Genomic DNA, 55,477 nt, shown 5'->3' with positions numbered 1-55,477 from the left:
CCGTTTCCTGTCCCATGTCGAAGCGGCCCTGGAAGGTGGCGTGTGCCTGTTGCAATACCGCGACAAGGGCGATGACGCCGCGCGCCGCCTGCGCGAAGCCGAGGCGCTGCTCAAACTCTGCGAGCAGTACGGTACCGGCTTGATCATCAACGATGACGCCGAACTGGCCGCGCGCCTGGGCGTGGGGGTGCACCTGGGGCAGACCGATGGGCCGCTGACGCCGGCGCGCACCTTGCTTGGCCGCCAGGCCGTCATTGGCTCGACCTGCCACGCCAGCCTCGAACTCGCCGCCCAGGCCGCCGGTGAAGGCGCCAGCTACGTGGCCTTCGGCCGCTTTTTCAATTCTGTCACCAAGCCTGGGGCGCCGGCGGCCAGCGTCGATCTGCTGGAGCAGGCGCGCGCCCAGGTCAAGCTGCCGATCGCCGTGATCGGTGGCATCACCCTCGATAACGCCGCCCCGCTGATCGCCCATGGTGCCGACCTGCTGGCGGTGATCCACGGCTTGTTCGGTGCTGACAGCGCGCAGGAAGTCACCCGCCGCGCCCGCGCCTTCAATGCCCTGTTCGCTTGATTCAAAGAGAAGATCCCATGTCCCGTTCCGAAGCCCTGTTCGCCCAAGCCCAGAAACACATTCCGGGCGGCGTCAACTCGCCTGTCCGCGCCTTCAAGAGCGTCGGCGGCACCCCGCTGTTCTTCAAACATGCCGAAGGCGCCTACGTCATCGACGAAGATGACAAGCGTTATGTCGACTACGTCGGCTCCTGGGGCCCGATGATTCTCGGCCACGGCCACCCGCAGGTGCTCGATGCCGTGCGCCGCCAGCTGGAGCATGGCCTGTCCTATGGGGCGCCAACGGCCATGGAAACCGAGATGGCCGACCTGGTCTGCTCGCTGGTGCCGTCGATGGAAATGGTGCGCATGGTCAGCTCGGGCACCGAAGCGACCATGAGCGCCATTCGCCTGGCCCGTGGCTACACCGGCCGTGACGCCATCATCAAGTTCGAAGGCTGCTACCACGGCCACTCCGACAGCCTGCTGGTCAAGGCCGGCTCGGGCCTGCTGACCCAAGGCGTGCCAAGCTCGGCTGGCGTGCCCGCCGACTTCGCCAAGCACACCCTGACCCTGCCGTTCAACGACATCGCCGCGGTGGAAAAGACCTTGGCCGACGTGGGCCAGACCGTGGCCTGCATCATCGTCGAGCCGGTGGCCGGCAACATGAACTGTGTGCCGCCCGCTCCAGGCTTCCTGGAAGGCCTGCGCGAGCAGTGCGACAAACACGGCGTGGTGCTGATCTTCGATGAAGTGATGACCGGTTTCCGTGTGTCCCTCAGGGGCGCCCAAGGCCACTACGGCATCACCCCCGACCTGTCGACCTTCGGCAAGATCGTCGGCGGCGGCATGCCGGTCGGCTGCTTTGGCGGCAAGCGCGAGATCATGGGCTGCATCGCCCCGCTGGGCCCGGTCTACCAGGCCGGCACGTTGTCGGGCAACCCACTGGCCATGGCCGCCGGCCTGACCACCCTGCGGCTGATCAGCCGTCCAGGCTTCCACGATGAGCTGAGCACCTTCACCAGCCGCATGCTCGACGGTCTGCAACAGCGCGCCGACGCCGCAGGCGTACCGTTCGTCACCACGCAGGCGGGCGCCATGTTCGGCCTGTACTTCAGCGGTGCCGACGACATCGTCACCTTCGACGACGTGATGGCCAGCGATGCCGAACGTTTCAAGCGCTTCTTCCACCTGATGCTCGACGGTGGCGTGTACCTGGCGCCGAGTGCCTTCGAAGCGGGCTTCACCTCGATCGCCCATGGCGACAAAGAGCTGCAGATCACCCTGGACGCTGCCGAAAAGGCCTTTGCCGCGCTCAAGTGATCCGCAGCCGGGGCCGGCTGTTCCACAGGCAAATCACCACGCCTGCGCAGCAGCCGGCGCCGGCGCATGGCGTGGCCACCCTCGGCAAATCCTGCATCGCAACAGAAATTCGAGTAAAACTTTGTAAGGTTGGCGCTGCTTATCCCATAATGTGCCACCAGAGACATTGGCCGCAGCTTTGCAGAGGTAAGTCGATCCCCATGAACCGCACCGGCCGCGCCCTGACCCTGGGCTGCCTGTTGCTTCTTCAGCCCCTGCTGGCATCGGCGGAGGGCGGGAACTCGTTGCTGATTCCGGCAACGGGGCGCTGCACGCTCAATGTTCAGCCTGAAGACCTGCAGAATGCACTCAAAGCCTGCGAGCAAACCGCCAGCACGGGCGATGCCCAGGCGCAGTTCGAGCTAGGCGAGTACTACTACACGCAAAGCCCCAAGCAACTGAAGAAAGCCCTGGACTGGTTCGAGAAAGCCTCGCTGCAAGGCCATGCCGAGTCGCAGTATCGCCTCGGCTCGATGTTCTTTCGCGGCGAAGGGGTCAAGGCCAACAACGTGCAGGCCTACATCCTGTTGAAGATGGCCGCCGTCAACGGCGCCGAAGACGCCCTGGACATGGCCGACGAGGTCACCGAGCAGATGCCGCGCGACGAGCTCGAGCACGCCACCCAGGTGCTTGGCCAGATCTTCCGCAAATACCTGTTGCAACTGCAAAACGCCGAAGGCCGCACGCCATTCTCGCCACTGCCTTGAACGGCTTCATTTCGGTGGCATGGGCATCGGGAACGGCATCACGTTGCCGCTGGCCTTGGCCTCGCTGATCTTCGCCGTGCCCAGGCGCTCCACTTCATCGATGCGCACGATCGACTGCATCGGCACAAAACTGCGGATCACCCCTTCGAACTGGGTCTTGAGTTTTTCTTCACTGGGGTCGACCACCACCTGGGTGCGCTCGCCGAAGACGAACTCTTCGATTTCCAGAAAGCCCCACAGATCGCTCTGGTAGATCTGCTTGGCGTACATCTCGAAGACCTGCCCCTGGTTGAGGAAGATCACTTTGTAGATGGCAGGTTCGGGTTTGCTCATGTCAGAGGGATTACACCGGCTCGGAAAAGGCGCGCATGATAGCAGAGCACGCTTGCGTGCGAGCAGCTCCAGCGTCTCTAGCTACCCTTGATCGTTTCAGTGCTTTCGCCACTGCCCTTCAAGGGTTATTCTTGCCTTCACATCCATTGCCGTCGGGCGGCTAAAAACGACCTTGAACGCACCCATACAACCTCATCGCTTCATCCTCGAGCCCTTCGAGGCCCACCGCTTCGCCAACTTGTGCGGCCAGTTCGACGAGCACCTGCGCCTGATCGAACAACGCCTGGCTATCGAAATCCGCAACCGCGGCAACCAATTCGAGCTGATTGGCGACCCTAAGAGCACTTCCGCTGCCGAACACCTGCTGCGCCGCCTCTATCGCGAGGCCAAGGCCAGTGACCTGTCGCCGGAAACCGTGCACCTCTACCTGCAGGAGTCGACGGTGGAGAACATCGATAACCCAGCGGTCAACGAAGTCAGCGTTTCGCTGCGCACGCGCAAGGGCAACATTCGTCCGCGCGGCGTCAACCAGCAGCGCTACGTCAAGGAAATCCTTGGCAACGACATCAACTTCGGCATTGGCCCGGCCGGTACCGGCAAGACCTACCTGGCCGTGGCCTGCGCCGTCGACGCCCTGGAGCGCGAGCAGGTGCGCCGCATCCTGCTGGTACGCCCGGCAGTCGAGGCGGGCGAGAAGCTTGGTTTCCTGCCCGGCGACCTGGCGCAGAAGATCGACCCGTACCTGCGTCCGCTGTATGACGCCTTGTATGAAATGCTCGGCTTCGAACACGTGGCCAAGCTGATCGAGCGCCAGGTGATCGAGATCGCCCCATTGGCGTACATGCGTGGTCGCACCTTGAACAACAGCTTCATCATCCTCGACGAGAGCCAGAACACCACGCTCGAGCAGATGAAAATGTTCCTGACCCGTATCGGCTTCGGCTCGACCGCGGTGATCACCGGCGACATCACCCAGGTCGACCTGCCGCGCGGCACCAAGTCAGGCCTGGCGCACGTGATCGAGGTGCTCAAGGACGTCCCGGGCATCAGCTTCACCCACTTCCAGCCCAAGGACGTGGTCCGCCACCCACTGGTGCAGCGGATCGTCGAGGCGTATGACCGCTTCGATGCCCGCCAGGCCAAGCCCGAGGCGCCCGGCAAAGATGCTTGAACTCGATCTGCAACGCGCTGCCGAAGGCGATGCGCCGGATGACCAGGCCTTCCGCCGCTGGTGTGAGCTGGCCTTGCGCCAGCGCAGCGCCGACTCGGAAATGACCATCCGCCTGGTCGACGAAGCCGAGGGCCGCGAACTCAACCACACGTTCCGGCACAAGGACTACCCGACCAACGTGCTGTCGTTTCCCGCCGACGTGCCGGACGACTTGCTCGACATCCCGCTGCTGGGCGACCTGGTGATCTGCGTGCCGGTGGTCGAGCGCGAGGCGCGCGAGCAAGGCAAGTCGCTGGACGCGCACTGGGCACACCTGGTCATTCACGGCTGCCTGCACCTGCTCGGCTACGATCACATCGACGACGATGAGGCCGAGGAGATGGAAGCGCTGGAACGGCAATTGCTGGCAGAGCTGGGTCATCCCGACCCGTATGCCGATGATGAACACGAACCTCTCACACACTGATACACGAAGGATCACGAGAACCGCCATGAGCGAAGATCGATCGAGCAACGGGCAGAAGTCCTGGCTGGGTAAACTCACCCAGGCTTTTGCCCATGAGCCGAAAAACCGCCAGGAGCTACTGGAGCTGCTGCGCGAAGCCCATCAGAACAAGCTGCTCGACAGCGAAGCGCTGACCATCGTCGAAGGTGCCATCCAGGTCGCTGACCTGCAGGTGCGCGACATCATGGTGCCGCGCTCGCAGATGATCAGCATCAAGGCTACCCAGTCGCCACGTGAGTTCCTGCCGGCGATCATCGACGCCGCCCACTCGCGCTACCCGGTGATCGGTGAAAGCCATGACGATGTGCTCGGGATCCTGCTGGCCAAGGACCTGCTGCCGCTGATCCTCAAGGAGAACGGCGACAGCTTCAACATCAAGGACCTGCTGCGCCCGGCCACCTTCGTGCCGGAGTCGAAGCGCCTCAACGTGTTGCTGCGCGAATTCCGCGCCAATCACAACCACATGGCCGTGGTCATCGACGAGTACGGCGGCGTGGCCGGGCTGGTCACCATCGAGGACGTCCTCGAGCAGATCGTCGGCGACATCGAAGACGAGCATGACGTCGAGGAAGACAGCTACATCAAGCCGCTGCCCAGCGGCGACTTCCTGGTCAAGGCACTGACGCCGATCGAAAACTTCAACGAGTTCTTCGACAGCGAATTCTCCGATGACGAATTCGACACCGTCGGCGGCTTGGTCATGAGCGCCTTCGGGCACCTGCCCAAGCGCAACGAAACCACTGAAATCGGCGCCTACAAGTTCCGGATTCTCAACGCCGACAGCCGGCGCATACACTTGCTGCGCCTGACCCCGATCACCCGCTAAGGACAAACATGCGTTGGATCACCCGCCCCGGCTGGCCCGGTAACCTGCTGGCCTTGGCGGCCGGCGCATCGACCCTCCTGGCCCTGGCGCCGTTCGACATCTGGCCACTGGCGCTGCTGTCGATCGCCCTGCTCTACCTGGGCCTGCGCGAGCTCAGCCCCCGCCAGGCGCTGTGGCGCGGCTGGTGGTTCGGCTTCGGCCTGTACGGCGCAGGCACCTGGTGGATCTACGTCAGCATGAACACCTACGGCGGCGCTTCGCCCTTGCTGGCGATTGTGCTGTTGTTGGCGTTCTTCGCCGCCTTGGCGTTCTTCTTCGCCCTGCCGACCTGGCTCTGGGCGCGCTGGCTGCGCCGCACTGAGGCGCCGCTGGCCGATGCCTTGTGCTTCGCCGCACTGTGGGTATTGCAGGAAGCGTTTCGCGGCTGGTTTCTTACCGGCTTCCCATGGCTGTACGCCGGCTACAGCCAGCTGGACGGCCCGCTGGCGGGCTTGGCGCCGCTGGGCGGGGTGTGGCTGGTGTCGTTCGCCCTGGCCTTGACTGCTGCGCTGCTGTGCAACCTGAGCCGGCTGCGCCAACGCCCAGCGTTTCTGGCGGTGGCGGTGCTGTTGCTGGTGGCACCCTGGCTGACCGGCATGGCCCTCAAAGGCCACGCCTGGACCCAGCCTGCCGGCGATCCGTTGAAAGTCGCGGCGTTGCAAGGCAACGTCGAGCAAGACTTGAAATGGGACCCTGCGCATATCGATGCCCAGTTGGCCCTGTACCGGGACATGAGCTTCAGCTCCAAACCGGTCGACCTGCTGGTGTGGCCAGAAACGGCCGTGCCAGTGCTCAAGGATCAGGCGCAGGGTTACATCGACGTGATGGGGCGTTTCGCCGCCGACCGCCATTCGGCGCTGATCACGGGGGTGCCGGTGCGTGAAGTGGTGCACCATCAGCGCCGCTACTACAACGGTGTGACGGTCACCGGTGAAGGCGATGGCACCTACCTCAAGCAGAAACTGGTGCCGTTCGGTGAGTACGTGCCGCTGCAGGACATGCTGCGCGGGGCGATCGAGTTCTTCAATCTGCCGATGTCGGACTTCGCCCGCGGCCCGGCAGATCAAGCGTTGCTGCAAGCCAAGGGCTACCAGGTGGCGCCGTTCATTTGCTACGAGGTGGTCTATCCGGAATTTGCGGCAGGCCTGGCCGCGCGCAGTGATTTGCTGCTGACGATCAGCAACGATACCTGGTTCGGCACCTCGATCGGCCCGTTGCAGCACTTGCAGATGGCGCAGATGCGCGCGCTGGAGGCCGGCCGCTGGATGATCCGCGCCACCAACAACGGCGTCACCGCGTTGATCGACCCGTTCGGCCAGATCACCGCGCAGGTGCCGCAATTCGAACGTGCCGTGCTATATGGCGAAGTGGTGCCAATGCAACAACTAACGCCTTACCTGCAATGGCGTTCGTGGCCGCTGGCGATCGTGTGTGTGCTGTTGTTCGGCTGGGCATTGCTGGCTGCGCGCATCGCCAAGACTGTTTGATGCACCCTTCGGGATTGCCTGGAGGAAAAACGGTTGCTCGGTCATCAAACCCGGGGCGACCGGGTCGTGAGGGCGGCCTTGCCGGGCCGCGCCGGTCTTGACTCAATAGAACAGCCGATAGCCCACCAGCCCCACCGCTTCATTGAGCAATTGCCCGTTCTGCCAGATCGCGCGACTCTCGGGCAGTAGCCCGGCAAATGGGCGAGCATGGTCACGGCCGAGGAAGCCGACCGGCGCCGGCACCACCTCGAAACCGGCGCGCTCGAAGCTCCAGCGCGAGCGTTGCATGTGCCACGCCTGAGTCACCACCACCACGCGGCGTATGCCCAGCGGCTGCAACATGCTGGCGGTGAACTGCGCGTTCTCCCATGTGGTGCGGCTTTCGCCCTCCTGCCATCTGACCGGCACCGCGAAGTCCGCCTGCAAGCGCTCAGCCATCAGCTGCGCCTCGCTGGGCGGCGTACCATAATGCAAGCCGCCACTGGTCAACACTGGCAAACCCGAGGCCTTGGCCAATTGCGCGGCAAAACGCATGCGCTCCAGCGCCAGGGGCGACGGCTGATCAGCGCCCGCCCAGGCCGGATCACCACGCTCGCGCCCGGCCCCGAGCACGACGATGGCGTCGGCGCGACTGGCCAGGCTCGACCACTGGGCAACAGGCAAGGCGACCTCGCTCTCCAGCGCACGCGCACCCTGCTGCACCACCAGCGGCAGGCTCATCAACCACAGGCCGCCCAGGCCCACGGTAAAACACAGCGCCGCCAGACGCGGGCGGCGGTTGCGCAGCCACCACGCCGCGAGCAGCAGCACCAGAAACAGCCCGGGCGGCATCAGCCATTGCTTGAGGAAAAATCGGATTGGCATCGGCACACCTCCATCGAAGGCGTGCAGCCTATAGAGAATCGGCGCCGGTCAACAAGTCCGTGGCCGGCGCCGATCGGGTGAAGTGTCATGATGAACCGGCGCGCGCTTGCCTGCGCCTGGCGCCCTGAACGGCTAGCGATGTGGCAGCGTCCTCGATCTTGCCTTGGCGGCGGGGCGTTTCTTGTCCTTGAGCCAGATGATCTTGGCCGTCGTCGGTTCGGCTGCCGGGTAAGCACCGGCGCACGCATTGCGACGCTCCGGAAGCGCTTCCAGGTAGGCCTTGATGACTTCGAACTCTGCATGGCTCAAACCACGCAACTCCAGTTCCGCTGGCATTTCGTCGCGCAACCGCACCGACGTCCTGGCCACTTCCAAGGCCAGGCCAAGACGGTCGATCAGGCGTTCGTAAAGCTCCGGTTTGACTGCTGTTAGCTGCTTCTCTCCCATCCGTTCACCTCATTGAAGATAAGAATATCTCCCCCCACACCTGAGCTTAGCGGCGCTATGAAAAGCAGCCGGATGCTGCGACCAGCGGGCATTCGCAATCAAGGTTTCCCACGATGCGCGGCGCTGCTGTATGCTACGGCGTTCACTCTCAAATGAAGCCGGAGTGCCGGACGCAGCGAGGTTCCGCTGCCTGGAACAAGGTCTCTTCCCTCTCAGCAAAAAGTAGCCATGCACGAACAATACACGCCCCGTGATATCGAAGCCGCCGCCCAGAATTTCTGGGACGAGCAACAATCGTTCGCTGTTACCGAACAGCCAGGCAAAGACACCTACTACTGCCTGTCGATGTTCCCGTACCCGAGCGGCAAGCTACACATGGGCCACGTGCGCAACTACACCATCGGTGACGTGATTGCCCGCTACCAGCGCATGCTGGGCAAGAACGTCCTGCAGCCGATGGGCTGGGACGCCTTCGGCATGCCGGCGGAAAACGCGGCGATGAAGAACAACGTCGCCCCGGCCAAATGGACCTACGAGAACATCGACTACATGAAGACCCAGCTCAAGAGCCTGGGTCTGGCCATCGACTGGGCGCGGGAAGTCACCACCTGCAAGCCGGACTACTACCGCTGGGAGCAGTGGCTGTTCACCCGCCTGTTCGAGAAAGGCATCATCTACCGCAAGAACGGCACCGTGAACTGGGACCCGGCCGACCAGACCGTGCTGGCCAACGAGCAGGTCATCGATGGTCGCGGCTGGCGTTCCGGCGCGCTGATCGAGAAGCGCGAAATCCCGATGTACTACTTCCGCATCACCGATTACGCCGACGAGCTGCTGGAAAGCCTCGACGAGCTGCCGGGCTGGCCAGAACAGGTCAAGACCATGCAGCGCAACTGGATCGGCAAGTCGCGCGGCATGGAAGTGCAGTTCCCGTTCGATCAGGCCAGCATCGGCCATGAAGGCACGCTGAAAGTCTTCACCACCCGTCCTGACACCCTGATGGGCGCCACCTACGTCGCCGTTGCCGCCGAACACCCGCTGGCCACCCAGGCCGCGCAGGGCAACCCGGCGTTGCAGGCATTCATCGACGAATGCAAGAGCGGCAGCGTCGCCGAGGCCGACATGGCCACGCAGGAAAAGAAGGGCATGCCCACTTCCCTGTTCGTGCAGCACCCGCTGACCGGCGAAAAACTGCCAGTGTGGGTCGCCAACTACGTGCTCATGCACTACGGTGACGGCGCGGTCATGGCCGTGCCGGCTCACGACGAGCGCGACTTCGAGTTCGCCCACAAGTACCAGCTGCCGGTCAAGGCCGTGGTGCGCACCAGCGCTGGCGACGAAGTGAGCAGCGAGTGGCAGGCCGCCTACGGCGAACACGGCCAGCTGATCAACTCCGGCGAGTTCGACGGCCTGGACTTCGCCGGCGCCTTCGACGCCATCGAAGCCGCCCTGATCCGCAAGGACCTGGGCAAATCGCGCACCCAGTTCCGTCTGCGTGACTGGGGCATCAGCCGTCAGCGCTACTGGGGCTGCCCGATTCCGATCATCCACTGCCCAAGCTGCGGCGATGTACCGGTCCCGGAAGACCAACTGCCGGTCACCCTGCCAGAGAACGTGGTGCCGGACGGCGCCGGTTCGCCACTGGCGCGCATGCCCGAATTCTATGACTGCAGCTGCCCGAAATGCGGCAGCGCTGCCAAGCGCGAAACCGACACGATGGACACCTTCGTCGAGTCGTCCTGGTATTTCGCCCGCTACGCATCGCCCAATTACGAAGGTGGCATGGTCGATCCGAAAGCGGCCAACCACTGGTTGCCGGTCGATCAGTACATCGGTGGTATCGAACACGCCATTCTGCACCTGCTGTATGCACGCTTCTTCCACAAGCTGATGCGCGACGAAGGCCTGGTCACCTCCAACGAGCCGTTCAAGAACCTGCTGACCCAAGGCATGGTGGTCGCCGAGACCTACTACCGAGTGGCCAGCAACGGCGGCAAGGACTGGTTCAACCCGGCTGACGTCGAGGTCGAGCGCGATGCCAAGGCCAAGATCATCGGCGCACGCCTGAAGACCGACGGCCTGCCGGTGGAAATCGGCGGCACCGAGAAGATGTCCAAGTCCAAGAACAACGGTGTCGACCCGCAGTCGATGATCGAGCAGTACGGCGCCGACACCTGCCGCCTGTTCATGATGTTCGCCTCGCCGCCCGACATGAGCCTGGAGTGGTCCGACTCGGGTGTCGAAGGTGCGAGCCGCTTCCTGCGCCGCGTCTGGCGACTGGCCCAGGCGCATGTCGCCCAAGGCCTGCCTGGCAAACTCGATGTCGCCGCCCTGGACGATGCACAGAAGGCCATCCGCCGCGCCATCCACGCCGCCATCAAGCAAGCCAGCACCGACGTGGGTCAGTACCACAAGTTCAACACCGCCATCGCCCAGGTGATGACCGTGATGAACGTGCTGGAAAAAGCCCCGCAGGCCAGCGCGCAAGACCGTGCCCTGCTGCAGGAAGGCCTGGAGGCTGTCACCCTGCTGCTGGCACCAATCACCCCGCACATCTCCCATGAGCTGTGGCAGCACCTGGGTCACGATCAGGCGGTCATCGATGCTGGCTGGCCGGCTGTCGATGAAAGCGCACTGGTGCAGGACAGCATCGTCCTGGTGGTTCAGGTCAACGGCAAGCTGCGTGGCCAGGTAGAAATGCCTGCTGCCGCCAGCCGCGAAGAAATCGAAGCCGCGGCCCGCAGCAACGAAAACGTCCTGCGCTTCCTCGACGGCCTTACCATCCGCAAGGTCATCGTGGTACCGGGCAAACTGGTCAACATCGTCGCCAACTGATGGCAACGCCCACCCGCACCGGAGCGGGTGGGCGGTATCGGCCCACAAGGGAGCAACAACATGATCAAACGCAATCTGCTGGTAATGGGCCTGGCTGTGCTGCTCAGTGCCTGCGGTTTCCAGCTGCGCGGCACCGGCAGCAACGAGCTGAGCGTCAAAGAAATGGACGTGACGGCGCGCAATGCTTATGGCCCGACCTTGCAGCAACTGCGCCAGGTACTTGAGCGCAGCGGCGTCGACGTGCACACCGGTGCACCCTATCGCCTGGTCCTGACCAACGAGCAGGAAACCTCTCGTTCGGCGAGCTACACCGGTGGCAACCGCACTGCCGAGTACGAGCTGACCACCACGCTGAACTACAGCATCCTGGGCCTGAACAACCTCGAGCTGCTGAGCGACAAAGTCGAAGTGCGCAAGGTCTACGTACGTGACGGCTCGAACATCACCGGCTCCGAGCAGGAAGCCCAGCGCGCTCGCGAAGAGATGCGCCGCGATCTGGTGCAGTCGATGGTCACCCGCCTGCAGCAGCTGAGCCCGGCCCAGCTCGACGAGCTGCAGCGCAAGGCCGACGAGCGCGCCAAGGCCGAAGCTGCAGCGCTGGAAGCGGCTCGCCGCCAGCAGGCCGAAACGCCACAGCAATCGCCATTGGAAGTCCCGGGCAACTAAGCCCGAACGGGGCACTGCGGTGCCCCGCTATTGCTCATGAAGCTCGCACCCGCCCAACTCAACAAGCACTTGCAAGGCAGCCTGGCGCCGGTCTACGTGGTCAGCGGCGACGATCCGCTGCTGTGCCAGGAAGCGGCCGACGCCATCCGCCAGGCTGCGCGCCAACAGGGTTTCGACGAACGCCAGGTATTCAGCGCCGACGCCAACTTCGACTGGGGCACGCTGCTGCAAGCCGGCGCCAGCCTGTCACTGTTCGCCCAGCGCCGTCTGCTGGAACTGCGCCTGCCATCCGGCAAGCCTGGCGACAAGGGTGCCGCGGCGCTGATCGAATACTGCAACCGCCCCGCCGAAGACACCCTGCTGCTGGTGAGCCTGCCCAAGCTCGACGCCAGCGCACAGAAAACCAAGTGGGGCAAGGCGCTGGTCGACGGCGCACACTGCCAGTTCATCCAGATCTGGCCAGTGGATGCTCAGCAGTTGCCGCAGTGGATCAACCAACGCCTGGCCCAGGCTGGCCTGTCAGCGCAGCGCGACGCGGTCGACCTGATCGCGGCGCGGGTCGAGGGCAACTTGCTGGCCGCCGCCCAGGAGATCGAAAAACTCAAGCTGCTGGCCGATAGCAATCAGATCACCGTGGAAACGGTCCAGGCTGCCGTCGCCGACAGCGCCCGCTTCGATGTCTTTGGGCTGGTCGATGCGCTTCTCCAAGGTGATGCCGGGCATGCCCTGCGCATGCTCGAAGGCCTGCGTGGCGAGGGCGTCGAGCCGCCGGTGATTCTCTGGGCCCTGGCCCGTGAGCTGCGCCTGCTGGCTGGGCTGGCGCAACAGTTCAGCCAGGGCGTGCCACTGGACAAAGCGTTCAGCCAGGCACGACCGCCGGTGTGGGACAAACGTCGACCGCTGGTGAGCAAGGCCCTGCAACGGCACAGCGCGCAACGCTGGGCGCAGCTGCTGCAGGACGCCCAGCGCATCGATGCACAGATCAAGGGCCAGGCGCCGGGATCACCGTGGACTGGCTTGTCGCGCCTGGCGCTGTTGATGGCGGGGCAACGGTTGGTCTTGCCTGCCGAGTGATGATCGCCGGCCGGCCATAAATACAATCAATTGGCCCCACCGCCAGTGGGCCTTTAGAGTCTGCCCGTCGTCCACCAAGCCGGGAACCTGCCATGAGCAAAAAGCCGAAAAAACACGGCCCCAACAAGGCCAAGTCGATCATCGCCCAACCGCTGTTCCGCTGCCGCCAGGAACGCCCCGAGAAAGGCAAAGGCAGCTACCGCCGCGAAGCCTTCCAATCGAGAGATTGGGAGGCTTCTTACTTTTTGGCCGCATGAAAGCATCCCGCGCGCAGGCATGATATGGTCGGCATCTGACCTGCAATTCTGGATCTGTGCATGCTCTTGAGTCCTCTTCCCCGTTGGAAATCCCGCCAGCTGCTCGCGGCCTCCAGCTTCATTCTGCTCGTCGCCTGCGCTGAAAAACCCACCGCTGCCGATGCCCTGCCCTTGGCCCCGGCCAAGCCTGCGCCGGCCGTGACCTTGCCCAGCGCTGCAGCTGACCTCAGCACGGATATCCAGCCGCTGCAGACCTTCGCCCAATGGCAGGCCAATTTCCGCGAACAGGCACTGCAAGCCGGCATCGCTGCGGCCACTTTCGACCGCGCCTTCGTCGGTGTCACCCCCGACCTGGACGTGATCAAGGCCGACCGCAGCCAACCTGAATTCTCCCGCCCGGTCTGGGAATACCTCGAAGGCGCCCTGTCGCCGCTGCGCGTTCGCAATGGCAAGAAGTTGCTGGAACAGAATGCCGAGCTGCTGACCCGCCTCGAACAGCGCTATGGCGTCGACCGTCAGGTGTTGGTCGCGGTATGGGGCATGGAGAGCAACTTCGGCCAGTTCCAAGGCAACAAGTCGGTGATCCGCTCGCTGGCGACGCTGGCTTACGAAGGACGTCGCCCACAGTTCGCCCAGGACCAGCTGATCGCCGCCTTGCAGATCATCCAGCACGGCGATATCCAGCCCGAAGCCATGCGTGGCTCGTGGGCCGGGGCCATGGGCCAGACGCAGTTCATTCCCACCACCTACAACACCCACGCCGTGGACTTCGACGGCGATGGCCGCCGCGATATCTGGAATAGCACCCCGGATGCCCTGGCCTCTACCGCACATTACCTGCAGAGCTCTGGCTGGAAACAAGGGCAACCTTGGGGCTTCGAGGTGCAGGTGCCGGCGGGGTTCGATTTCTGGCAGGCCGACGGCTCGCTGCGCAAGCCTGTCAGCGAATGGCTGGCCATGGGCGTGAAGCTGCCGGCGGGCACACAACTGCCGGCCGGTAGCGCCCAGCTGTCTGCAGCCCTGCTGTTGCCTGCAGGTGCGCGGGGCCCGGCGTTCCTGGTCCTGGACAACTTCCGCGCCATCCTCAAGTACAACAATTCGTCGTCCTACGCGCTGGCAGTCAGCCTGCTGGGCGATCGTTTCAGTGGCTGGGGCTTCATTGCCGGCAGCTGGCCGAAGGAAGACCTGCCACTCAGCCGCAGCGAGCGCATGGAGCTGCAGAACCTGCTCAACAGCCGCGGGCACGAGGCGGGCAATGCGGATGGCATCATCGGTGCCAATACCCGCAAAGCCATTCGCAATGCCCAGCAGGGGCTGGGCTGGCCCGCGGATGGGTATCCGACCCACAAGTTGCTCGAAAGCCTGCGAGGCCAGTGAAATGCCCGGGGGCGCAGCGCGCCCCCGCTCCCTCAGACCCTGAACAGGTCCTGCTCGAGCAGCAGACGCTGGCCTGCACTGTCCAACCCGACCTTGGCCCCGAGCGGCAGACAGACATTCGGGTCACAATGCCCACTGCGCCACCCGGCCAGCACCGGCACGCCCAGCGGCGCAAAGGTGTCTACCAGCAACGGCGTCAATGCCGCCGTGGTGATTCCGGCGAAATCCCCCACCAGCACGCCCTTGATACCCGCCAGCTTGCCGGCCAGACGCAGTTGCGTCAGCAACCGGTCAACGCGGTACAGCGGCTCGTTGACGTCCTCCATGAACAGAATGCCGCCTTGGGTATCGATCTCAGCCAGCGTGCCCAGGGTCGCGCCGAGCATGGACAGGTTACCGCCGAGCAAGCGGCCGCTGGCAGTGCCTGCCACCACGCACTCAAGGGCGAATGCCGCAGGGTGGACGATCTCGTCACCCTGCCGCATTTGCCCGCTCAGCAGGGCCAGCAACGAGGATTCGGTGGGCGGCAACTTGGCGCCCAACAAATCGGCGTTGAGCATCGCCCCGTGAAAGCTGATCAGCCCAGTATGCTGGTGAATCGCCGTGTGCAAGGCGGTGATGTCGCTGTAGCCAATCAACGGCTTGGGATGGCGAGCGATCAGCTCGAAGTCCAGCCCATCGAGCAAGCGCATGCTGCCATAGCCACCGCGCATGCACAGGATCGCGTCGATCTCGGGGTCGGCGAATGCCGCATGCAGGTCTTGCAGCCGCTGCTCGTCGCTGCCGGCCAGATAACCCTGGGCTTGCTGAACACCGGGCATGAGCCGGCAGCGATAGCCGCGCTCGGCGAACCACTGGCCGGCTTTCTGCGCATCCAGGCGCGCTGGCCCGGCCGGTGCGACGACGGCAAAACAGGCATTGCTCGGCAGCGCCTTGGGCAGGCGGGTTTCAGCAGTTTCAGCGCAATTCATCGCAGCTCCTTCGGTGACAGCCAAAACAAAAATGCCGATGCCGCTCTACAGCGCGCATCGGCATGTCCAGCACCCGCGTCGATCAGAGCTTGATCTTGGCTTCGTGGGCCTGCTGGTCAGCGTGGTAGGACGAGCGCACCAGCGGGCCGGAGGCCACGTTCTTGAAGCCCATCTTGTAACCTTCTTCGGCGAACCAGGCGAAGGTGTCGGGGTGCACGAAACGCTGCACCGGCAAGTGGCTGCGCGAGGGCTGCAGGTACTGGCCGAGGGTCAGCATGTCGATGTCATGCTCGCGCATGCGTTGCATCACTTCGATCACTTCTTCGTCGGTTTCACCCAAGCCCAGCATCAACCCGGATTTGGTCGGTACGTGCGGGACCATCTGCTTGAATTTCTGCAGCAGGTCCAGCGACCAGTCGTAGTCCGAACCCGGGCGGGCGGCCTTGTACAGGCGCGGTACGGTTTCCAGGTTGTGGTTGAACACATCTGGCGGCTCTTGCGCGGTGATCTCCAGTGCCACGTCCATGCGCCCACGGTAGTCCGGCACCAGGGTCTCGAGCTGCACGCCTGGCGACAGCGCGCGGATCTCGCGAATGCAGTCGGCGAAGTGCTGGGCGCCGCCATCACGCAGGTCGTCACGGTCCACCGAGGTGATCACCACGTACTTCAGGCGCAGGTCGGCGATGGCCACGGCGAGGTTTTTCGGCTCGTCCAGGTCCAGCGGCTTCGGCCGACCGTGGCCGACGTCGCAGAACGGGCAACGACGGGTGCAGATGTCGCCCATGATCATGAAGGTCGCGGTGCCCCCGGAGAAGCACTCGCCCAGGTTCGGGCAGGACGCCTCTTCGCAGACGCTGTGCAGCTTGTGCTTGCGCAGCAGCTGCTTGATGCGGTCTACCTCAGGCGATACCGGAATGCGTACGCGAATCCAGTCGGGTTTTTTTGGCAGCTCGTCGGTCGGGATGATTTTCACCGGGATGCGCGCGACCTTTTCGGCGCCGCGCAGCTTCACGCCCGCTTCCACTTTTTTCGGTGCCGGGCGCGCGGTGGCGTCCTGGGTGGGGATCAGGTTCGGCACGGCTTCTTGCACAGTTGTCATATTCAGTCGATTCCGCCCGTGAGGGTCGTCTGCTCAGCGTAGTCGAGGTGCTTGACCAGCTGTCCGCGCAGCCTTGTCCTGACCTCGTCGAGTTCGATCGGACCTGCCAGATCGCGCAGCTGGGTCATGGCCAGCCCCGCATACCCGCAGGGGTTGATTCGGCGGAATGGCGCAAGGTCCATGTCCACGTTCAGGGCAAGGCCGTGGAAACAACGGCCGTTGCGGATTCGCAGGCCGAGGGAGGCGATCTTCGCGCCCTCGACATAGACGCCCGGCGCATCGGGCTTGGCCGACGCCGTCACGCCATAGCTGGCGAGCAGGTCGATCAAGGTACGCTCGATCCGGCTGACCAGGTCGCGTACGCCAACGCCCAGGCGGCGCACGTCGAGCAACAGGTACGCGACCAACTGGCCAGGGCCATGGTAAGTGACCTGGCCGCCGCGGTCGGTCTGCACCACCGGAATGTCGCCCGGCACCAGCAAGTGCTCGGCCTTGCCGGCCTGCCCCTGGGTGAAGACTGCGGGATGCTCGACCAGCCAGACTTCATCCTGGCTGTCCGGGGTGCGTTGCTCGGTAAAACGCCGCATGGCGTGCAGCACCGGTTCATAGGGCTGCAGGCCAAGCTCGCGAATACCGAGGCAACGGGACATCAGAGCACCATTTTCACAATGCCGGTGGCACGCAAGGCACTGTTGATGTCGTGTAGCTGGTTTTCGCTTTCGGCGACGATATGCAGCTGCACGGTGGTGTACTTGCCTTCCTTGCTCTGGCGCTCGGCCAGGGTGGAAAGGTCGACCTTGGCGTGCTTGCTGAGGATCTCGATGACCGTGTCCTTGAAGCCGACAACGGTATCGCCGATCACCTTGATCGGATAATCGGCGCAGGGGAATTCGATCTTGTGCGACTTGACGTCAGGTTCGCTCATGGCGGAAACGGCCTCGTAAGCCGTGGCAACAACAACGCCCCCGCAGATCTGCGGGGGCTTGCAGGTCACGTATCAGTTGAACAATCCGTAGAAGAATAGACGGATGCTATCCCACATACGGCGGAAGAAACCACCTTCCTCGACGCCATCGAGGGCGATCAGGTCGGCGCTGTGAACCACGTTCTCGTCCAGTTTGACTTCCACTTTACCGATAACGTCACCTTTGGCGATGGGCGCGGTGAGTTGCGGGTTCAGGGTCATCGAGGCCTGCAGGCGCTTGAGCTGGCCTTTGGGCATGGTCATGGTCAGGTCGTTGGCCAGGCCGGCCTTGACTTGGCTGGTAGCACCTTTCCAGACCGGGGCTTGGGCGAGCTCGGTGCCCTTCTGGTAGAAGGTCTGGGTTTCGAAGAAGCGGAAACCGTAGGTCAGCAGCTTCTGCGTTTCGGCGGCACGCGATTGCTCGCTGTTGGTCCCGAACACCACGGCGATCAAGCGCTGGCCGTCCCGTACGGCCGAGGCCACCATGCAGTAGCCGGCTTCTTCGGTGTGGCCGGTTTTCAGACCGTCGACGGTCTTGTCGCGCCACAGCAGCAGGTTGCGGTTAGGCTGCTTGATGTTGTTCCAGAAGAACTCTTTCTGCGAGTAGATCGCATAGTGAGCCGGGTCGATGTCGATGATCGCACGGGCCAGCAAGGCCATGTCATGGGCCGACGAGTAGTGCTCGGGGTTCGGCAGACCGGTCGGGTTCATGAAGTGGCTGTTGGACATGCCCAGGTCGGCAGCGGTCTTGTTCATCATGTCGGCGAAGGCATCTTCGCTGCCGGCGATGTGTTCGGCCAAGGCTACCGAGGCGTCGTTGCCGGACTGGATGATGATGCCGTGCAGCAGGTCGCTGACAGTTACCTGGCTGCCAACCTTGATGAACATGCGCGAACCGCCGGTACGCCAGGCATTTTCGCTGACGGTGACCGGGTCGTTCTCGCCGATCTGGCCACGACGGATGTCGACGGTGGCGATGTAGGCGGTCATCAGCTTGGTCAGGCTGGCGGGTGGCAGACGCTCGTCACCGTTGTTCTCGACCAGCACGTTGCCGCTGGACGCGTCCATGAGTACGTAGGACTTGGCGGCCAGCTGCGGAGGGGCAGGCATCATCTGCTCGGCTGCGAAGGCAGCAGGTGTGAGCATCAGCAGTACGGGCAGGCAAAGTCGTTTGGCAAGGTTGGTGATGTTCATCCGTCTCTCGAAAATCGCTAATGGTCTGATGTTCCCTGGGCCACGTCGTGTACCCAGCGCCAGTCAGTCTAGTTTTTACGGCCATCGGCCTGGCCCAAAATGTGCGACGAGATGCCGCTGCGGGCAAAAGCCGACATTGTACATGGCTCAGTTGCAAAGGCGAGCGCAGCGGAAAGCTTCAAGCTGCAAGACAAGAGCCGATCGCGTCCGGGCTTTGCCTTGTAGCTTGCGCTAGGCAGCTTGCTGCTGCATCGCCTTAGTCCGCTGTGACCAGCTTGGCCTGGCCAAGGTTCGCCATGCGGATGCTGTTTTGTGCTTGCTGGATTTCGCCCTGGCTGGTGAACGGGCCCAGGCGCACGCGGTGCAGGGTTTGCTGGTTGCGCACGATCGAACTGATGAACACCGGCGCGCTGACCATGGTGCTCAGTTTCGAGCGCAGCAACTCGGCAGCATCGGGGTTGGCGAAGGCGCCGACTTGCAGCACGTTGCCACCATTGCCGGCTGGTACGCTGTTGCCGCCGACCTGCACCGGCACCACCGGCGCCGCATGCTGCTGCGGCGGCGGGGTCCACTGCTCGACCCGGCCGGTGCTGGCCGGGATTGGCTGGGTCTGCGCCACTTGCGGCTCCTTGAGCACCAGCGGTGGCTGCTGGCCCTTCTGCGCCCACCACTGCTGCGGGTCGATCCCTTCGACGCGCACGTGGGCAGTGCCGCTCTCGGCATAACCAAGCTTCTTCGCCGCCGCGTAGGACAAGTCGATGATCCGGTCCGAATAGAACGGGCCACGGTCGTTGACCCGCAGGATCACGCTGCGGCCGTTACCCAGGTTGGTCACCTTCACATAGGCCGGCAGCGGCAAGGTCTTGTGCGCCGCACTCATGCCGTAGAGGTCGTAGAGCTCGCCGTTGGCAGTGTTCTGGCCATGGAACTTGGTGCCGTACCAGGATGCCGTGCCCTCGGCGCGGTAGTTGCGCGAGTCCTGCATCGGGTAGTAGGTCTTGCCCAGCACGGTGTAGGGGTTGGCCTTGTAGTTGCCGGTGTGCACGGTCGGGGTGGCATCGGGGATCTTGTTGACATCGACGTCCCACCACGGCGCGCCGTCCTTGTGCGCCCGGTTGATGTCCAGGCCAGGTTGCGCGCGGACCACGTTGGTGCTTTTGCTCGGCGCGCTCGGCCGGCTGGAAGAACAGCTGACCAGCAGCGCGCCAACGGCCATGCAGCCGAGCAGCTTGAGGGTGTTGCCAGAGAAGATTGCGCGCATTAGTTGACGCCCCGTGCTTGGACCAGCTGTTCAGCGAGCTGATGCACCGCCATGGCATACATCACGCTGCGATTGTAACGCGTGATCGCATAGAAATTTTTCAGACCCATCCAGTATTCGGGGCCGTTGTCGCCTTCCAGGCGGAAGGCCGTGACCGGCAGATCATCGGGCAACGCATCATGGCTCGACCAGCCCAGCGCCCGCAACTGGCCGAAGGTTTTCGCAGGCTCGATACCTGTGGTCAGGCCCTGATCGGCCTGAGCGCCATTGACCTGGGCGCGACTGACCACGCCTTCGCCTGCCACCCAGCCATGGCGCTTGAAATAGCTGGCCACGCTGCCGATGGCATCGTCAGGGTTGTTCCAGATGTTGATGTGACCGTCGCCGTCGAAGTCCACCGCGTAGTTGCGAAAGCTGCTCGGCATGAACTGCGGCAGGCCCATGGCGCCGGCGTAGGAGCCCTTCAGCGTCAATGGGTCGAGCTGCTCGTCGCGGGCCAGCAGCAGGTACTCGCGCAGTTCCTTGCGGAAGAAGTCGGCGCGCGGCGGGTAGTCGAAGCCCAAGGTCGTCAGGGCATCGATGACGCGGTAGTTGCCGGTATTGCGACCGAAGAACGTTTCCACACCGATGATCGCCACGACGTACTGCGCCGGCACGCCGTATTCCTGCTCGGCCCGCGCCAGTACCGCCTCGTGCTGACGCCAGAAGTCCACGCCACGGGCGATGCGCGCGTCGGTGATGAATATCGGCCGGTAGTCTTTCCACGGTTTGACCCGCTCGGCCGGCCGGGAGATGGCGTCGAGGATCGACTGCTTGCGCTGTACTTCGCTGAACACGGCTGTCAGCTGCTCGGGAGCGAAGCCATAGTCGCGGCTCATCTGGCCCACGAACTCGGCAACCTGTGGCGAGCCATCGTAGTCGCCTGCCTGAGCCAGCTGTACAGCGCCGAACAGGCCTGCCGCACCGAGCCACGGTGCACATCGGAAAGCCCAGCTACGCACTGCTTGCATGAAATTCTTCACCTTATTCAAACCTGAGCGATCCACTTGCGGTGCGTGTGGATCGACATCAAAACGCCAAACGCTGACAGCAGCGTCACCAACGAAGTTCCGCCATAGCTGATGAAGGGCAGCGGCACACCCACCACGGGGAGCAGCCCGCTGACCATCCCGATATTGACGAACACGTATACAAAGAAGGTCATGGTCAGGCTGCCTGCCAGTAGCTTGCCGAACAGGGTCTGGGCCTGGGCAGTGATCATCAGCCCACGGCCGATCAGCAGCAGATAGACGATCAGCAGCAGGCAGATACCGACCAGGCCGAACTCCTCGCCGAGCACCGCGATGATGAAGTCAGTGTGGCTTTCGGGGAGGAAATCCAGGTGCGACTGGGTGCCCAGCAACCAGCCTTTGCCGAACACCCCGCCCGAGCCGATCGCCGCCTTGGACTGGATGATGTTCCAGCCGGTGCCCAGGGGGTCGCTTTCCGGGTCGAGGAAGGTCAGCACGCGCTGTTTCTGGTAGTCGTGCATGACGAAGAACCACATCGCCACCGCCACCGGCACCGTGGCGGTGATCACACTGAGGATCCAGCGCCAGCGCAGGCCGCCCATGAACAGCACGAACGCCCCGGAGGCCAGGATCAGCAGCGCCGTGCCAAGGTCAGGCTGTCGCACGATCAGAATGAACGGCACGCCGATCAGCACCAGGCTGATCGCCACGTGCTTGAGGTGCGGCGGCAAGGTGCGCTTGGACAGGTACCAGGCGATGGTCGCCGGCATGATGATCTTGAGAAACTCCGAGGGCTGGAAGCGAATCACCCCGGGGATGTTGATCCAGCGCGTAGCGCCCATGGCGTTGTGGCCCATGACGTCCACCACCACCAGCAGGAACACCCCGACCAGATAGGCCAGCGGCACCCAGCGCGCCATGAAGCGCGGCTCCAACTGGGCGATGATGACCATCGACACCAGCCCGATGCCGAATGAGGTGGCCTGCTTGAGCAGCAGGTCCCAGTTCTTGCCGCTGGCCGAATAGAGCACGAACAGGCTGCCGGCGGCCAGGGTCAGGAGGATGATCAGCAAGGGGCCGTCGATGTGGATGCGCTGCAGAAAGCTGGCGCGGCGCCGCATCACGTCCTCGCTGGAGAGCATGCGATCGAAATTGTTCTTCACGGGGCCGTTTCCTGGGCAACGGTGGCAGGCGCGTATTCAGTCTTGAGCCGGCCGTTCTCGTCGAGCAGCCAGGCATCCATGATCTGGCGCACCACGGGGGCAGCGACGCCGGAGCCAGACTCACCGTTCTCGACCATCACCGAGACCACGATCCGAGGATCGTCGGCCGGGGCGAAGGCGACGAACAGCGCGTGGTCGCGGTGGCGCTCCTGGAGTTTGTTGCGGTCGTATTTCTCGCCCTGCTTGATGGCTACCACCTGGGCGGTACCACTCTTGCCGGCGATGCGATACTGGGCGCCGGCAGCGGCCTTGCGGGCGGTGCCGCGGGCGTTGTGCATCACCTGCTCCATGCCATGGGTCACCTTGGCCCAATCGGACTTGTCACGCAGCACGATGTTGTCCATCGGGTTAGGGTCCACGGGTGGCTGGCCTTCGATGGTCTTGGCCAGGTGCGGGCGGTTCCACACACCTTTGTTGGCGATCAGCGCGGTGGCCTGGGCCAGCTGCAGCGGGGTCGCCTGCATGTAACCCTGGCCGATACCGAGAATCAGCGTTTCGCCCGGGAACCAGGCCTGGCGGCGGGTGGCGCGTTTCCATTCGCGCGACGGCATCAAGCCTGAAGATTCCTCGAACATGTCCAGGGCGACCTTCTGGCCGATACCGAACTTGTTCATGTAGGTGGACAGGCGATCGATGCCCATCTTGTGCGCAAGGTCGTAGAAGTAGGTGTCGTTGGAACGCATGATCGCCGTGTCCAGGTCGACCCAGCCGTCGCCGGTGCGGTTCCAGTTGCGGTACTTGTGGTCGTAGTTGGGCAGCTGGTAATAGCCAGGGTCGAACACCCGACTGCTGGCGTTGACCACGCCGCTGTCGAGGCCGGCGATGGCGACCGCTGGCTTGATCGTCGAGCCTGGCGGGTAGAGGCCGCGTAACACCCGGTTGAACAGTGGTCGGTCGATCGAATCGCGCAGCTCGGCGTACGCCTTGAAGCTGATGCCGGTGACGAACAGGTTGGGGTCGAAGCTGGGCTGGCTGACCATCGCCAGCACTTCGCCAGTGCGCGGATCGAGCGCCACCACGGCGCCACGGCGGCCGCCTAGCGCGGCCTCGGCAGCTTCCTGCAGCTTGATGTCCAGGCTCAGGACGATGTCCTTGCCAGGTACTGGATCGGTCCGCTTGAGTACGCGCAGCACACGGCCGCGGGCGTTGGTTTCGACCTCTTCATAGCCGACCTGGCCGTGCAGCTCAGGCTCGTAGAAGCGCTCGATGCCGGTCTTGCCGATATGGTGGGTGCCGCTGTAGTTGACCGGATCGAGGGATTTCAGCTCTTTCTCGTTGATCCGCCCGACATAACCGACCGAATGGGCAAAATGCGCCCCTTGCGGGTAGTGCCGCACCAGCTGGGCGACCACCTCGACCCCCGGCAGGCGGAACTGGTTGACCGCTATGCGCGCGATCTGGTCCTCGTTCAGCTCGAACAGAATCGGCACCGGCTCGAACGGCCGGCGCCCCTGCTTCATGCGTTTTTCGAACAGTGCCCGATCATCTTCGGTCAGTTGCAGCACCTCGACGATGGTGTCGAGCACCTGCTCCCAGTTGCCAGCCCGCTCGCGGGTCATCGACAGGCTGAAGCTGGGCCGGTTGTCGGCGATGATCACCCCGTTGCGGTCGAAGATCAGCCCGCGGGTCGGCGGAATCGGCTGCACGTGCACCCGGTTGTTTTCCGAAAGCGTGGAGTGATAGTCGTACTGGATGATCTGCAGGTAATACAGGCGCGCGATGAGCACGCAGATGAGCAGCATGATCGCCACCGCGCCGACAACGACGCGGTTACGCACCAGGCGGGCGTCTTTCTCGTGGTCCTTGAGACGGATCGGCTGCGACATCGGACTGCTTACAGGCTCATTTGTGGTAAGGGTGCCCGGACAGCACGGTCCAGGCGCGGTAGATCTGCTCGCCGATGAGTATCCTTACCAACGGGTGCGGCAAGGTCAGCGGCGACAGCGACCAGCGTTGCTCGGCGCGCGCGCAGACCTCAGGCGCCAGCCCTTCCGGGCCGCCCACCATCAAATTCACCGTGCGTGAGTCAAGCCGCCAGCGGTCCAGCTCGGTCGCCAGCTGCTCGGTACTCCACGGCTTGCCATGGACCTCGAGGGTAACGATGCGTTCCCCAGGCTGGACCTTGCTCAGCATCGCTTCGCCCTCCTGACGGATCAGGCGGGCGACGTCGGCATTCTTGCCACGGGTGTTGAGCGGAATTTCCACCAGTTCCAGCGACAGCTCCTGGGGCAGGCGCTTGGCATATTCATGCCAGCCTTCCTCGACCCATTTGGGCATGCGCGAACCGACCGCGATCAGGCGAAGACGCACGACGCTTCCTTATTCCCGATCTTTGAGCTTGTCGGTGAAGTAGTCGCTGGCGTTTTCCGGGCTGTGGTGCTTGGCATCGGCAGCGCGGCTCTGCTCGGCACCCATCCACAGGCGCTCCAGGTCGTAGAACTGACGGGCTGCGGCGGTCATCATGTGGACGATGACGTCGTTCAGGTCCAGCAGCACCCAGTCACTGTCGCCCTTGCCTTCTTCGCCCAGGGGCTGTGCGCCCTGCTTCTTGACCGCTTCACGGACCTTTTCCAGCATCGCGTTGATCTGGCGGTTGGAGGTACCGGTGGCGATGATCATGTAGTCGGTCAGGCTGTGCTTCTCGCGCACGTCGATGACCTGGATGTCCTGGGCCTTGACGTCTTCCAGGGCGCTGATGGTCAGCTTGACCAGTTCTTCGCCATTGATTTTCTGCTTGCTCATATAAAACTCTTCGACTCTTTTGAATGAGGCGCCCTGGGGGCACCGTCAGTTGGGGGCACGATACAGTTCGTGCGCCTCGATGTAGGCCAGTACGGCGTCCGGCACCAGGAACCTCACCGACTTGCCGCTGGCCAGCAGCTGTCGGATCTGAGTAGCCGACACCGCGAGCGGTGTCTGCCAGACGAACGAAATATTCCCCGCCGGGCCGGACATGGCGGTGGGATCGCTCTGCGAACGCGCAGCCAGCAGGTTGCGCAGTTCGTCGGGTGGTTCGACGTCGGCATCCGGGCGTTGCAGCACCAGGATGTGACAGTGTTGCAGCAGTTCTTCCCAGCGGTGCCAGGTGGGCAGGCCGCAGAAAGCGTCCCAGCCCAGTACCAGGAACAACTGGTCGTCGACGCCCAGCTCGGCGCGAACCGACTCCAGGGTGTCGATGGTGTACGACGGTTTGTCACGTTCCAGCTCGCGGGCGTCGACGCTGAGGCCAGCGACGCCCTGCACCGCTTCACGGACCATGGCCAGGCGATTGTGCGCGGTCACTTGCGGCGTATCGCGGTGCGGCGGGCGGGCGTTGGGCAACAGGCGCAGCTCATCGAGCGCCATGAATTCGGCGACTTCCAGCGCACTGCGCAGGTGACCGATATGCACGGGGTCGAAGGTGCCGCCAAGAATGCCGACGCGCCGCACTGCCTGGGCCTTGCTCAACTCAGCAGGACTCCTGGCCGCGCAGTTGACCGTCGCCGATCACCACGTATTTTTCGCAGGTCAGGCCTTCGAGGCCGACCGGGCCGCGGGCATGCAGCTTGTCGGTGGAAATGCCGATTTCCGCCCCCAGGCCATACTCGAAGCCATCGGCGAAGCAGGTCGGGGTGTTGAGCATGACCGATGCCGAATCGACCTCGGCCATGAACTGCCGAGCCTGGCCCTGGTGTTCGCTGATGATCGAATCGGTATGGTGCGAGCCGTAATGATTGATGTGCTCGATGGCCTGCTCCAGGCCATCGACGACGCGAATCGACAGGATCGCATCGAGGTACTCGGTGTGCCAGTCGTCCTCGCTGGCCGGCTTGGCATCGATCAGTGCCTGGGTACGCTCGCAGCCACGCAGTTCGACACCTTTGTCATGGAAGCGGCGTGCCATTTCCGGCAGGAAGGCTTCGGCCACCTGGTGGTCGACCAGCAGGGTTTCCATGGCGCCACAGATGCCGTAGCGGTAGGTCTTGGCGTTGAACGCCACGTTCCAGGCCTTGTCGAGGTCGGCGTGCTGGCTGACGTAGACGTGGCAGATGCCGTCCAGGTGCTTGATTACCGGGACGCGGGCATCGCGGCTGATGCGCTCGATCAGGCCACGGCCACCGCGCGGGACGATGACGTCGACGAACTCGGGCATGCTGATCAGCGCGCCCACCGCTTCACGGTCGGTGGTTTCCACTACCTGGACCACCGCTGCCGGCAGACCGGCTACCGCCAGGCCACGCTGAATGCACGTGGCAATGGCGCGGTTGGAATGAATGGCCTCGGAGCCGCCCCGCAAAATGGTGGCATTGCCCGACTTCAAGCACAAGCTCGCGGCATCGATGGTCACGTTCGGGCGTGATTCGTAGATGATCCCGATCACGCCCAGCGGCACGCGCATCTTGCCCACCTGGATACCCGAGGGCCGATAGCTCATGTCGCGGATCGCACCAACCGGATCCGGCAGGCTGGCCACCTGGCGCAGGCCGGTGATCATGCCGTCGATGCGCGCCGGCGTCAGCGCCAGGCGGTCGAGCAACGCAGCTTCGAGGCCGTTGGCGCGGCCGGCGGCCAGGTCCCGCTCATTGGCTGCGGCGAGCTCGCCACGGGCAGCATCCAGCGCATCGGCGGCAGCCTGCAGGGCGCGGTTCTTCTGCGCAGTGCTGGCACGGGCGATGACGCGGGAGGCCTGGCGGGCGGCGCGACCCAGGCGGGTCATGTAGTCAAGAACGGACTCAGTCATCGGTACGGTGTCTTGGCAAAGGGGAAATCGGCTGATTATAACTGGCGCGCAGGTATACGCCCAGCGGCGGCTGGCGGATGGTAGAAAATGCCTGGGGCTAATCCATAGGAAAGATGTAACGACACTTAACGAACTGTCCCTCTTCAGCCTCGATTAAGCGATTCGTTGCTATCATCCCTCGCCTTCACTGTGACGAAGCGTATCGCATGCCAGCCTTTGCCCCGTGCCCTCATCGCGCCTTGCCCGACAGCTTCTTCGACCAGGACGCCCAGACCTTGGCCAGGCGCCTGCTCGGCAAGGTCATCCGCCACCGCCAGGGGGACCTGTGGCTGGCCGCGCGCATCATCGAAACCGAGGCCTATTACCTCACCGACAAAGGTAGCCATGCATCGCTGGGCTACACCGAGAAGCGCAAGGCGTTGTTCCTCGACGGTGGGCATATCTACATGTACTACGCTCGTGGCGGTGACTCGCTGAATTTCAGCGCTCAAGGGCCGGGCAATGCGGTGCTGATCAAATCGGCCTATCCCTGGGTCGATGGCGTTTCCGATGCCAACAGCCTGGCGCAGATGCAGCTGAACAACCCGGATGCCAGCGGCAACCTGCGCCCGGCCGAACGCCTGTGCGCCGGGCAGACGCTGCTGTGCAAGGCGCTGGGCCTGAAGGTGCCACATTGGGACGCGCAACGCTTCGACCCCGAACGCCTGTACGTCGAAGACTGCGGCATCGCTGTGCCGCGAGTGATCCAGACCACCCGCCTGGGTATTCCCCATGGCCGCGACGAACACCTGCCGTACCGTTTCGTCGATGCCGAATACGCCCGTTTCTGCACCCGGAACCCGCTGCGCCGGGGCCAAGTCGAAGGGCAGGACTTTTTCATCCTCGAACAAGGAATCTGAAACATGGGCCAATGGCTCGACAGCCTGACCGGCTGGCTCAGTGCCAACCCCGAGTGGCTTGGGGTGGCGATTTTCATGGTGGCGTGCGTCGAGTGCCTGGCCATCGCCGGCATCATCGTGCCGGGTACGGTGTTGCTCTTCGCCGTCGCGGTGCTGGCCGGCAGCGGCACCTTCAGCCTGGGTGAAACGCTGCTGCTGGGGTTTCTTGGCGGGCTGCTGGGCGATGCCCTGTCCTACACCATCGGCAAGCGCTTCCACCAAGGCATCCGGCGCCTGCCGCTACTGCGCGATCACCCGGAGTGGATCGGCCGCGCCGAAATGTACTTCAAGCGCTATGGCATCGCCAGCCTGCTGGTCGGCCGCTTCATCGGCCCCTTGCGGCCCATGCTGCCGATGGTCGCCGGCATGTTCGACATGCCGCTGCCGCGCTTCATCGCCGTCAGCCTGCTGGCCGCTGCCGGCTGGTCGGTCGCCTATCTGCTGCCGGGCTGGGCCACTGGCGCGGCCATGCGCCTGCCGCTACCGGAAGGTTTCTGGCTGGATGCGGGAATCATCGCCGGCACCTTGGCGGTCCTGATCGGGCTGAGCCTGAGCAGCAGCATTCGTGACCGACGCCATGGTACGCGGCTGATCGCGGGGCTGTGTTTCATCGCCTTGGCCGGGGTGTTTCTGGGCTGGCCGTACCTGCACGAGTTCGACCAGGGGGTGATGACCCTGGTGCAGGAGCACCGCAGCCAGGCCATCGATGGCGCCGTGGTGGTGGTGACCCGGCTGGGCGATTTCAAGACGCAATTCTTCCTCGGCGGCCTGCTCACCGGCCTGCTGTTGCTGGTGCGGCAATGGCGTCACGCCCTTTATGCCGGCAGCGCACTGATCGGTACCGCCCTGGCCAATGGCACACTGAAATGGCTGTTCGCCCGTGCCCGGCCCGAAGTGCTGACCGATCCGCTGACCAGCTACAGCATGCCCAGCGGCCATAGCTCGGCGTCGTTCGCCTTCTTTCTGACCTTGGCCATCCTGGCCGGCCGTGGTCAGCCGCCGCGCATGCGCCTGACCTGGGTGATGCTGGGCTGCATTCCAGCGCTGGCGATTGCCTTGTCACGGGTATATCTCGGCGCCCACTGGCCGACCGACATCATGGCCGGCGCCCTGCTCGCCTGCTGCATCAGCGCCCTGAGCCTGACCCTGGTGCAATACCGCCAGCCGCTCACCGCCATGCCGCAGCGGGTCTGGTGGTTGATCCTGCCGGCCTGTATCGCGATGCTGGCGTTCTTCGCCCTGTACGCACTGCCGCAGGCAGTGCTGCGCTACCAGTATTGAACACCGGCCGGGCGGCCTGCGATGCGCGGGCCGCCTGGCAGTGAACGCAGGCGCTCAGGCGAACAGCTCGCCCTGAATGCGCTCGAGCAGGCGCTGGATTTCTTCAAGGCGCTCGGCGGGCGATGCGATGGCCAGCAGGTCGAGCTTGTCCTCTTCCACGAACGGCAACAGATAGGCCAGCTGGTTGGCCAGCGCCTGGCGCCCATCGACGTCACGCGGCATGTCCAGCGCTTCGACCATGGGGTGCTCGCCCAGCGCCACCAACAACGCCAGCAGGTCATCGTCCTGCTCGGTCAGCGGGCTGTCCGGTTGCTCTGCCAGCCAATGCACCTCACCGACCAGCAGCTGATCCTTCTGTACCTCGGTCGCATTCAGCTCGAAGCGGCGCACGCCTTCGACGCGAATGCCCAGCAAGCCGTTCTCCTGCTGGACGAAGTCGCGGATCAGCGCTTCGCAACCGATCGAGGCGACCACCGGCGGTGCGTTGCCGACCTGTTCACCCTCGACGATGCACACCACGCCAAAGCCTGCGCCCTGCTTCATGCAGCGACCGATCATGTCCAGATAGCGCGCCTCGAATATCTGCAGGTCCAGCAAACACCCGGGGAACAACACGGTATTGAGGGGAAACAGCGGTAGCGTCATCACAACTCCTCAGGCCACCAGGCTGACCGCCAGCGGCAGGAACACTGCCGTGGCCACACCCATCAGGCTCATCGCCAACGCGGCAAAGGCGCCGCATTCGTCACTTTCCTGCAAGGCCACCGAGGTGCCCACGGCATGCGCCGTGATACCCAGCGACATGCCCCGCGCTTCCGGGCTGAGCACCCCCAGACGGCTCAGCAGCGCCGGCCCGAAGATCGCGCCGATCACCCCGGTGATCAACACGAACACCGCCGCCAGTGCGGCCACGCCACCGATTTGCTCGGCGACCAGCATGGCGATCGGCGAAGTCACCGATTTCGGCGCCATGGTCATCAGGATCATGTGTTCGGCGCCGAACCACCCGCCCAGCAGCAGGCAGCACAGGGTAGCGAACAGGCCTCCGATTACCAGCGTAGTAAAAATCGGCCAGAACAGCTGACGGATGCGCCGCAGGTTCAGGTACAGCGGCACCGCCAGGGCGACCGTCGCAGGGCCGAGCAGAACGTTCATGATCTCGGTGCTCTGGCGATACTCGGCATAGCTGATACCGCAGGTGAGCAGCACGCCGATGACCAGCAGCATCGACACCAGTACCGGCTGCAGGAAAATCCAGCGGGTCCTCTCGAAGGCGCCGAGGACGATCTGATAGGCACCCAGGGTGATGCCGATGCCGAACAACGGATGGTGCACGACCGCTTCGATTGCGCCCTGCCAGTCGAAGATCATGGCTGTTCCTCATGCTTGCGATGCTGGCGATCGATGAGCTTCTGCATCAACACGCCAACGAAAACCAGCGTCAGCAGGCAAGAAATGACCAGGGCGCCGGCGATGGCCCAGAAATCGGCGGCAATGTCCTTGGCGTACACCATGACCCCGACCGCCGGTGGCACCAGCAACAATGGCAGATAGCGCAGCAGGCTGCCTGCAGCCTCGTTCAGCGGCTTGCCCACCTCGCCGCGGGCCATCAGGAAACACAGCAGCAACAACAGGCCGATGATCGGCCCAGGCAGAATGGGTGCGCACAAATGATTGAGCGCCGTGCCGAGCAGCTGGAACAGCACCAGCCAAGTCAAACCACGCAACAGCATAACGATCTCCTTCAGGCATGCTGGCCATTATAAGCATGCCCCGGCTATTCCCCGGTATTCGCCAAATTGCGGGTCGCTTGACTGGACCGTTTGACCGTGCTGATCTTGTACGTCCGTACCAGATGACAACTCGGAGAGTCGCGATGCCCCAAGTACCGGTGAATGAGCTTGCGCAGTACGTTGGCAAGGAGCTGGGACGCTCCGACTGGCTGCAGATCGACCAGCAGCGCATCAACCTGTTTGCCGAGGCGACCGGCGACTTCCAATTCATCCACGTCGATCCGGAAAAAGCCGCCAAAACGCCGTTCGGCAGCACCATCGCCCACGGTTTCCTGACCCTGTCGCTGATCCCGCTGCTGATGGAAGACATCCTGGTGTTGCCACAGGGGCTGAAGATGGTCGTCAACTATGGCCTGGACAGTGTGCGGTTCATCCAACCAGTCAAGGTCGACAGCAAGGTGCGGTTGAAAGTGGAGCTGGGCCAGGTGACGGAAAAGAAACCGGGCCAATGGTTGCTCAAGGCCACGGCAACCCTGGAAATCGAAGGCGAAGACAAGCCGGCCTACATCGCCGAGCCGCTGTCGCTGTGCTTCGTCTGAGTGATTCTGGCTGCGGGGCGCGCCGCCGTGCCCCGCCAATCGCGCGGCCATCGATTCGCGCACCGCTCTAGATACCTGCGCCCCGTATTCTGCGGCATACTCGGCAGATCTATTGCCCGGATCCTGCCATGCGTGCACTGCTTCCCCTCGCCCTGACCTTGCTGCTCGCTGCCTGTGGCGATGGCGAGTCGCTGTTGCCTCCCGATGCCCGGCTGCCAGATGGCGGGCGCTACCACGGTGAGGTCGTCAACGGCCTGCTGCAGGGCGAGGGTCGCATCGATTACCCCAACGGCAGCTGGTATGCAGGCTCGTTCAAGGATGGCCAGTGGCATGGCCAGGGCGAATGGCATGGCAGCAATGGCGAGGTCTATCGCGGCCAGTTCGACCATGGGCTGTTCCACGGCCTGGGCGATCTGACGACACCGGGCAGCCACTATGCCGGCACCTTCAGCCATGGCCGGCGCGACGGCGAAGGCACTCTCAAGCAAGCCGACCAGAGCTATCGCGGGCAGTTCAAGGACGATCAATACCATGGCGCAGGCCAGCTGGAGCTGGCCGACGGCAGCCGCTATCAAGGCTTGTTCGCCCATGGCAAGCCCAACGGCGCCGGGGTGCGCAGCGATGCCAGCGGCAATCAGTTCAGCGGCCGTTTCGTCGATGGCCAGTTGCAAGGCAGCGGCACCTACGACAGCGCCGAGGGCGAACAGTACATCGGTGAGTTCAAGGACAACCGCCTCGAAGGCCGTGGCCGTTACGAGAATACCGATGGCGATGTGTGGATCGGCGAGTTCAAGGACGGCGCCTTGACCGGCCAGGGCGAACTGCTCGGCAGCGACGGCAGCCATTACAAGGGCAGCTTCGTCGACTGGCGCCTGTCTGGCCAGGGCAGCCTGCAGCTGCCCGACGGCAGCCGCTACGTTGGCGGCTTCGACAATGATGCCTACCAGGGCCACGGCACGCTGACCCTGGCCAATGGCAAGGCCGAAAGCGGCAGCTGGGTCAATGGCGTGCGCGTGCGCGATGGCCAGGGCAAGCTGCTGCCAGACCCGCTGGACCTGGCGCTGCTCAACCAGGGCCAGCTGCTGGGCGAGGCGCTCGCCCAGGTGCCGCGCTCGGATGCCTCGATCCAGCTGTACAGCCTGGTACTGGCTGGCGACGGCCAGCAAAGCGTGTTCCTGCGTGAAGCCGATTACGTCACCAATATGCTCAGGGTGCGCTTCGGCGCACACGGCCAGGTCACCCTGGTCAATCACCGCGACCAGATGGCGACCCGTCCCATGGCCACCCGCGAGAGCCTGAGCCGCGCCGCTCGGACCCTGGCCGAACGCAGCGGCCCCGAAGACCTGGTGTTCATCTACCTGACCAGCCACGGCAGCCAGGACCATCAGCTGGTGCTCGATCAGCCGCGCCTGCAACTGGCAGACCTGTCGGCCGACGCCCTGGCCAGCGCCCTCGCCCCGCTGAAGAACCGCGACAAGGTCATCGTCATCTCCGCGTGCTACTCCGGCGGCTACATCGCGCCACTCAAGGACGAGCACACCTTGATCATGACCGCCGCGCGTGCCGATCGGGTGTCGTTCGGCTGTTCGGAAGAAGCCGACTTCACTTATTTCGGCGATGCCCTGTTCGCCCAGGCGCTGAACCAGACGGATGATTTGAAACAAGCGTTTGAACTGGCGCGTGACAGTGTTGCCGAACGTGAACGAAGGGAGGGCTTCGAAGCCTCCGAGCCGCAAATGTGGGCCCCGCCTGCAGTACTGGCACACTGGCAGCAACTGCGCCAGCACCAGGCCGAAGAAGCCCTGCGTAACGCGGCTCAAGCCAAGCGCCAAGTGCGAGCGAAAATGCCGGCCAGCCGCTAAGCTTGACTGTAACAAGGGAGAGACATCATGTACTTGACGCCTCAGCATGTACTGCTTGCCGGAGCCACTGGGTTGACGGGTGAACACCTGCTCGACCGCCTGCTCAACGAACCGACCATCAGCCGCGTGCTGGCGCCCACGCGCCGGCCGCTGGCCGAGCATCCGCACCTGGAAAACCCGGTCGGTGACCCGGCCGTGTTTCTCCCGCAGCTGGCCGGGCGCGTCGATATCGCCTACTGCTGCCTGGGCACCACGCTCAAGCAGGCAGGCTCCGAACAAGCGTTCCGCGCCGTCGATCTGGACATGGTCGTGGCGTTCAGCAAACGCGCGCGGGAAATGGGCGCCCGCCACCTGCTGGTGGTCAGTGCCATCGGCGCCGACCCCAAGTCGTCGATTTTCTACAACCGGGTCAAGGGCGAGATGGAAGAAGCGCTCAAGGCCCAGGACTGGCCCCAACTGACCATCGTGCGGCCCTCGCTGCTGCTGGGTGATCGCATCGAACCGCGCCTGGGCGAGAAACTGGCGTCGCCGTTTTCCAAGCTGATGCCGGGCAAATACCGTGGCATCGAGGTGTGCACCCTGGCGCGGGCACTGTGGCGCCTGGCCCTGGAGGAAGAAGACGGCGTGCGTATCGTCGAGTCGGATGAACTACGCAGGCTCGGCAAGCAATAGATAGCGCGACCTGCTGCAGACACACCGGGGGCCTCTACAGGCCCCCGGTTGCGTTGAAGCCCACTCCAGCCGCTGTCAGCAGGGACAACGGCAGCAGCAAGGTATCGAGCAACAGGCTGCCCGGCAGATCGAGCCTGGGATAGGCCGGCGCTTCGGCGCCGAAGCGATCCCTGGGGCAGCAACCACCGTTGATCACGTACAGATCCAGGCGAGTGCCGGCATACACCACGGGCGCGCCAGGTTGGTTGGCATCCAACGTCCGGGCAGTGGCGCAGCCACCGAGCGCGAAGGCCGCCAACCCCAAGAGCAGCAGACGCCTCAATCTTCCGAACCGATGTGATATTCGCCCCAGCGCGGCAGCATGTCCTGGGGAATGTCCAGCAGGTTCAATACGCGGGCCACGACGAAGTCGACCAGGTCATCGATGGTTTGCGGCTGGTGGTAGAACCCAGGCGCTGCCGGGAGGATCACTGCGCCCATCTGCGAAAGCTTGAGCATGTTCTCCAGGTGGATCGTCGAGAACGGCGCCTCACGCGGCACCAGAATCAACTGGCGGCGTTCCTTGAGCGTCACGTCGGCGGCACGTTCGATCAGGTTGTTGCACGCCCCGCTGGCGATGGCCGACAAGGTGCCGGTCGAGCACGGTACCACCACCATCGCCGCCGGCGCGCCCGAGCCCGAGGCTACCGGCGACATCCAGTCTTCCTTGCCATACACGCGAATCTGCCCATCGGCAGCGCCGGTGTACTCGGTCAGGAAAGCCTGCATCGCCTGCGGCTTGGCCGGCAGCAATACATCGGTTTCGGTGGCCATCACCAATTGCGCAGCCTTGGAAATGAGGAAGTGCACCTCACGCTCTTCGCGCACCAGGCAGTCGAGCAGGCGCAGGCCGTACTGCGCGCCCGACGCCCCGGTCATGGCCAGGGTAATGCGCTGCGGCCCGCTCACTGCAGGGCCTCGGCCAGTTTGCCATGCAGGCCGCCAAAGCCGCCGTTGCTCATGATCACCACATGGGTGCCCGGGCGGGCCTGGCCCTTGACCCGCTCGATGATGGCCTCGAGGCTATCGGCAACCACGCTGGGCACCGTGCATTGCGCGGCGGTGGCGGCCAGGTCCCAGCCCAGGTTGGCCGGGGCGTACCAGATGACCTGGTCAGCGTCATTGACGCTTTCCGGCAGGCCGTCGCGGTGTGCGCCCAGCTTCATCGAGTTCGAACGCGGCTCGATGATGGCAATCACCGGCGCTTCGCCGACCCGCTTGCGCAGGCCGTCGAGGGTGGTGGCAATGGCCGTAGGGTGGTGGGCGAAGTCGTCATAGATGGTCACGCCGTTGACTTCGGCGACCAGCTCCATGCGCCGCTTGACGCTCTTGAATGCGCAGAGTCCGGCGATGCCCATGGCCGGCACCACGCCAACGTGACGGGCGGCGGCCAAGGTCGCCAAGGCATTGTCGACGTTGTGCTGGCCGGTCAGCGCCCAGTCCACCACGCCCTGCACCTGGCCGTCGAACAGCACTTCGAAACGTGAACCGTCGGCGCTGAGCAGGCGCGCCTGCCATTGCCCGCCCTCGCCGGTGGTCTGCACGGGCGTCCAGCAGCCCATGCCGATGACCCGCTCCAAGGCGTGCTCGCGGCTCGGGTGAATGACCAGGCCTTCGCTGGGGATCGTGCGCACCAGGTGATGGAACTGCCGCTCGATGGCCGCCAGATCAGGGAAGATATCCGCGTGATCGAACTCAAGGTTGTTGAGAATCGCGGTACGCGGATGGTAGTGCACGAACTTCGAGCGTTTATCGAAGAACGCGCTGTCATATTCATCGGCCTCGACCACGAAGAACGGCGTATCGCCCAGGCGTGCCGACACCGAGAAATTCTGCGGCACACCGCCGATCAAAAAGCCGGGGCTCATGCCGGCGTGCTCCAATACCCAGGCCAGCATGCTGCTGGTGGTGGTCTTGCCGTGGGTGCCCGCCACTGCCAATACCCAGCGGCCTTGCAACACATGATCGGCCAGCCATTGCGGGCCAGAGACATAGGGCAAGCCTTTGTTCAGCACATACTCCACCGCCGGGTTGCCGCGCGACATGGCATTGCCGATCACCACCAGGTCAGGCGCAGGCTCGAGTTGGGCCGGGTCGTAGCCCTGGGTCAGTTCGATGCCTTGGGCCTGCAGCTGCGTGCTCATCGGCGGATAGACATTGGCGTCAGAGCCGGTGACACGGTGGCCGAGTGCCTTGGCCAGGACTGCCAGCGAACCCATGAAAGTGCCGCAAATACCGAGAATATGAATATGCATGGTCGACCTCGCAAAACGTCGAGGCAGGGTATCGCAGGGAAAGAAAAATCGCACACGCTGTTTCGTCTATCCGCTGCGACTGATCCCATGTTTGCGCAGTTTTCGATACAAGGTGTTGCGGCTGATGCCCAGGTGCTCGGCGACCCGGGTGAGGTGCCAGTGCTTTGCCTGCAGGATGTCCGTCAGTGCCTGGCGTTCCGCGCTTAGCAGATCGATCGGTGCGCCACTCTGGCGCTGCGCAGCGTCACCGCTGCCCTCGTCGGCGAGCCTGCCCGTTGCCGCGCCCGATGTGTGAGCTTGGATGATGCCGGGAAGATCCGAAAACTGGACGATGCCGCCCTCACACAGCGCCAACGCCGTGCGCAGCACGTTGCGCATCTGCCGCACATTCCCCGGCCAATTGAAGGCCAGCAAGGCCTGGCGCGCCTCAGCGGCCAAACCGACGGCCTGCCCCTGCGCCTCCTGGCGCAGCAGGTAGTCCAGCAATGCCTGCTTGTCGCTGCGGTCGCGCAGCGCCGGCAACGCCACCTCCAGCCCGCTTAGCCGATAGTAGAGGTCTTCGCGGAAACTGCCTTGGGCGACCCGCTCGAGCAGGTCGCGGTGCGTGGCACTGACGATGCGCACATCCAGCGCCTGCGCCTCGCCACCGATCGGCTCCACCTGGCGCTCTTCCAGCACTCGCAGCAAGCGGGTCTGCAGCGCCAGCGGCATATCGCCGATTTCATCGAGCAGCAAGGTACCGCCATTGGCCTGCAGCAGTTTGCCGCGCATGCCCTCCTTGCGCGCGCCGGTGAAGCTGCCGCCACGGTAACCGAACAACTCGCTCTCGATCAGGCTCTCGGGAATGGACGCGCAGTTGATCGCCACGAACGGTTTGCCGCTGCGTTGACTGGCCTGGTGCACAGCCTGGGCGAAGGCTTCCTTGCCGCAGCCGGTTTCCCCGCGCAGCAGCAGGGGTACATCGCGCTCGAATACACGTACGGCGCGGCTGAAGGCCTGCTGCAATTGTGGATCGAGCAGGCAAACGCCTGGCTGGGCAGGCGGCGCCGCTGACGGGGCGTTGACGGGCACCGTCCACACGGGTGTCCGCGCTTGCCCGCGCAGGCTGGCGAACACTTGGCGGCCATTGCGCGCATGCAATGACCAGAGCGTACTGCCGCCTGGTGTCGCACGGCTGAACAGCTCGTCCTGCGTGCACGCGAAAAAACGCTCGATCGGCTCGCCGAGCACCGCGCCGCGCGGGCAGCCCAGCAAGTTCAGCGCACTCTGGTTGGCCGCGCGGATACGCCCATCTTCGGCAAATGCCAGCAGACCTTCGCTGAATTGCCCGACCGACTCGGCCTGCACATGGAAGCGCAGCAACCATTGCTGCTCGAAATGGCGCAGGAAATAACAGCTTTCGATCATCTTCGCCGACAGATTGACCAGTGCCATGGTGTGGAACTGGCTCTGGCGCGATACATCAGGGCGGGCCGACGACACATCGAGCACTGCCAGCAGTTCGCCGTGAGGGTCGAACACCGGGCTGGCCGAGCAGGTCAGCCCGGTGTGCCGCCCACGGAAATGCTCGCCCTGGTGAATGGTCAGGGCCTGGCGTTCGACCAGGCAAGTGCCGATGCCATTGGTGCCTTCACGCGCCTCGCTCCAATCGGCGCCCAGCCATAATCCGGCCTGTTCGAAGCTGCGGCGCTCGGTAGGGGCGGTGACGCAATTGAGGATGATCCCGCGGGCATCGGTCAGCAGCACCGCGTGGCCGGCGCCGGATAGCTGCTGGTGCAGGCTGTGCATCTCGCCGCCGGCGATTTCCAGTACCTGACGCAGGCGCTGACGGCTTTCCAGCAGCCGGCCATGTTCGAGCACCACCGGCGCTTCGACCACGCAGGGATCGAGGTGATAGTCGTCCAGGCAGCGCAGCCAGGAGCGGGCGATGGACGGATCGCTGCCCGCTTCACCGCGCGCCACGGTATGCACTTGCTGGGCATGGCGGCTGAATGAGTTGCTCTGCATTTGTCGTTGTGCTCCGCAGATAGAGGCTCCTGCCAGCATCCTCCACCCAGCCAGGGTTTGCAACGCGGCCAGCGGCTGCGTGTCGCAAACGGCACAAAGTGTCACCCGCGCCGCGCCAAGGTTGGTACACCGCGCTCGGGCGCCGCTGGCCCTCGCCTGCCAAGTCATTGATTGCACTGGGGGTCGCCACGCTGGCCCGGCCTTTGCTCTACGCTTTGAAACTCCTCAACAAACATAACAGCCAGGAGACACACCATGCGTTACGCACATCCCGGTACCGAAGGCGCGAAGGTTTCCTTCAAGAGCCGCTACGGCAACTACATCGGCGGTGAGTTCGTGGCCCCGGTCAAAGGCGAGCATTTCACCAACACCTCGCCGGTCAACGGCCAGCCAATCGCCGAATTCCCGCGCTCGAGTGCCGAAGACATCGACAAGGCCCTGGACGCCGCGCATGCCGCGGCCGACGCCTGGGGCCGCACCTCGGTGCAGGACCGCTCCAACGTGCTGCTGAAGATCGCCGACCGAATGGAGCAGAACCTCGAGCTGCTGGCCATTACCGAAACCTGGGACAACGGCAAGCCGATCCGCGAGACGCTGAACGCCGACATCCCGCTGGCGGTCGACCATTTCCGTTATTTCGCCGGGTGCATCCGCGCCCAGGAAGGCGGCGCCGCGGAAATCAACGAAGGCACCGTGGCCTATCACATCCATGAGCCGCTGGGCGTGGTCGGGCAGATCATCCCGTGGAACTTCCCGATCCTGATGGCCGCGTGGAAGCTCGCCCCGGCCCTGGCGGCAGGCAACTGCGTGGTACTCAAGCCGGCCGAACAGACGCCGCTGGGCATCACCGTACTGGTTGAGCTGATCGGCGACCTGCTGCCGCCGGGCGTGCTCAACGTCGTGCAAGGCTATGGCCGCGAGGCCGGTGAAGCGCTGGCGACCAGCAAGCGCATCGCCAAGATCGCGTTCACGGGCTCCACGCCGGTGGGTTCGCACATCATGAAGTGCGCGGCCGAGAACATCATTCCGTCCACCGTCGAGCTGGGCGGCAAGTCGCCGAACGTGTATTTCGAAGACATCATGCAGGCCGAGCCGAGCTTCATCGATAAAGCGGCCGAAGGCATGGTGCTGGCGTTCTTCAACCAAGGCGAGGTATGCACCTGCCCGTCGCGGGCGCTGGTACAGGAGTCGATCTACCCGCAGTTCATGGAAGTGGTGATGAAGAAGGTGCTGCAGATCAAGCGTGGCGACCCGCTGGACACCGACACCATGGTCGGCGCCCAGGCTTCGCAGCAGCAGTTCGAGAAGATTCTCTCCTACCTCGAGATCGCCCAGCAGGAAGGCGCCGAGCTGTTGACCGGCGGCAAGGTGGAAAAACTCGAAGGCGCGTTGGCCACGGGCTACTACATCCAGCCGACGCTGCTCAAAGGCAACAACCGCATGCGGGTGTTCCAGGAAGAGATTTTCGGCCCGGTGGTCAGCGTCACCACGTTCAAGGACGAAGCCGAAGCCTTGGCAATTGCCAACGATACCGAATTTGGCCTGGGCGCCGGGGTCTGGACCCGCGACATCAACCGTGCCTACCGCGTAGGCCGCGGCATCAAGGCCGGCCGTGTATGGACCAACTGCTATCACCTGTACCCGGCCCATGCCGCGTTCGGTGGCTACAAGAAGTCCGGTGTCGGCCGCGAAACCCACAAGATGATGCTCGACCACTACCAGCAGACCAAGAACCTGCTGGTCAGCTACGACATCAACCCCCTGGGCTTCTTCTGAAGCGGCAAGCCTGAAGCGGCAAGCGGCAAGTAAAAGCGGGGCCGTATCGTAGCTCGGTCTCGCTTCTAGCTTGCGGCTTGCGCCGCTCTGGCGCGGTTCATGCAACAGCACTCACCATTGGCCTGAAACCCCTTCTGGCCGCGAAGAAAAACAACAGGTGAAACTATGCCAAGCGATCAATCTGCCGGGGCGCCGGCAGGGTCCTCCGTAGACTTCGAAAAAGTCGGTGCAGACTACTTTGAGCAACGTGAACTCAAGAAAGGCGCGGCCGGCTGGGTACTGCTGGTCGGGCTCGGCGTCGCCTATGTGATCTCCGGTGATTATGCCGGCTGGAACTTCGGCCTGGCTCAGGGCGGTTGGGGCGGCATGTTTCTCGCTACCCTGCTGATGGCCACCATGTACCTGTGCATGTGCTTTTCCCTGGCCGAACTGTCATCGATGATTCCCACCGCAGGCGGCGGCTATGGCTTTGCGCGCAGCGCCTTCGGGCCCTGGGGCGGGTTTCTGACCGGCACCGCCATCCTCATCGAGTACGCCATTGCCCCGGCCGCCATCGCTACCTTCATCGGTGCCTATTGCCAGTCGCTGTTCGGCATCGGCGGCTGGATGATCTACCTGGCCTTCTACGTGGTGTTCATCGGCATCCACATCTTCGGCGTGGGTGAAGCGCTTAAGCTGATGTTCATCATCACCGCGGTCGCCGCTGTGGCCCTGGCAGTGTTTTTGCTGGCGATGGTGCCCCATTTCGATGCAGCCAACCTGTTCGACATCGCCAAAACGGACGCCGCCGGGGCCAGCAGCTTCCTGCCGTTCGGCTATGTCGGGGTGTGGGCGGCGATTCCCTACGCCATCTGGTTCTTCCTGGCGGTCGAAGGCGTGCCGCTGGCCGCCGAAGAAACCAAGAACCCCAAGCGCGATCTGCCACGCGGCCTGATCGGGGCGATGCTGGTGCTGCTCGCCTTCGCCTTGCTGATCCTCATCGTCGGCCCTGGCGGAGCCGGTTCAGAGGCACTCAAGAGCTCCGGCAACCCGTTGGTCGAAGCGCTGGCCAAAGCCTACGGCGGCTCCACCTGGATGGGCAGCTTCGTCAACCTGGTGGGCCTGGCGGGCTTGATCGCCAGCTTCTTCTCGATCATCTACGCCTACTCCCGGCAGATCTTCGCCCTGTCGCGCGCCGGTTACCTGCCGCGCAAGCTGTCGCAGACCAACAGGAGCAAGGCGCCGGTCATGGCTTTGGTGATTCCGGGGATCATCGGTTTCGCCCTGTCGCTAACCGGCCAGGGCGACCTGTTGATTCTGGTCGCGGTTTTCGGTGCCACGCTGTCGTATGTACTGATGATGGCCGCGCACATCACCCTGCGCATTCGCCGGCCGAAGATGGAGCGACCCTACCGCACCCCAGGCGGTATCTTCACCTCGGGCCTGGCCTTGGTGCTGGCGTGCATCGCCGTGGTCGCCGGCTTCCTGGTCGATCCGCGCGTGGTGGTCGGCGCCGCCGTGATCTACGCGGTGTTGATCGGCTACTTTGCTTTCTACAGCCGTCATCATCTGGTGGCCGGCACGCCGGAAGAGGAATTTGCCGCCATCCAGAAGGCCGAAGAGGCCCTGCACTGATCGTCGACACGCGCCGCAGGTCCGCCTGCGGCGCTCTGGAGAGACTGTATGGGAAGTTACGTGCACACCGTGGGGCAAATGCTCTACCGCTTCGACAGCCTCAAGCAATTGCTGGCCAAGGCCAGTCCGGCACGCTCCGGGGATTACCTGGCCGGCCTTGCGGCGAGCAACGACGGCGAACGGGTGGCGGCGCAGATGGCCCTGGCCAACCTGCCGCTCACCGAGTTTCTCAACCAGGCGCTGATCCCCTACGAAGAGGACGAGATCACGCGGCTGATCATCGATACCCATGACGCCAAGGCCTTCGCCGCGATCAGCCACCTGACCGTCGGTGGCCTGCGCGACTGGCTTCTGGGCGAAGACGCCACCGAGGACAGCCTGCGCGCCCTGGCCCCAGGGCTGACACCAGAGATGGCCGCCGCCGTTTCGAAGATCATGCGTGTGCAAGACCTGGTGCTGGTCGCGCAGAAGATCCGCGTGGTCACCCAGTTTCGCGGCACCATGGGCTTGCGCGGGCGCCTGTCGACGCGCTTGCAGCCCAACCATCCGACCGACGAGCCAGCCGGTATCGCCGCGAGCATTCTCGACGGCCTGCTGTATGGCAACGGCGACGCCATGATCGGCATCAACCCGGCGACCGACAGCACTGCCTCGATCTGCGCTTTGCTGGAGATGCTCGACGCGATCATCCAGCGTTATGACATCCCGACCCAGGCCTGTGTGCTGACCCACGTCACCACCTCGATCAAAGCGATCAATCGCGGCGTGCCGCTGGATTTGGTGTTCCAGTCGATCGCCGGCACCGAGGCGGCCAATGCCGGCTTCGGCATCAACCTCAACGTGCTGCAGGAAGGCTACGAGGCGGGGCTGTCGCTCAAGCGTGGCAGCCTCGGGCAGAACCTCATGTACTTCGAGACTGGCCAGGGCAGCGCCCTCTCGGCCAACGCCCACCACGGCGTCGACCAGCAGACCTGCGAAACCCGCGCCTACGCCGTGGCCCGGCATTTCAAGCCGTTTCTGGTCAACACCGTGGTCGGCTTCATCGGCCCCGAGTACCTGTACAACGGCAAGCAGATCATTCGCGCGGGCCTGGAGGATCACTTCTGCGGCAAGCTGCTGGGCGTGCCCATGGGCTGCGACATCTGCTACACCAACCATGCCGAAGCCGATCAGGACGACATGGATACCCTGCTGACCCTGCTGGGGGTTGCCGGCATCAATTTCATCATGGGCATCCCTGGCTCCGACGACATCATGCTCAACTACCAGACCACGTCCTTCCACGACGCGCTGTACGCCCGCCAGACCCTGGGCCTGAAGCCTGCTCCGGAATTCGAAGCCTGGTTGCAGCGCACCGGCATCTTCACCCAGACCGATGGCCGCATACGCTTCGGCGACAACCTGCCGCCGGCATTTCGCCAGGCCCTGGCGCAATTGGCTTGAGAGGTGACCATGGACCGCTCCACCCCCACCCCGGAAAACCCCTGGCTGGCCTTGCGCACCCTGACGCCGGCGCGCATTGCCCTGGGGCGCAGCGGCACCAGCCTGCCGACCGGCGCGCAGCTGGATTTCCAATTCGCCCACGCCCAGGCCCGCGACGCCGTGCACCTGCCCTTCGACCACGCCACCTTGACCCAGCAGCTCAAGGAGCGCGGCCGCGACAGCCTGGTGCTGCACAGCGCCGCCGCCGACCGCCACCAGTACCTGCAACGCCCTGACCTGGGCCGCCGGCTCGACGACGCATCAGCCGAGCGCCTGCGTCAGCAAGCCCAGGACAACCCCGGCGGCGTCGACCTGGCCATCGTGGTCGCCGACGGCCTGTCGGCATTGGCCGTACACCGCCACACGGTGCCCCTGCTGGCGCGCTTCGACGACCAGGCGGCCGGCGACGGCTGGGCCTGCGCGCCGGTGGTGCTGGTCGAGCAGGGCCGGGTCGCGGTGGCTGATGAAGTAGGCCAGTTGCTGGGGGCGCGCATGACGGTGATGTTGATCGGCGAACGCCCAGGGCTCAGCTCGCCAGACAGCCTGGGGCTGTATTTCACTTATGCGCCCAAGGTCGGACTGACCGACGCCTACCGCAACTGCATCTCCAATATCCGTCTGGAAGGGCTCAGCTACGGCATGGCCGCCCATCGCCTGCTGTACTTGATGCGCGAAGCGTGCAAGCGCCAGCTGTCCGGGGTGAATCTCAAGGACGAAGCGCAGGTCAATAGCATCGACAGCGAACAGGCCACGCCCAAACAGGGCAACTTCCTGCTCGGCGAAGGTTAAGCGACCTGTCATGCAGGCCGATTGCACTGATGGCCTGGGTTCGGGCAGCATGCCTGTAGACCCTGCAGGCATACCGCTGTTTCCCAAATGGACGCTGAGGCCGCATATGCGCATCATCAAGGCAACCCTGCAACACCTCGACCTGCTCACCCCGTTGTTCGTGCGTTACCGCGAGTTCTATGGGGCGCTGCCCTACCCCGACAGTTCGCGGGCGTTTCTGCAAAAGCGCCTGAAGCGCGGCGAGTCGGTGATCTACCTGGCGCTGGCGGACGACGACAACGACAAGCTGTTGGGCTTCTGCCAGTTGTATCCAAGCTTTTCATCGCTGTCGCTCAAGCGCGTGTGGATCCTCAACGACATTTTCGTGGCCGAGGACTCGCGGCGCATGCTGGTAGCCGACCACCTCATGCGCGAGGCCAAGAAAATGGCCAGGGACACCCACGCGGTGCGCATGCGCGTCTCGACCAACGCTAACAACGAGGCGGCGCGCAAGACCTACGAGTCGATCGGCTTTCGCAAGGACACCGAGTTCGAGAACTACGTCCTGCCGATCCAGTCGGATTGATTTCACCGGCTTCTTTGCCGCTGCGGCGGCAAGAGGCCGCCAGCTTTACGCAGTAATCCGCGGCTACAATCTCCCCGGGCAGCTTTTACACTTCGCCGTATAATGCCCGCTCCGGTCATGTGTGAAAATTTACCCCTCTGCAGGTAATCATGCCGACGCCCAGGGCAATGCCCGTCATCGCGGGCCCGTAGTCGCGGGTCAAGAACACAGGTGCTGTACATGGAATTCAACCCGCTGGACCTTATCCTGCATCTCGATGCCTACCTCGATCTGCTGGTCACCAACTATGGCCCCTGGATCTACGCCATTCTGTTCGCCGTGATCTTCTGCGAAACGGGCCTGGTGATCATGCCGTTCCTGCCGGGTGACTCGTTGCTGTTCATCGCCGGCGCCGTCGCAGCCGGTGGCGGCATGGACCCGGTACTGCTGGCCGGCCTGCTGATGGCCGCCGCCATCCTGGGCGACAGCACCAACTATGTGATCGGCCGTACCACGGGCGAGAAACTGTTCAACAACCCCAACTCGAAGATCTTCCGCCGCGACTACCTGCAGCGCACCCACGACTTCTACGAACGCCACGGCGGCAAGACCGTGACCATGGCGCGGTTCCTGCCCATCCTGCGCACCTTCGCGCCGTTCGTGGCCGGTATCGCCCACATGCACTACCCGCGCTTCCTGGGCTTCAGCGTGGCCGGTTCGCTGCTGTGGGTCGGTGGTCTGGTGACGCTGGGCTACTTCTTCGGCAACGTGCCATTCATCAAGCAGCACCTGTCGCTGATGGTGGTGGCCATCATCGTGCTGTCGTTGGTGCCGATGATCCTGGGTTTGCTGCGCAGCCGCTTCGGCCGCACCGCCAAGGCGCACTGACCGCCCCATGTGGTCGTTCAGCGCATGGCGGCGCAAACGCACCCTGGCGCGCTATCCGATCACCCCGCAGCAATGGCGGGCGGTGCGCGAGCGCCTGCCGATGCTCGACGGTATCAGCGCCGAAGAAGACCACTGGCTGCGCGAGGCGTGCATCTTGTTCTTGCTCGACAAGCACCTGACCACCCTGCCGGGCGTCGAGCTCGACGATATCCAGCGCCTGTTCCTCGCCGCCCAGGCACAACTGCCGTTGCTGCACCTGGGCGAGCTGAACTGGTACCAGGGCTTTCACGAAATCATCCTGTACCCCGATGACTTCAAGAGCCCACAGCGCCACCGCGATGCCAGCGGCGTGGAACATGCCTGGGATGGTGAGCACAGCGGCGAGGCCTGGCAGCAGGGGCCAATCATCCTGGCCTGGGCCGGCGTATTGGCCAGTGGCGGCTGGGAGGCCTACAACCTGGTGATCCACGAGCTGGCGCACAAACTCGACATGCTCAATGGCGACGCCAACGGCCTGCCGCCGCTGCACCCAGAGATGCGCGTCGAACACTGGGCCGAAGCCATGCAGCACGCCTACGACGACCTCAACCGGCAGCTGGACGCCAACCCCGACGCGCAGACTGCCATCGATCCCTATGCTGCGGAAAACCCGGCAGAGTTCTTCGCCGTCACCAGCGAGTATTTCTTCAGCGCACCCGACCTGCTGCAGCAGGCTTATCCACAGGTGTACCAGCAGCTGGCGCTGTTCTACCGGCAAGACCCGCTGACGCGTCTGACGCAATTACAGGCCGAACACCCGGACTATCGCGCAAGCCACGCCTGATGCGCCGACACATCAGGCCAGGCGTGGCATGGGCTGGCGGAATATGCCTATAATCGCCGCCACTTTTTCGATCAGACACGGGGACACTGCCCAATGAGCTACAGCAAGATTCCGGCGGGCAAAGACCTGCCGAACGACATCTACGTCGCCATCGAGATCCCGGCCAACCACGCGCCGATCAAGTACGAAATCGACAAGGACAGCGACACCCTGTTCGTCGACCGCTTCATGGCCACCCCGATGTTCTACCCGGCCAACTACGGCTTCATCCCCAACACCCTGGCCGACGACGCTGATCCGCTGGACGTGCTGGTCGTCACCCCATACCCGGTCGCTCCAGGCTCGGTGATCCGTGCCCGTCCAGTCGGCGTGCTGAACATGACCGACGATGGCGGCGGTGATGCCAAGGTCATCGCTGTTCCCCACGACAAGCTGAGCCAGCTGTACGTGGACGTGAAGGAATACACCGACTTGCCGCCTCTGCTGATCCAGCAGATCGAGCACTTCTTCGCGAACTACAAAGACCTCGAGAAGGGCAAGTGGGTCAAGATCGAAGGCTGGGACGGCGCCGACGCCGCCCGCGCTGCGATCACCAAGTCGGTCGCAGCCTACAAGGGCTGATACCGCTGTCGAAAACCCCGCCGCGGCGGGGTTTTTTTTGGCTAGCTGTTTATCGAAAAACCCTACAACTTCCTACATCTTCGTCCTACAAGCCGGTATTTTTCCTACCGATTGCATCAACGCCTCGTTCATTTCCTTGCTGGCACTCGGCCGCTACACTGCATTGCATGAATAGATCCGGCGACCGCCTCAAAGCGCTTCTGAAGGAATGTGGCCTGACGCCCGCTGATTTTGCCGTGCAGCGCGGGGTCACCTCGCAGCACGTCAACAACTGGTTTAGCCGTGGTGTGCCGATGGCACGGGTTGGTGAACTGGCCGAGTTGTTCGGCGTTCACCGGCGCTGGCTGCAGACCGGCGAAGGGCCCAAGCACCCGCGCTCGTTTCTGCACCTGTATGCGCCACAGGCGTCCCCCGTGCCGGCATTCGGGACGCCTGAACAGCCGCCCGAGCCCCTGGTGCACGTGCCGCTGCATGAGCTGCACCATGGCGAGTTGAGCGCAGTGGCCGATCATCACCTGGCGATGCCGCAACGGGCACTGCAGACATTGGCCGTGCCGCTGGACCAGGCCATCTGCATGATGATGCCTGCCGCCAACATGCAGCCGTGGATCCCTCGCGATGCGGTACTGGCGATCGACCTCAGCTACACCCAGGTAGTCGATGGCGAGATCTACGCGCTGCTGCACAACGGCAGGCTGCGGGTGAACAGCCTGAGCGTCGGCCACCGCGACAGCCTGTGCCTGCACAGCCACAGCCGGCGCGAGGCGATCGAGCGCTATACCCCGCTGCAACGGCGTGCGCAAAAACTGCAGGTGCTGGGGTGGGTGTTCCATTGGTCCCATTATCGCCAGCGTCGCCCAGGCTAAGCCGGCCGATGCCATTTTTTGCTGGGCATCGCGCGCTGGCCCTTGTATGCTACCCGGCACATTCAGCCCCGCCCGGCGCAAGCCGCGTTGCAGAGGGCTCGGCGACGCTCCACACGACCGTCAGCCATCTCTTTCAGGCCTTCAGGCCACCCCGTTAAGGCGGTTGCGACTTACCATAAATTAGTCGGAAACGTCCCCGAGAAGCCGGCCACAAGCCGGCTTTTTAATGCCCGTCATTCGGCCCAGGCGGCGCCCGTTCGCACAGGCACCGCACGCCCAACGCCAGCGACGCCCGCCGTCAGAAGTCGTAGCGCGCCCCCACCAGCATGCTGCGCGAAGGCCCGTAGAAGTTGAAGGTCGAGGTCGAGCCGACCCGCGACAGGTAGTCGCGATCGAACAGGTTGTTGACGTTGAAGGTCGCCGTCAGTTTTTCGGTCAGCGGGTATGACAGCATTGCGTCCACCGTGGCGTAACCCGGCGCATCGATGCGTACGCCGCCATTTTCGGAATAGAAGCTGCTCATCGCCGACACCCCGCCGCCAATGGCCAGGCCGTTCAGCGGACCCTGGGCGATGGTGTATTTGCTCCACAGCGAGGCCTGGTGGCGCGGCATGATGAAGAAGGTGGTTTGCGCATCCCCCTTGACTGTCTCGGTTTGCATCCAGGTGTAGCCCGCCAGCACTTCCCAGTTTTCCGTAAGCCTGCCGCTGATTTCCATTTCAGCGCCCTTGACGCGCGTCTTGCCCGAGGCAACCGAGAAACCGGTGTCCACGCCGTCGGCATCGTAGTCAGTGCTGGCGCGGTTTTCGTCGGTCAGGCGGAAGAGCGACAGCCGGGTGTCGAGGTCGCCACCGAAATAGCTGCTCTTGAGGCCGAATTCATACTGCTGGCCCTGACGCGGCTTGAGCACACGGCCGCTGGCATCGGTATCGGACTGCGGCGTGAACACCTGCGAGTAGCTGGCGTACAGCGCATGGTTGTCGGTCAAGTCGTAGACCACGCCGCCGTAGGGCGTGAAGCGACCATCGACGCGCTTGTCATCGTTCACGGTCGCGCCGCTGCGCAGGGTGGTGGTGTAGAAGTCGCCGCGGTACCAGCTGAAGCGCCCGCCGGCAATCAGCGCCAGACGCTCGACCGGACGCAGGGTGACTTTCGAGTAGAGCCCGTACTCTTCTTCCTGCATGCCGGTTTCGGTGCTGTAATTCGGCGCCGGCTTGGCGAAGCGCTGCGGCGAATAAGTGTTGACGTCGATCGCCCCAAGGTTGCTGGTGCCGTTGAGGTACTCGGTGTCGTAGTTCTTGTAGTCGCTCCCGACCACGAACTCGCTGACCTGGCCGAACGCTTCGAATGGCTGGCTGTAGCTGGCATCCAGGGAGTAGGTGTCCTGGGTGAAATCACGGGCGCTGGCGCGCTCGGAATTGGCGCCAGTCGTGGCGTTGGTCGCGGTGAAGGCATACAGGTAGTCGGTTTCGCGATGCGAGCCGCGCGCGGCGACGCGCCCGTAGCCACCGTTGTCGAAACGGTGGGTCAATTCGGCGACCAGGTCGGTGGTCTTGCCATCGAAGTAGTTCCAGTCGGCGCCGAGGAAGCGCGAATGACTGAAGTCGGGCACCTCGCCGGACAGCGTCGCCGGATAGCCGTTATGCGGGGTGATGTTCTTGACCTCGTGGATCAGGCCGAGTGACAACTGGGTGGCGTCGTCCAGGTCGATGTCCAGCGCGCCGTAGTAGCTTTCGCTGGTGTTGGCGTTGTAGTCCACCTCGCCATTGGTGTCGTCTCGCGAGGCGACGAAGCGCCCGCGCACCCGGCCGCCATCGTCCAGCGGGCCGCTCAGGTCGAGCGCCTGGTGGTTGGTGTCCCAGGTTCCGTAGCTGCCTTCGACATGGCCCTGGAATTCAGCGGTCGGGCGTTTGCGTACCATATTGACGATACCGCCCAGCTCACTGGTGCTGCTGAACAGGCCAGCCGGGCCACGCATGATCTCCACGCGGTCGAACGCCGCCAGCGAGGGCACGGTGCCGAAGATGCTGGCCATGGGTGCCGGTAACCCGTCGATGTTGAATTCACTGTATTCGTAGCCGCGCGCATAGATCGACGAGCGCCCACTGTCGTTGGTCAGGGTACGCAGGCCGGCGGTGTACTTGGCCAGGTCATCGAGGTGCACGAACTGGCGGTCCTTGAGGTAATCCTGGGTGTACACCGTGATCGACTGCGGGATGTCCTTGAGCGCCGCAGGGGTCTTGGTGCCCACCGTGGCCGCATCGACGCTGTAACCGCCGGTCTGCTCCGAGGGCAGCATGTCGTACAGCCGGTTGCCGTCGATGGTCAGTGCCGGCAAATCCAGCGTCACCTCCCCGGCTGTCGCCTGCTCTGCCACGCCCTGCGCCAGCGCCGATAATGAAAACGGCGCCAGCAGCCCCAGCACCAGCCAGCCCCGAACCCGTCGCGGGCTTCCCCAACGTTTAACACCGCTCATGACGCACCCTTCGCGCAAATGATATTGAATCGCAAACGAAACAAGTTGCTTTTTGCGAACCATACCGGACCGCTGTCCGGGGCGCAGCTGGATTAACCTTCTTAACACATAGCCGTGCGCCAGCAGCATTGCCCTGCCTGCTGCGCGGTGGGATGATTGCCAACTGATATGAATTCTCATTAGAAAACCATGGCCACTTCGCTCCTGCTCGCCGAAGACGATCCACGCCTGCTCGAGGATCTGCAGCGTCATTTTCACAGCCGTGGCTTCAAGGTCACCGCCTGTGCCGATGGCCCATCGGCGCGAAGCGCGGTGCAGCGCGAGCGCTTCGACCTGGTGCTGTTGGACATCATGTTGCCGGGCATCGATGGCCTCAGCGTGCTCGAGGAGCTGCGCTGCCAACAGGCTGTGCCGGTGATGTTGATGTCGGCACTGGGTGCCGAGCAGGACCGCATCAGCGGCTTCACCCGGGGGGCTGACGATTACCTGCCCAAGCCGTTCAGCCTGGCTGAGCTGGACGCGCGCGTCGACGCCCTGTTGCGCCGGGCTGCCTTTGGCCATGCCACCCCGGCGCCGAATAGCGGCGGCTCGCTGCTGTTCGAGCAGGATCTGCAGGACGTGATCTACCAAGGCCAAGCTGCTGGCCTGACCGCCTCCGAGTTTCGCTTGCTGGCTACGCTCAGCGCGCATGCAGGCGAGGCGCTGAGCAAGCCGTTTCTCTACCAGACCGTGCTGCATCGAGCCTATACCCGGCTTGACCGTGGCCTGGATGTGCACGTCTGCAACCTGCGCCGCAAGCTGGCCGAGATTGCCGCCCAGCATGTGCAGATCCAGGCGGTGCGCGGTCAGGGCTATGTGCTGCTCGACCCGCAACGCAGCTGATGCGCCGGCACCCGTTGCTGTGGAAACTGGCCGCGTTGCAGGTCAGTTTCTGCCTGCTGCTGACCTGGCTGATCTGGACCTGGGGCCTGTCGGTGGAGCGCAGCAGCTACTTTCTGCCGGCAGCCGACCAGGACTACCTGGCACGCTATGCGCAGCAGGCCGAACAGGCCTGGCTGCAACACGGCGCAAGCGGTGTCGAAGCGCTGCGGCGCCGGCTCGAACACGCCGAGGGTACCTGGGTAGCGGTGCTCGGCGCGCACCTGCAAAGCCTTGGCACCACGCCCCTGAGCGCAGAGGAGGCCAGCCACCTGACCTTCATGCGCAAGCTCGACTGGCCGCTGAGTCGCCGTCTGCAGGACGAACTGCCCTACGTCAGCATCGAGTTTCCTCAGCACCCTGAAGCCGGCCGCCTGGTCATGCAATTGCCCGAGCGCCTGCTACCGACCGGCCTCACGCCCTGGACCCACGTCATCACCCACGGTGTTGCGCCGAGCCTGCTGGCCCTGCTGCTGGGCCTGGCGATCTACCGGCAGCTGGTCGCGCCGCTCAACCGCCTGCGTGACCGGGCCGATGCGTTGCGCGCCGACGACCTGCAAAGCCCCGCCCTACCCTTGCAGGAGCGCCGCGATGAGCTGGGCGAACTGGCCCAGGCCTTCGAGCACATGGCCTGCCGCTTGCGCCAGAGCCTGGAGCAGCAGCGTCTGTTGTTGCGCACCTTGTCCCATGAACTGCGTACCCCGCTGGCCCGCCTGCGCATCGCCCACGACAGCGCGCTGCCGCCAGCGCAACTGCGCGAGCGACTCGAGCGCGAGGTCAACGACATGCAGAAGCTGCTCGAAGACACCCTCGACCTGGCCTGGATGGATACCGAGCAGCCACAGCTGACCACTGAGCCGGTGCCGGTGCTCTCGGTGTGGGAAGCGTTGTGCCAGGACGTCTGTTTCGAAAGTGGCTGGGATCGCGCGCGCCTACCCTGCTCGCTGGACAGCGACTGCCAGGTACAGGCGCACCTGGATAGCCTGGCACACGCGCTGGAAAACCTGATGCGCAATGCCATTCGTCATTCACCGCCAGCAGGCACGGTGTGCCTCGACGGCTGGCGTGAGGGCGACTGCTGGCACCTGTGTCTGAGCGACCAGGGCCCTGGCGTGCCCGAGGCAGACCTGGAGCGCATCTTCGAACCCTACCAGCGCTTGTCAGGCAGCGGCACCGGCTTCGGCCTGGGCCTGGCCATCGCACGCCGGGCGATTACCCTGCAAGGTGGCCGGCTATGGGCCAGCAATGGCAATCCCGGCTTGCGTCTGCACCTGGTGTTGCCTGGCGCCGGGCAAGGTTTAGAAAGTTAAGGCGCTTTACCGCCTGCCGGGGCTGGCTATCATCAGGCCCTACCGTGACGCCCAGTCCTGATGCCCCGCTTGAAGAGAGTTTCGATGAGCAAGACCACCCTGGCCGCGCTGCTGACCCTGGCGCTGATCTCGCCCCTGGCGCTGGCGCAGCCGGATCGTCAGCAGAAGATGGACACTGCGCTGTTGCAGCGCCATGACCTGGCCTATGCCTTCAGCCACCTGGACCTGGACGCTGCCGATGGCCAGCGCCACTACCGCCTGTGGATTGGCCAACCCAAGCGTCCAGCGCCTGCCAGCGGCTACCCGGTACTGTGGATGCTCGACGGCAACGCGGCGCTGAGTGCATTGAACAGCCAGCAACTACGTGCCCTTGCCGACGGCCAGGCGCCGCTGCTGGTGGCGGTCGGTTACCAGACCGAGCAGCGCATCGAGCGCGCCGGTCGGACCCTGGACTACACCCCGGCATTGCCAGGTCGGGCCGAACAACGCGACCCACTGAGCGGCCAGCCCAGCGGTGGCGTGGACGCGTTTCTCGATCTGCTGACCACAAAAATGCGCCCGTTGCTGGCGCAGCGGGTGCCGATCGACCCGCATCGGCAAACCTTGTGGGGCCACTCGTACGGCGGGCTGGCCGTGCTGCATGCGCTGTTCACCCGCCCGGATGCATTCAGTGATTACGCAGCGGCCAGCCCATCGCTGTGGTGGAACGACGGCGCGATCATGGCCGAGGCGCACGGGCTGCAACAGCGCCTGGGCCCTCGCCGCGTGCGGCTGCTGCTGATGCGCGGCAGCGAGGAGCCGGCCAGCCCGCATGGCGCGGTGCGCGCCGATGCCGGCCAAGCGGCGCAAGAACTGCTCGCGCAGCTCGCTCAGGTGTCGGGCCTGAAGCTGCGTTTCGTGCGCTTTCAAGGGCTGGGCCACGGGCCGATGCTGCCGGCGTCGCTTGCCCAGGTGCTGCGCGAGGCTTCACGCTGAGCCTGGCGCTCACGGCGGCTGTTACGCCGAAAGTCTTAGCCTGCGGGCTTGCCAGCGGCCCTGCGCAGTGGGTTATGCTGGCGCGGTCTTCAGGGCGGGGTGAAAGTCCCCACCGGCGGTAAATCGAAAGATGAGCCCGCGAGCGCCCCGGCCATGCCGGGGGTCAGCAGATCTGGTGCGACTCCAGAGCCGACGGTCATAGTCCGGATGAAAGAAGGCGTCAGGCAGGGGCCGTTTCGGGCGCCCCTGCGCGCGCGTTTGGTTCGCCCCGAGACGTTCATCGACCTATCCCGAGGAGCGTTTCATGTCCCCTTTGCTGCAACAACGATTCCCCAATGTCTTCACCGCCATCGCTGCCTTCCAGGCCGGGCGCCCGGTGCTGCTGCTCGACGATGACGACCGCGAGGACGAAGCCGACATCGTCGCCGCCGCGCAGAACCTGTCATTGCAAACCATGGCCATGATGATCCGCGATTGCAGCGGCATCGTCTGTCTGTGCCTGGATGAAGCTAGCGTCGATGCGCTGCAACTGGCGCCGATGGTGCCCAACAACCAGGCACGTCACGGCACCGGTTTCACCGTCAGCATCGAGGCCGCCGAGGGCGTGAGCACCGGTGTCAGCGCCCAGGACCGCATCACCACCATCGAAGCGGCGCTGCGCTCCACGGCCGAGCAGCGGCATATCGTCAGCCCGGGCCATGTGTTTCCGTTGCGGGCACGCGATGGCGGCGTGTTGACCCGTCGCGGCCATACCGAAGGCTCGGTTGACCTGGCGCTGCTTGCCGGGCTGCGGCCTGCGGCGGTGCTGTGCGAGCTGATGAACCCCGATGGCAGCATGGCCCGCGGTGAGCAGGTGGCGGTCTACGCGCGCCAATACAACCTGCCGGTGCTGACCATCGAGGAGTTGGCAGGTTGCCGGCAAGCCATGCTGGAGCTGCAAGCCGAGCCCGCCTGAGCCATAGCACGGGGGCCGCCTGGCGGCCTCACGCTGCCGGAAGTTTGCTCCCCTAGCCCTGCTCTGCTAACGTCGCGCGGTTCCGACCCGCTACCGAGAGCGTCGCCATGGCCCGCAAAAAAGCCTCCATCGATTTCGAACAATCCCTCGCCGAGCTGCAAGCACTGGTCGAGCGCCTGGAGAACGGCGAGTTGTCGCTGGAAGACTCGCTGGCCGCCTTCGAGCAAGGCATCGCCCTGACCCGTGACTGCCAGGGCGCCCTGGCCCAGGCCGAACAGAAAGTGCAGATCTTGCTCGAGCGTGACGGCGAGCTGGCGGCGCAGCCGTTCGATGCGGAGCCAGAAGCATGATCGCAGCCTACCAGGCCAGCTGCCAGGCACGTGTCGACGCTGCCCTCGAGGCTCTGTTCAGCGCCCCTTCCACGGAACTCGAACGGCTGTACGCCGCCATGCGCTACAGCGTGATGAACGGCGGCAAGCGCGTGCGCCCCCTGCTGGCCTACGCGGCATGCGAAGCCCTTGGCGCGCCTGCCGAGCAGGCCAACGGCGCGGCCTGCGCTGTGGAGCTGATCCATGCCTATTCGCTGGTGCATGACGACCTGCCGGCGATGGACGACGATGATCTGCGGCGCGGCCAGCCCACCACGCACAAAGCCTTCGACGAAGCCTGCGCCATTCTCGCAGGCGACGGCTTGCAGAGCCTGGCCTTCAGCGCCCTGCTCGACCCGCGCCTGAGCCCCCAGGCCGACGGTATCCGCCTGAGCATGGTCCAGGCCCTGGCCAAGGCAGCGGGTCCCGCTGGCATGGTCGGCGGGCAGGCCATCGACCTTGGTTCGGTGGGCCAGAAGCTGGACCAGCAAGCACTGGCGTTCATGCACCGGCACAAGACCGGTGCCCTGATCGAGGCCAGCGTGCGCCTGGGCGCCCTGGCCAGCGCGCGCGCCGAACAGGCCGAGCTGGATGCCCTGCAATGCTATGCCCAGGCCGTGGGCCTTGCCTTCCAGGTGCAGGATGACATCCTCGATGTCGAAAGCGACACCGCCACCCTGGGCAAGCGCCAAGGCGCCGACATCGCCCGCGACAAACCGACCTACCCGGCGCTGCTTGGCCTGCC

General features: G+C 64.2%; 56 protein-coding genes and 1 riboswitch (2 of these 57 only partly in view). Of the genes, 32 read left to right on the top strand and 24 right to left on the bottom strand.

Translation table 11 applies throughout. The annotated features are described in order from the left end of the window. The 3 genes from thiE to FS665_RS16380 form a co-directional block, all read left to right on the top strand. On the top strand, positions 1–571 hold the 3' portion of the coding sequence (gene thiE, locus FS665_RS16390) for a thiamine phosphate synthase (protein ID WP_145190551.1). Its footprint begins 50 nt before the window's first position; the window shows 571 of its 621 coding nt (coding positions 51–621); the start codon falls outside the window, past its left edge; it ends in the stop codon at positions 569–571. Between the two features lie 17 nt (positions 572–588). Further along, positions 589–1,872, top strand: a complete 1,284-nt coding sequence (gene hemL, locus FS665_RS16385; protein WP_145190548.1) for a glutamate-1-semialdehyde 2,1-aminomutase — start codon at positions 589–591, stop codon at positions 1,870–1,872. A gap of 200 nt (positions 1,873–2,072) precedes the next feature. Further along, entirely contained in the window at positions 2,073–2,618 is a 546-nt protein-coding gene (locus FS665_RS16380; RefSeq protein WP_145190546.1) for a tetratricopeptide repeat protein, read from the top strand. 6 nt (positions 2,619–2,624) lie between these two features. On the opposite strand, the gene FS665_RS16375 is transcribed toward FS665_RS16380, so the two are convergent. Further along, on the bottom strand, positions 2,625–2,951 hold the full coding sequence (locus FS665_RS16375; protein ID WP_145190543.1) for a DUF1820 family protein: 327 nt from the start codon (positions 2,949–2,951) through the stop codon (positions 2,625–2,627). Positions 2,952–3,123: 172 nt separating this feature from the next. Between FS665_RS16375 and FS665_RS16370 the strand changes: the two genes are divergently transcribed. The 4 genes from FS665_RS16370 to lnt are packed head-to-tail and all read left to right on the top strand — an operon-like array spanning position 3,124 to position 6,979. Continuing rightward, a complete protein-coding gene (locus FS665_RS16370; RefSeq protein ID WP_145190540.1) occupies positions 3,124–4,122 on the top strand; it encodes a PhoH family protein in 999 nt (332 codons plus the stop codon). Continuing rightward, on the top strand, positions 4,115–4,588 hold the full coding sequence (gene ybeY / locus FS665_RS16365) for an rRNA maturation RNase YbeY (protein WP_145190537.1): 474 nt from the start codon (positions 4,115–4,117) through the stop codon (positions 4,586–4,588). The genes FS665_RS16370 and ybeY overlap by 8 nt, the downstream gene beginning before the upstream one ends. A gap of 25 nt (positions 4,589–4,613) precedes the next feature. Then, a complete protein-coding gene (locus FS665_RS16360) occupies positions 4,614–5,453 on the top strand; it encodes an HlyC/CorC family transporter (RefSeq protein WP_145190534.1) in 840 nt (279 codons plus the stop codon). 8 nt (positions 5,454–5,461) lie between these two features. After that, positions 5,462–6,979 carry an apolipoprotein N-acyltransferase gene (gene lnt / locus FS665_RS16355; protein WP_145190531.1) on the top strand — a complete coding sequence of 506 codons (1,518 nt, stop codon included), beginning with the start codon at positions 5,462–5,464 and terminating at the stop codon, positions 6,977–6,979. A gap of 102 nt (positions 6,980–7,081) precedes the next feature. Here the strand turns inward: lnt and FS665_RS16350 are convergent, their stop codons facing one another. Both FS665_RS16350 and FS665_RS16345 read right to left on the bottom strand, forming a co-directional pair. Beyond that, entirely contained in the window at positions 7,082–7,843 is a 762-nt protein-coding gene (locus FS665_RS16350; RefSeq protein WP_145190528.1) for a YdcF family protein, read from the bottom strand. 132 nt (positions 7,844–7,975) lie between these two features. Then, a complete protein-coding gene (locus FS665_RS16345) occupies positions 7,976–8,290 on the bottom strand; it encodes a hypothetical protein (protein WP_145190525.1) in 315 nt (104 codons plus the stop codon). 228 nt (positions 8,291–8,518) lie between these two features. Between FS665_RS16345 and leuS the strand changes: the two genes are divergently transcribed. The 5 genes from leuS (at position 8,519) to FS665_RS16320 (ending at position 14,499) form a co-directional block, all read left to right on the top strand. Next, positions 8,519–11,125, top strand: coding sequence for a leucine--tRNA ligase (leuS, locus tag FS665_RS16340; protein ID WP_145190522.1), 2,607 nt, complete (start codon positions 8,519–8,521; stop codon positions 11,123–11,125). Positions 11,126–11,185: 60 nt separating this feature from the next. Beyond that, positions 11,186–11,791 (top strand): LPS assembly lipoprotein LptE, encoded by a 606-nt coding sequence (gene lptE / locus FS665_RS16335; protein ID WP_145190519.1) that lies wholly within the window; start codon positions 11,186–11,188, stop codon positions 11,789–11,791. A gap of 36 nt (positions 11,792–11,827) precedes the next feature. Beyond that, a complete protein-coding gene (holA, locus tag FS665_RS16330) occupies positions 11,828–12,865 on the top strand; it encodes a DNA polymerase III subunit delta (RefSeq protein ID WP_145190516.1) in 1,038 nt (345 codons plus the stop codon). A gap of 92 nt (positions 12,866–12,957) precedes the next feature. Continuing rightward, a complete protein-coding gene (arfA, locus tag FS665_RS16325) occupies positions 12,958–13,122 on the top strand; it encodes an alternative ribosome rescue factor ArfA (RefSeq protein WP_145190513.1) in 165 nt (54 codons plus the stop codon). A 60-nt stretch (positions 13,123–13,182) separates the two neighbouring features. Further along, positions 13,183–14,499 (top strand): lytic murein transglycosylase, encoded by a 1,317-nt coding sequence (locus FS665_RS16320; protein WP_145190510.1) that lies wholly within the window; start codon positions 13,183–13,185, stop codon positions 14,497–14,499. Positions 14,500–14,531: 32 nt separating this feature from the next. Here the strand turns inward: FS665_RS16320 and FS665_RS16315 are convergent, their stop codons facing one another. The 13 genes from FS665_RS16315 to FS665_RS16255 form a co-directional block, all read right to left on the bottom strand. After that, positions 14,532–15,470, bottom strand: coding sequence for an LD-carboxypeptidase (locus tag FS665_RS16315; RefSeq protein ID WP_145190507.1), 939 nt, complete (start codon positions 15,468–15,470; stop codon positions 14,532–14,534). Between the two features lie 82 nt (positions 15,471–15,552). Then, positions 15,553–16,569, bottom strand: coding sequence for a lipoyl synthase (gene lipA / locus FS665_RS16310; RefSeq protein ID WP_027917769.1), 1,017 nt, complete (start codon positions 16,567–16,569; stop codon positions 15,553–15,555). Positions 16,570–16,571: 2 nt separating this feature from the next. Further along, a complete protein-coding gene (gene lipB / locus FS665_RS16305) occupies positions 16,572–17,219 on the bottom strand; it encodes a lipoyl(octanoyl) transferase LipB (protein WP_145190504.1) in 648 nt (215 codons plus the stop codon). Then, entirely contained in the window at positions 17,219–17,494 is a 276-nt protein-coding gene (locus FS665_RS16300) for a DUF493 domain-containing protein (protein ID WP_009685832.1), read from the bottom strand. Before FS665_RS16300 ends, lipB begins: the two co-directional genes overlap by 1 nt. Positions 17,495–17,566: 72 nt before the next feature. Beyond that, positions 17,567–18,727: a D-alanyl-D-alanine carboxypeptidase family protein gene (locus tag FS665_RS16295; protein WP_145190501.1), complete on the bottom strand. Its 1,161-nt coding sequence runs from the start codon at positions 18,725–18,727 to the stop codon at positions 17,567–17,569. 256 nt (positions 18,728–18,983) lie between these two features. After that, positions 18,984–19,988, bottom strand: a complete 1,005-nt coding sequence (locus FS665_RS16290) for a septal ring lytic transglycosylase RlpA family protein (RefSeq protein WP_145190498.1) — start codon at positions 19,986–19,988, stop codon at positions 18,984–18,986. Next, positions 19,988–20,998, bottom strand: coding sequence for a lytic murein transglycosylase B (gene mltB, locus FS665_RS16285; protein ID WP_145190495.1), 1,011 nt, complete (start codon positions 20,996–20,998; stop codon positions 19,988–19,990). Before mltB ends, FS665_RS16290 begins: the two co-directional genes overlap by 1 nt. Before the next feature lie 17 nt (positions 20,999–21,015). Next, positions 21,016–22,119: a rod shape-determining protein RodA gene (rodA, locus tag FS665_RS16280; protein ID WP_178108360.1), complete on the bottom strand. Its 1,104-nt coding sequence runs from the start codon at positions 22,117–22,119 to the stop codon at positions 21,016–21,018. Positions 22,120–22,157: 38 nt separating this feature from the next. Further along, positions 22,158–24,047 (bottom strand): penicillin-binding protein 2, encoded by a 1,890-nt coding sequence (gene mrdA, locus FS665_RS16275; RefSeq protein WP_145190489.1) that lies wholly within the window; start codon positions 24,045–24,047, stop codon positions 22,158–22,160. A gap of 16 nt (positions 24,048–24,063) precedes the next feature. Next, the gene (gene rlmH, locus FS665_RS16270; RefSeq protein ID WP_008090421.1) at positions 24,064–24,531 is read right to left on the bottom strand and encodes a 23S rRNA (pseudouridine(1915)-N(3))-methyltransferase RlmH; all 468 of its coding nucleotides are present in this window, start codon (positions 24,529–24,531) and stop codon (positions 24,064–24,066) included. Positions 24,532–24,540: 9 nt separating this feature from the next. Continuing rightward, the gene (gene rsfS, locus FS665_RS16265) at positions 24,541–24,963 is read right to left on the bottom strand and encodes a ribosome silencing factor (RefSeq protein WP_145190486.1); all 423 of its coding nucleotides are present in this window, start codon (positions 24,961–24,963) and stop codon (positions 24,541–24,543) included. A 45-nt stretch (positions 24,964–25,008) separates the two neighbouring features. Beyond that, on the bottom strand, positions 25,009–25,668 hold the full coding sequence (gene nadD / locus FS665_RS16260; protein ID WP_145190483.1) for a nicotinate-nucleotide adenylyltransferase: 660 nt from the start codon (positions 25,666–25,668) through the stop codon (positions 25,009–25,011). Position 25,669: 1 nt separating this feature from the next. After that, on the bottom strand, positions 25,670–26,941 hold the full coding sequence (locus FS665_RS16255; protein ID WP_145190480.1) for a glutamate-5-semialdehyde dehydrogenase: 1,272 nt from the start codon (positions 26,939–26,941) through the stop codon (positions 25,670–25,672). A gap of 206 nt (positions 26,942–27,147) precedes the next feature. Here FS665_RS16255 and FS665_RS16250 point away from each other — a divergent pair, with 206 nt between their 5' ends. Continuing rightward, a complete protein-coding gene (locus FS665_RS16250) occupies positions 27,148–27,840 on the top strand; it encodes a DNA-3-methyladenine glycosylase (protein ID WP_145190477.1) in 693 nt (230 codons plus the stop codon). Between the two features lie 3 nt (positions 27,841–27,843). After that, positions 27,844–29,160, top strand: a complete 1,317-nt coding sequence (locus FS665_RS16245; RefSeq protein WP_145190474.1) for a bifunctional DedA family/phosphatase PAP2 family protein — start codon at positions 27,844–27,846, stop codon at positions 29,158–29,160. 54 nt (positions 29,161–29,214) lie between these two features. Here FS665_RS16245 and FS665_RS16240 read toward each other — a convergent pair whose 3' ends face one another. From FS665_RS16240 to FS665_RS16230, 3 genes are read right to left on the bottom strand one after another with little or no spacing between them, the layout of a single operon-like run. Next, positions 29,215–29,805 (bottom strand): LON peptidase substrate-binding domain-containing protein, encoded by a 591-nt coding sequence (locus FS665_RS16240; protein WP_145190471.1) that lies wholly within the window; start codon positions 29,803–29,805, stop codon positions 29,215–29,217. Positions 29,806–29,814: 9 nt separating this feature from the next. Then, positions 29,815–30,531, bottom strand: a complete 717-nt coding sequence (locus FS665_RS16235) for an LrgB family protein (RefSeq protein WP_145190468.1) — start codon at positions 30,529–30,531, stop codon at positions 29,815–29,817. After that, a complete protein-coding gene (locus FS665_RS16230) occupies positions 30,528–30,893 on the bottom strand; it encodes a CidA/LrgA family protein (protein WP_145190465.1) in 366 nt (121 codons plus the stop codon). The genes FS665_RS16235 and FS665_RS16230 overlap by 4 nt, the downstream gene beginning before the upstream one ends. A gap of 143 nt (positions 30,894–31,036) precedes the next feature. Here FS665_RS16230 and FS665_RS16225 point away from each other — a divergent pair, with 143 nt between their 5' ends. The 3 genes from FS665_RS16225 to FS665_RS16215 all read left to right on the top strand — a co-directional run bounded on the left by FS665_RS16225 (position 31,037) and on the right by FS665_RS16215 (position 34,026). Continuing rightward, on the top strand, positions 31,037–31,492 hold the full coding sequence (locus FS665_RS16225) for a MaoC family dehydratase (protein WP_145190462.1): 456 nt from the start codon (positions 31,037–31,039) through the stop codon (positions 31,490–31,492). A 128-nt stretch (positions 31,493–31,620) separates the two neighbouring features. Continuing rightward, positions 31,621–33,354 (top strand): C13 family peptidase, encoded by a 1,734-nt coding sequence (locus tag FS665_RS16220; protein WP_145190459.1) that lies wholly within the window; start codon positions 31,621–31,623, stop codon positions 33,352–33,354. Between the two features lie 27 nt (positions 33,355–33,381). Continuing rightward, the gene (locus tag FS665_RS16215; protein ID WP_145190456.1) at positions 33,382–34,026 is read left to right on the top strand and encodes an oxidoreductase; all 645 of its coding nucleotides are present in this window, start codon (positions 33,382–33,384) and stop codon (positions 34,024–34,026) included. A 34-nt stretch (positions 34,027–34,060) separates the two neighbouring features. Here FS665_RS16215 and FS665_RS16210 read toward each other — a convergent pair whose 3' ends face one another. From FS665_RS16210 to FS665_RS16195, 4 genes are all read right to left on the bottom strand, one after another. Next, positions 34,061–34,348 (bottom strand): YceK/YidQ family lipoprotein, encoded by a 288-nt coding sequence (locus FS665_RS16210; protein ID WP_145190454.1) that lies wholly within the window; start codon positions 34,346–34,348, stop codon positions 34,061–34,063. Then, positions 34,345–34,974 (bottom strand): flavin prenyltransferase UbiX, encoded by a 630-nt coding sequence (gene ubiX / locus FS665_RS16205; RefSeq protein ID WP_145190451.1) that lies wholly within the window; start codon positions 34,972–34,974, stop codon positions 34,345–34,347. Before ubiX ends, FS665_RS16210 begins: the two co-directional genes overlap by 4 nt. Next, positions 34,971–36,320, bottom strand: coding sequence for a UDP-N-acetylmuramate:L-alanyl-gamma-D-glutamyl-meso-diaminopimelate ligase (gene mpl, locus FS665_RS16200; protein ID WP_145190448.1), 1,350 nt, complete (start codon positions 36,318–36,320; stop codon positions 34,971–34,973). Before mpl ends, ubiX begins: the two co-directional genes overlap by 4 nt. A 66-nt stretch (positions 36,321–36,386) precedes the next feature. Then, complete coding sequence (locus FS665_RS16195; protein ID WP_145190445.1) at positions 36,387–38,327, bottom strand: sigma-54-dependent Fis family transcriptional regulator; 1,941 nt, start codon at positions 38,325–38,327, stop codon at positions 36,387–36,389. 255 nt (positions 38,328–38,582) lie between these two features. On the opposite strand from FS665_RS16195, the gene FS665_RS16190 reads away from it, so the two are divergent. The 9 genes from FS665_RS16190 (at position 38,583) to FS665_RS16150 (ending at position 47,730) form a co-directional block, all read left to right on the top strand. Next, positions 38,583–40,103 (top strand): aldehyde dehydrogenase family protein, encoded by a 1,521-nt coding sequence (locus FS665_RS16190; protein ID WP_145190442.1) that lies wholly within the window; start codon positions 38,583–38,585, stop codon positions 40,101–40,103. Between the two features lie 165 nt (positions 40,104–40,268). Then, positions 40,269–41,717, top strand: coding sequence for an ethanolamine permease (gene eat, locus FS665_RS16185; RefSeq protein WP_145190439.1), 1,449 nt, complete (start codon positions 40,269–40,271; stop codon positions 41,715–41,717). 48 nt (positions 41,718–41,765) lie between these two features. Next, positions 41,766–43,160 carry an ethanolamine ammonia-lyase subunit EutB gene (locus FS665_RS16180; RefSeq protein ID WP_145190437.1) on the top strand — a complete coding sequence of 465 codons (1,395 nt, stop codon included), beginning with the start codon at positions 41,766–41,768 and terminating at the stop codon, positions 43,158–43,160. 9 nt (positions 43,161–43,169) lie between these two features. Then, positions 43,170–43,988, top strand: coding sequence for an ethanolamine ammonia-lyase subunit EutC (gene eutC, locus FS665_RS16175; RefSeq protein WP_145190434.1), 819 nt, complete (start codon positions 43,170–43,172; stop codon positions 43,986–43,988). Between the two features lie 106 nt (positions 43,989–44,094). Further along, positions 44,095–44,553 carry a GNAT family N-acetyltransferase gene (locus tag FS665_RS16170; RefSeq protein ID WP_145190432.1) on the top strand — a complete coding sequence of 153 codons (459 nt, stop codon included), beginning with the start codon at positions 44,095–44,097 and terminating at the stop codon, positions 44,551–44,553. Positions 44,554–44,772: 219 nt separating this feature from the next. Beyond that, positions 44,773–45,420, top strand: coding sequence for a DedA family protein (locus FS665_RS16165; protein WP_145190429.1), 648 nt, complete (start codon positions 44,773–44,775; stop codon positions 45,418–45,420). 7 nt (positions 45,421–45,427) lie between these two features. Next, on the top strand, positions 45,428–46,243 hold the full coding sequence (locus tag FS665_RS16160; RefSeq protein ID WP_145190427.1) for a zinc-dependent peptidase: 816 nt from the start codon (positions 45,428–45,430) through the stop codon (positions 46,241–46,243). Positions 46,244–46,336: 93 nt separating this feature from the next. Further along, a complete protein-coding gene (gene ppa / locus FS665_RS16155) occupies positions 46,337–46,864 on the top strand; it encodes an inorganic diphosphatase (RefSeq protein WP_145190424.1) in 528 nt (175 codons plus the stop codon). A gap of 167 nt (positions 46,865–47,031) precedes the next feature. Beyond that, positions 47,032–47,730 (top strand): helix-turn-helix transcriptional regulator, encoded by a 699-nt coding sequence (locus FS665_RS16150; protein ID WP_145190421.1) that lies wholly within the window; start codon positions 47,032–47,034, stop codon positions 47,728–47,730. 298 nt (positions 47,731–48,028) lie between these two features. Here the strand turns inward: FS665_RS16150 and FS665_RS16145 are convergent, their stop codons facing one another. Continuing rightward, entirely contained in the window at positions 48,029–50,206 is a 2,178-nt protein-coding gene (locus FS665_RS16145; protein WP_145190418.1) for a TonB-dependent siderophore receptor, read from the bottom strand. 189 nt (positions 50,207–50,395) lie between these two features. On the opposite strand from FS665_RS16145, the gene FS665_RS16140 reads away from it, so the two are divergent. The 6 genes from FS665_RS16140 to ispA all read left to right on the top strand — a co-directional run. Further along, positions 50,396–51,088, top strand: coding sequence for a response regulator transcription factor (locus tag FS665_RS16140; RefSeq protein WP_145190415.1), 693 nt, complete (start codon positions 50,396–50,398; stop codon positions 51,086–51,088). Further along, on the top strand, positions 51,088–52,434 hold the full coding sequence (locus FS665_RS16135; RefSeq protein WP_145190413.1) for a sensor histidine kinase: 1,347 nt from the start codon (positions 51,088–51,090) through the stop codon (positions 52,432–52,434). The genes FS665_RS16140 and FS665_RS16135 overlap by 1 nt, the downstream gene beginning before the upstream one ends. Before the next feature lie 84 nt (positions 52,435–52,518). After that, positions 52,519–53,409, top strand: a complete 891-nt coding sequence (locus FS665_RS16130) for an alpha/beta hydrolase (RefSeq protein WP_145190410.1) — start codon at positions 52,519–52,521, stop codon at positions 53,407–53,409. An 81-nt stretch (positions 53,410–53,490) separates the two neighbouring features. Next, positions 53,491–53,632, top strand: a riboswitch (FMN riboswitch). 81 nt (positions 53,633–53,713) lie between these two features. Further along, positions 53,714–54,364, top strand: coding sequence for a 3,4-dihydroxy-2-butanone-4-phosphate synthase (gene ribB, locus FS665_RS16125; RefSeq protein ID WP_145190407.1), 651 nt, complete (start codon positions 53,714–53,716; stop codon positions 54,362–54,364). Positions 54,365–54,471: 107 nt separating this feature from the next. Then, entirely contained in the window at positions 54,472–54,714 is a 243-nt protein-coding gene (locus FS665_RS16120; RefSeq protein ID WP_145190404.1) for an exodeoxyribonuclease VII small subunit, read from the top strand. Then, positions 54,711–55,477: the 5' portion of a (2E,6E)-farnesyl diphosphate synthase gene (gene ispA, locus FS665_RS16115; RefSeq protein WP_145190400.1), read on the top strand. 121 nt of this gene lie beyond the right edge of the window; the window shows 767 of its 888 coding nt (coding positions 1–767); its start codon is at positions 54,711–54,713; its stop codon lies beyond the right edge, outside the window. Before FS665_RS16120 ends, ispA begins: the two co-directional genes overlap by 4 nt.

Origin of the sequence: Pseudomonas sp. URMO17WK12:I11, assembly GCF_007677725.1 — a bacterium.
Taxonomy (GTDB): Bacteria; Pseudomonadota; Gammaproteobacteria; order Pseudomonadales; family Pseudomonadaceae; genus Aquipseudomonas.
This window is presented reverse-complemented; position numbering and strand designations above follow the sequence as displayed.

What these genes read in the sequence shown, in the direction of transcription:
- hemL (WP_145190548.1), top strand. Translation starts at nt 589, where the DNA reads ATGTCCCGTTCCGAAGCCCTGTTCGCCCAAGCCCAGAAACACATTCCG.
- FS665_RS16380 (WP_145190546.1), top strand. Translation starts at nt 2,073, where the DNA reads ATGAACCGCACCGGCCGCGCCCTGACCCTGGGCTGCCTGTTGCTTCTT.
- FS665_RS16375 (WP_145190543.1), bottom strand. Translation starts at nt 2,951, where the DNA reads ATGAGCAAACCCGAACCTGCCATCTACAAAGTGATCTTCCTCAACCAG.
- ybeY (WP_145190537.1), top strand. Translation starts at nt 4,115, where the DNA reads ATGCTTGAACTCGATCTGCAACGCGCTGCCGAAGGCGATGCGCCGGAT.
- FS665_RS16360 (WP_145190534.1), top strand. Translation starts at nt 4,614, where the DNA reads ATGAGCGAAGATCGATCGAGCAACGGGCAGAAGTCCTGGCTGGGTAAA.
- lnt (WP_145190531.1), top strand. Translation starts at nt 5,462, where the DNA reads ATGCGTTGGATCACCCGCCCCGGCTGGCCCGGTAACCTGCTGGCCTTG.
- FS665_RS16350 (WP_145190528.1), bottom strand. Translation starts at nt 7,843, where the DNA reads ATGCCAATCCGATTTTTCCTCAAGCAATGGCTGATGCCGCCCGGGCTG.
- FS665_RS16345 (WP_145190525.1), bottom strand. Translation starts at nt 8,290, where the DNA reads ATGGGAGAGAAGCAGCTAACAGCAGTCAAACCGGAGCTTTACGAACGC.
- leuS (WP_145190522.1), top strand. Translation starts at nt 8,519, where the DNA reads ATGCACGAACAATACACGCCCCGTGATATCGAAGCCGCCGCCCAGAAT.
- lptE (WP_145190519.1), top strand. Translation starts at nt 11,186, where the DNA reads ATGATCAAACGCAATCTGCTGGTAATGGGCCTGGCTGTGCTGCTCAGT.
- holA (WP_145190516.1), top strand. Translation starts at nt 11,828, where the DNA reads ATGAAGCTCGCACCCGCCCAACTCAACAAGCACTTGCAAGGCAGCCTG.
- arfA (WP_145190513.1), top strand. Translation starts at nt 12,958, where the DNA reads ATGAGCAAAAAGCCGAAAAAACACGGCCCCAACAAGGCCAAGTCGATC.
- FS665_RS16320 (WP_145190510.1), top strand. Translation starts at nt 13,183, where the DNA reads ATGCTCTTGAGTCCTCTTCCCCGTTGGAAATCCCGCCAGCTGCTCGCG.
- FS665_RS16315 (WP_145190507.1), bottom strand. Translation starts at nt 15,470, where the DNA reads ATGAATTGCGCTGAAACTGCTGAAACCCGCCTGCCCAAGGCGCTGCCG.
- lipA (WP_027917769.1), bottom strand. Translation starts at nt 16,569, where the DNA reads ATGACAACTGTGCAAGAAGCCGTGCCGAACCTGATCCCCACCCAGGAC.
- lipB (WP_145190504.1), bottom strand. Translation starts at nt 17,219, where the DNA reads ATGTCCCGTTGCCTCGGTATTCGCGAGCTTGGCCTGCAGCCCTATGAA.
- FS665_RS16300 (WP_009685832.1), bottom strand. Translation starts at nt 17,494, where the DNA reads ATGAGCGAACCTGACGTCAAGTCGCACAAGATCGAATTCCCCTGCGCC.
- FS665_RS16295 (WP_145190501.1), bottom strand. Translation starts at nt 18,727, where the DNA reads ATGAACATCACCAACCTTGCCAAACGACTTTGCCTGCCCGTACTGCTG.
- FS665_RS16290 (WP_145190498.1), bottom strand. Translation starts at nt 19,988, where the DNA reads ATGCGCGCAATCTTCTCTGGCAACACCCTCAAGCTGCTCGGCTGCATG.
- mltB (WP_145190495.1), bottom strand. Translation starts at nt 20,998, where the DNA reads ATGCAAGCAGTGCGTAGCTGGGCTTTCCGATGTGCACCGTGGCTCGGT.
- rodA (WP_178108360.1), bottom strand. Translation starts at nt 22,119, where the DNA reads ATGCGGCGCCGCGCCAGCTTTCTGCAGCGCATCCACATCGACGGCCCC.
- mrdA (WP_145190489.1), bottom strand. Translation starts at nt 24,047, where the DNA reads ATGTCGCAGCCGATCCGTCTCAAGGACCACGAGAAAGACGCCCGCCTG.
- rsfS (WP_145190486.1), bottom strand. Translation starts at nt 24,963, where the DNA reads ATGAGCAAGCAGAAAATCAATGGCGAAGAACTGGTCAAGCTGACCATC.
- FS665_RS16255 (WP_145190480.1), bottom strand. Translation starts at nt 26,941, where the DNA reads ATGACTGAGTCCGTTCTTGACTACATGACCCGCCTGGGTCGCGCCGCC.
- FS665_RS16250 (WP_145190477.1), top strand. Translation starts at nt 27,148, where the DNA reads ATGCCAGCCTTTGCCCCGTGCCCTCATCGCGCCTTGCCCGACAGCTTC.
- FS665_RS16245 (WP_145190474.1), top strand. Translation starts at nt 27,844, where the DNA reads ATGGGCCAATGGCTCGACAGCCTGACCGGCTGGCTCAGTGCCAACCCC.
- FS665_RS16240 (WP_145190471.1), bottom strand. Translation starts at nt 29,805, where the DNA reads ATGACGCTACCGCTGTTTCCCCTCAATACCGTGTTGTTCCCCGGGTGT.
- FS665_RS16235 (WP_145190468.1), bottom strand. Translation starts at nt 30,531, where the DNA reads ATGATCTTCGACTGGCAGGGCGCAATCGAAGCGGTCGTGCACCATCCG.
- FS665_RS16230 (WP_145190465.1), bottom strand. Translation starts at nt 30,893, where the DNA reads ATGCTGTTGCGTGGTTTGACTTGGCTGGTGCTGTTCCAGCTGCTCGGC.
- FS665_RS16225 (WP_145190462.1), top strand. Translation starts at nt 31,037, where the DNA reads ATGCCCCAAGTACCGGTGAATGAGCTTGCGCAGTACGTTGGCAAGGAG.
- FS665_RS16220 (WP_145190459.1), top strand. Translation starts at nt 31,621, where the DNA reads ATGCGTGCACTGCTTCCCCTCGCCCTGACCTTGCTGCTCGCTGCCTGT.
- FS665_RS16215 (WP_145190456.1), top strand. Translation starts at nt 33,382, where the DNA reads ATGTACTTGACGCCTCAGCATGTACTGCTTGCCGGAGCCACTGGGTTG.
- mpl (WP_145190448.1), bottom strand. Translation starts at nt 36,320, where the DNA reads ATGCATATTCATATTCTCGGTATTTGCGGCACTTTCATGGGTTCGCTG.
- FS665_RS16195 (WP_145190445.1), bottom strand. Translation starts at nt 38,327, where the DNA reads ATGCAGAGCAACTCATTCAGCCGCCATGCCCAGCAAGTGCATACCGTG.
- FS665_RS16190 (WP_145190442.1), top strand. Translation starts at nt 38,583, where the DNA reads ATGCGTTACGCACATCCCGGTACCGAAGGCGCGAAGGTTTCCTTCAAG.
- eat (WP_145190439.1), top strand. Translation starts at nt 40,269, where the DNA reads ATGCCAAGCGATCAATCTGCCGGGGCGCCGGCAGGGTCCTCCGTAGAC.
- FS665_RS16180 (WP_145190437.1), top strand. Translation starts at nt 41,766, where the DNA reads ATGGGAAGTTACGTGCACACCGTGGGGCAAATGCTCTACCGCTTCGAC.
- eutC (WP_145190434.1), top strand. Translation starts at nt 43,170, where the DNA reads ATGGACCGCTCCACCCCCACCCCGGAAAACCCCTGGCTGGCCTTGCGC.
- FS665_RS16170 (WP_145190432.1), top strand. Translation starts at nt 44,095, where the DNA reads ATGCGCATCATCAAGGCAACCCTGCAACACCTCGACCTGCTCACCCCG.
- FS665_RS16165 (WP_145190429.1), top strand. Translation starts at nt 44,773, where the DNA reads ATGGAATTCAACCCGCTGGACCTTATCCTGCATCTCGATGCCTACCTC.
- FS665_RS16160 (WP_145190427.1), top strand. Translation starts at nt 45,428, where the DNA reads ATGTGGTCGTTCAGCGCATGGCGGCGCAAACGCACCCTGGCGCGCTAT.
- ppa (WP_145190424.1), top strand. Translation starts at nt 46,337, where the DNA reads ATGAGCTACAGCAAGATTCCGGCGGGCAAAGACCTGCCGAACGACATC.
- FS665_RS16150 (WP_145190421.1), top strand. Translation starts at nt 47,032, where the DNA reads ATGAATAGATCCGGCGACCGCCTCAAAGCGCTTCTGAAGGAATGTGGC.
- FS665_RS16145 (WP_145190418.1), bottom strand. Translation starts at nt 50,206, where the DNA reads ATGAGCGGTGTTAAACGTTGGGGAAGCCCGCGACGGGTTCGGGGCTGG.
- FS665_RS16140 (WP_145190415.1), top strand. Translation starts at nt 50,396, where the DNA reads ATGGCCACTTCGCTCCTGCTCGCCGAAGACGATCCACGCCTGCTCGAG.
- FS665_RS16135 (WP_145190413.1), top strand. Translation starts at nt 51,088, where the DNA reads ATGCGCCGGCACCCGTTGCTGTGGAAACTGGCCGCGTTGCAGGTCAGT.
- FS665_RS16130 (WP_145190410.1), top strand. Translation starts at nt 52,519, where the DNA reads ATGAGCAAGACCACCCTGGCCGCGCTGCTGACCCTGGCGCTGATCTCG.
- ribB (WP_145190407.1), top strand. Translation starts at nt 53,714, where the DNA reads ATGTCCCCTTTGCTGCAACAACGATTCCCCAATGTCTTCACCGCCATC.
- FS665_RS16120 (WP_145190404.1), top strand. Translation starts at nt 54,472, where the DNA reads ATGGCCCGCAAAAAAGCCTCCATCGATTTCGAACAATCCCTCGCCGAG.